The following is a 57,671-nucleotide window of genomic DNA, read 5'->3' as shown; positions in this document are numbered from 1 at the left end:
GGAGATGACTCTTTTTATTCCTAAGCTAGGACCTTTCTAGACTGTATTTCTTTTCGGCACCCCTGAATGAACCTCCTTCCGTGAGGTAGACGCAACGAACCCCTCATTTTCATAACCTGACCGATATTGTGCAGGTCATGAAAATGAGGGGTTCGCCGTTTTTAGATGAAACCCTAGACAGGGAAGTTCTCGGGTGGGAAGACTACTCGTCCTCGGTCAGCCGGTTCACGACGCGGGTGCTACGGTTGCCCTTCACCTCTTCGGGGAGCAGAATCGGCATGGAGCCGGTCGGCGTGTAGGTTGCCGCGCGTGCCGCCGCGGTAGCGTGGGTATCCTCAAACTCGGGGATAACCTCGGAGCTGGGTGCACGGTACAGGTGGCTATTAGCCCACCACGCGAAGAGCAGAACCGCAATCGCCAGGGCGCTGGAGACGAACAGCCACGGGCTGACCTGACCCTCGTAGTAGAGCTTGAAGAATGCGCCACCCATGAAACCGCCGGCAATCGGGCCGCAGATCGGAACCCACGCGTAGAACCAGCGCGAGGAGCCCTTATCGTGGATGGGCAGCAGGGCGTGCATGAGGCGCGGACCGAAGTCACGGGCGGGGTTCAGGGCGTAGCCGGTCTGACCGCCCAGGCCGATGACGAGTACGGTGACCATGAAGCCGAAGGCGAGGGGCTTGAGCACGTCGTTGAGGTTGAGAGAGAGTTCCACACCGCCGCTGATGGACGGCTTGAAGTTTACGCCGGTGTACAGTGCCGAGAAGACCAGCATGAACGTGCCGATCATTTCGGAGAGGGCGTTGGTGAAGTAGTTGTGAATAGCGGGGACGGTGCCGAAAACGCCGAGCTTAATCTTCTTGTCGGCGGTTGCTTTCCAGTGCGGCAGGTAGTTGAGGTAGACCAGTCCGGCGCCGACCATTGCGCCGAGTACCTGGGCGATGATGTAGCCGGGGACCTTCTCCCAGGAGAACTCGCCGAACGCTGCCAGGCCGATAGACACAGCGGGGTTGAGGTGGCCGCCGGAATAGGCGTGGGAGGCGTAGACGCCGAAGGTGACGGCGAAGCCCCAACCGAAGGCGATGGTGAAGAAGTTGTCGCCGTGGCCTTTGGATCGGCGAAGTTCGACATTGGCGATGACGCCGCAGCCGATGGTGCACATGATGAGCGTGCCGAGGAATTCGGCGAGGTAGGGGCTGATGGTGTACACGGGGTGTCCTTCAGGTAGTGAACTGCGGGTGGTAAACCGGGATTCGGTCGGGTGCGCAGTGCCGAGCGTGAGGGAGGTGTGGTTTTGTGTGGGGTTATGCCGCCCGAGTGGCGTGTTTAAACCTTTGGCATCTATGGAACCCTGAATGCCCTAGAAGGGCAATACTTTTGTGTTATTTCACCCTTAGACATAAGCGGTTTTTCGGGTTTTTCGTTTAAAAATAAATGTGGCGAATGAGGGGAAAATCGGTCATAGTCCACAACTTGGACTCATTCCATAAACTCGCGGTTGAACCCATGGAGAAACTCACGAATAAACCCGCGATCAAACCAACACTCACCCCCGCCATCAGCACCCGCCCACACCACTTGCCATCAGCATAAAAATGCCCGGGCACCTCACGGGGTACCCGGGCAGTTTCTGTAATTTTTATGCGGCTCTAACTGCGGCTCTTGCGAACCGCGGTGGACTGGCTGTTACGCCGCTACACGGTTGCTATGTGGCCGCTACTTGGCGCTCGCCCAGTCGAGAATCGCCTCGAAGAAGCGCTCGCATTCACTCAGCTGCTCCAGCTCAATCCACTCGTTCGGGGAGTGCGCCTGGGCAATATCGCCAGGACCGCAAATGATGCTCTGCACGCCGGCGCGCTGGAACTGGCCCGCCTCGGTGCCGTAGGTGACCTTCTGCGGTGCGTCATTGGTGCCCAGCCACTCGTGGGCGAGGTGCACGATGGGTGCGTCGTCCTCGGTACCCAGGCCCGGCACGGCTGCGAGCAGTTCGTGCTTCACACCCACGCGGGAGGTGAGGCTACCGGGCTCTGCACCGGTCAGCTTTTCGGCGCGTGCGGCGCGCGCCTGCAGGTCGGGCAGTATGACCTCCGAAAGTTCGCGGTCAATGCGCTCCACGAAGGATTCGGTGGTCACCTGCGGCAGAGTGCGCACATCGTACTCCACCACAGCCTGCTCGGCGACGATGTTGTACTGCAGGCCGCCGGTTGCCAGGTTCACGCTACCGGTGGAGTGGGGAATGATGAACGACTCGTCGAACGGGCCTTCTTCTTCCCACTGGTCCGCCATGTCGGTGAAGAAGGTGATGAACTCGCCTGCTGCGGCAACCGCGTTCACGCCATGGGTGGCGAGGGAGCCGTGCTTGGGCACGCCGGTGAAGGTGACGCGGCCGCGGTGTGCGCCCTTGTGCGCGTCGATAATGCGCATGCTGGAGGGCTCACCAACAATCGCGTAGTCGGGGGCGAGGTCGCGCGCCACGAACTCCTCGATAAGGGAGGGTGCACCAATGCAACCGATTTCCTCATCGTAGGAGAACGCGAAGTGCAGGGGAGTGCGCAGCTTCGCCTCCGCAACGCGCGGCAACAGCCAGAGCGCCACGGCGAGGAAGCCCTTCATGTCGCACACGCCGCGACCGTAGGCGCGGGTACCCTCCACACGCAGGGTGAAGGGGTCGGCGTCCCACGCCTGACCGGCGACGGGTACGACGTCCGTGTGGCCGGAGAGAATGAGGCCGCCGCGGGTGGTGCCGTCAGCGGCAGGGACGGTGACCAGCAGGTTGGCGCGGGTGCCGTCCTCGTTGTAGGTGCGCACGCCGCTGTAGCCGTAGCGGGAAAATTCGGCTTCGATGAGCTCAATAAGTTCCAGGTTGGAGGTTCCGGAGATAGTGGGGAACGCGATGAGCTTTTCGAGCCAGGGGAGGGATGCGGGCTGGGTGGTCTGAGCCGTCATGACTGTTCCTTCTGTGCTGTGTTGGGTGCGCTGTGTTGCTGTGCGCTGTCATGTGCTGCGTGCGCTTTTATGTTCAGGGTACGCCGCGGGGCGGTATTCGTCGCCTCATTGTCGTCGAATACCGCCCCGTGACCCCTGCGCGGGGTTAGATGCTGTAGTTGTTCACGTTCGAGTGGTCGCCCAGCGCGTGGAAGTTACGCGAGTGGTAGACCAGCGGGGTGCCTTCGCAGTCGTTGCGGATGAACTCTTCAACCTGCGCGGTGAAGACGAGTGCGGGGCCTGCCTCAACGCGGCTGAGCGGGGTTGCGCGCAGTACGCGGCGTACGCCGTGGACGAGGGGCTCGCCGGTGTGGACGAATTCCCAGGTGCTGGGGTCGTCGAAGCGGGGGTAGTCGTGGGTTGCGAAGTTCTTCGCGAGGGTCACATTCTCAGCGTCGAGCATGTGCACGAGGAAGGAGGACGCAGCCGCGATCTTTGCTGCGGAGCCGCTGTTTGCCTTGAGGGAGAAGGCGATAATCGGCGGTTCTGCGGCGACGGAGGTCAGCGAGGAGGCGGTGAAGCCTGCGGGTTCGCCGTTTTCGTCGGTGGCGGTGATGATGGCGACGCCGGCGGGCTGGTGGCCGAAGGCGAGCTTGAACTGCTCGGAGGTGTCGGCGATGGGTGCCTGTGCTGCAATGGTTTCGGTCATGATCGACCCTTTCTTCTGCGGCTGCGTTTAGGGTTCGTCCAGATGTGTATGCGTTGGGCGACCCTTTGTTAAGGGGAGATATGTTTCAGGGTAAAGCTAAAGGGTGGTGAACACCTTATTTATTGCCCTATGTTTCTTAGGTGAACCTTTCGTGACATTGAGCGTGAAATATTACGTCATATTCTTCGCCGTTTGGGGGATGTGCCGGTGGTGTCCCATGGGGTTCCCGGTGAAAAGTTCCGAACGGCGGGTTGCGGGTGCTGTCCCTCTCTCTTCTGCGGGGTTTCGCCGGGTTAAAGAAGCCTCTGGGGTATCCTTGCTAGGTACTCGAAAGCGCGCCGCGCCCCGTATTTGAGGGGTTTTTCGGTGTGTGAACTGTGGGGAGAAGAGGGCTAATGAGCTGGTTGGCAACTATTCCGCTGCTACTTTTTGCGGTCGTGTTGGCTTTCGGTCCCGGCTATGCGATGGGCTGGGCGTTGCGTGTTCCTGCACGTTTGCGCGTTTTTTATGCGCCGCTGTTGACTTTTGCCCTGGTGGCTGTCTCTGCGATTGTGCTGGGTAAGACCGGCATTGCGTGGAGCCTGATTTCTTTTGTGTCGGTCGCTGTCGTGTTGGTGGCTGCGGCTGCTGGTCTCATGTGGCTGGTGGGTCGCCGTTGGCCTGCCCTGGCGTCTGCCTCGTGGCCGGGTAATGATGTTCCTGTGGCGTGGCCGGTGGTGGGTGCTGTTTTAGGCGGATTCCTGGTGCTGCACATGACTGAGGACATGGTCTACGGGCCTGAGGCGTTCTCGCAGAGCCTGGATAACTCATTCCATATGAATGCAATCCGATGGATTCAGGAGCACGGTGACGCGTCGAGCCTGACCCTGGGCGCGGTATCTGCGGCAGACCAGCAACCGGCATTTTACCCGGCGGGTTGGCATGATTTTGTGTCCCTGATTTATAGCACTATGGGTACGAGCATTGCGACTGCCACCATCGTGACCGTGTTACTGGCTGCCGGCATTTTGTGGCCCTGCTCGCTGGTGGCGCTAAGCCTGAGCATCCCGAAGCTGCGTCGCCTGCAGGCGTTGGCAATCCCTGCGCTGACTTGCGGTTTTGCTGCCTTCCCCGGTCTCCTCCTGCGTTGGGGTGTACTCTTCCCGAATCTGCTGGGTTACGCTCTGGTGCCATCATTTGTGGCACTCATGGTATGCCTGGTGCAGGTGATGGTGCGCGGCGAGTACGCAGCTCTGCTTTCCCTGTGTCTTGCCGCCCTGGTGGGTGTCGCGGGTCTAGCGCTTGTGCATCCGAACGCGGTGGTGTCTGCTGTGGTCTTTGCTCTGCCGCTGGTGCTGGCCGGGGTGGCGTGGGTAGTGCGCTCGCGCGAGCTGGCCTCTCGCCAGAAGTGGGTGAGATCCGCTCTACTCGGGCTGGTAATTCTTGGGTGTGTGGGTGCCTGGTGGTTCCTGCGTCCTGGCGCATCTGCCAGCAACACGTGGGAGCCTATGCTCACCGAAGGTGAGGCGCTCTACCAGTTCCTCTTCTTGGGCCTGGAGAACGCCAATCAGTTGAGAGATACGTTCAATCCCTCGTATCTGGCCGGTTTCCTGGCTCTGTGGGGCGCGGGGTACCTGCTGTACAAGCACCGCAACCTGTGGCTGATTGCCAGCTGGGTGCTGATTGGTTACCTATGGATTGTGTCCGCCTCGGTGCCGCGCGGCGAGTTCCGCTTGTTGATGGTTGCTCCCTGGTACACGGATCATTTCCGCTTGGCGGCGCTGGTGGTGTTCCCCTCCGTGCTACTTGCCGGTATCGGTCTGGGTGGCGCCGTGGAGGGTATCTTCGTGCGCATCATGCACGCTATTCCGCGTGAGAAGCACGCGAAGGTTGCCCCGGCAATGATGGGTGCCGCCATGGTGCTGGTGCTCGCGGTTGCGGGCCTATCCTCGCGTGTACCCTCGGTACAGGAGACAACTCTGGCGGTATCGCAGGAATACCGAGTGACCCCGACCTCTGTGGTGCTGAATCAGGACGAGATGAACGTCATTAACGAGATCCCGAAGATCGTGCCGAAGGGCGATGTGATTGTGAACAACCCCTGGGACGGTAGCGCCTATATTTACGCGCTGGCAGATCGTCACCTGACGGGATACCACTTCGAGTTTGAGACCTCACCCAAATACTCGGCGATTATGCACAACCTCAAGGACGCTCGTACAAATCCGGAGGTGTGCCGCGAAGTGAACAAGTACAAGGCCCACTGGTACGTTCACCTGGAGAACCAGTTGAACTTCGGCCCAGACGCACAGAAAAACTACGACGGCCTCGTGGCTGCCATTGGCACGGACGTGCTGACCCCGGTGTACTCCTCGGGTCCGATGACTCTGTATCGCATTAGCGCTTGCGATAATAACTAGTATCTGGCACTTTTGGGCTGCCTGAAGTATTGCGGGGGTGGCATGGAGACTAGGCCACCCCCGCAGTGCTACTTCGAGCGTCATTAAGAGAGTGCTGATAAGATGTAAAACCGGTATGCCTTTGTGCGCATACTAACTTCCGTATGCCATACACACAAGAGATAGCACCGCATGGAATCAGAGACTTTTACGCAGACCCCTCGGCCCCTCATCATTATGCCCGCGTGGAATGAAGAGGAAGTTATTGGGGGCACAATTGAAGAACTTTTCCGCATGATGCCTGAGGTCGACCTGGTAGTCGTCAATGATGGGTCCACCGACCGCACCTCTGAGATTGCGCGCGCTACCGGCGCTTTCGTGATTGATCTTCCCTACAACATGGGTATCGGTGGTGCTTTGCGCACCGGTTACAAGTATGCTCGCCAAGCCGGATATGAATGCGCGATTCAGGTTGATGCTGATGGCCAGCATGACCCGAAGGGTATCCGCACTGTGCTTGCTGGCCTGGAGGATGTCAATATCTCGATCGGTTCCCGCTTTGCTGAGGCGACGAACTATAAGGTTTCTGGTCCGCGTAAGTGGGCGATGGTGGTTCTGGCCCGTATGTTTACGATGATTTCAGGCGAGAAGTTCACCGACGCCACCTCCGGCTTCCGTGCGGCAGACCGCAAGGCGATTGAGCAGTATTGCGAGCATCTGCCTGCTGAGTATCTGGGTGACTGTATCGATGCCTGCGTGATGGCGATTCGTTCTGGCTTGACTGTAAAGCAGGTGCCGGTTGAGATGCGTGAGCGTCAGGGCGGTACTCCTTCTTCAAGCCCGTGGAAGTCTGCGGTGTACCTGGTTCGTTCTTTCTTCTCGTTTGGCATGTCGATGACTCGCCAGAAAACGAATGTGGGGTCTAAGTAAATGAGTGCAAATATTTTCTTCCTTCTCATCGTGGTGGTGATGGAGGTTCTCGTTCTGGCGCAGGTACGCAACCAGAAGATGAAGGAAAAGTACGCCGCACTGTGGCTTATCGTTGGCGTCATCATGATTGTGCTAGCGCTTTTCCCGAAGCTTTTGGATGCCCTCTCGCGTCTGGTGGGTATTGAGACCCCGGTCAACCTGCTGTTCCTACTGGCGATTATTATGCTGATGGGTATTAGCTTGCACTTGACCCTGGCTATCTCGAAGATTACGGATGATATGCGTACCCTCGCTGAAGAAGTTGCGATTATGAAGGCTCTTCAGCGTCAGCCGCAGGGCGCTTCCCGCGCTACGGAGCGAGAGCAGAAGAAGCCCTAAAGCCCCTGATTTTTATACGTTTCTACACGTTTGAGCTTGGAGTAATACCTCATGACCGTTGATATTCTGTTCCCCTACTACGGCGACGTCGCCATGATGAAGCAGGCTGTACTGTCTGTGGTCGGTCAGACCAACCCGGACTGGCGCCTGATTGTTGTCGATGACGGCTACCCGGACGACTCGATTCCTGGCTGGTTCGAGTCGCTGAAGGACGAGCGCATCACCTACATGCGTAATGAAACCAACCTGGGTGCGAACGCGAACTACCGCAAGTGCCTGACCTTCGTGGAGAACGAACTGGTCACCGTCATGGGTGCTGACGACGTCATGCTCCCCAACTACGTGCAGTGGCTCGTGGATGCAGCGGCTAAGCACCCCGAGGCGTCCATTTTCCAGCCCGGCGTGGTCGTGATTGATGAGAACAACGGCCTGTCGAACACTCTGGTGGAGCAGACTAAGGCGTTCTACCGTCCCAAGGGTGAGGCTGTTCTGCAGGGTGAGGAGCTGGCTACCTCCCTGCTGCGCGGCGCGTGGTTCTACTTCCCGTCCCTGGGTTGGCGTAAGGACGCTATCGTGGGCACCGGCTTCCGTGAGGGCCTGAACGTTATCCAGGACATGGCGCTGATTCTCGACATTACGATGCGCGGCGGCTCCCTGTACTACGACCCGCAGATTGCGTTCATGTACCGCCGTCACGGTGGTTCTGACTCGTCTTGGCGCGCCCTTGAGGGTACCCGCTTTGAGGAGGAGCGCCGCTACTACAACACCATGGTTGAAGAGATGACTGCCCTGGGTTGGACGAAGGCTGCCCGCGTGGCTCGTATTCGCTTCTCTTCGCGTGCTCACGCGCTGACTCTGCTACCGAAGGCGGCTCTGGCGAAGAAGTGGCAGGGTGTTAAGAACCTTGCCGAGCACGTCGTAAAGTAAAGACTTCAATTCTATAGGTGCGACCAGTAGAGAACGGAGATAGCGTGGAATCATCGGCAGAGTCCCAGCCGAAGAAAATGACTCGTGGTCATTCGATGGCAATTTTGGGATCGTCCGGTTTAGCTGCACTATCTTCTCTAGGAATTACCGTTGTGGTGAAACGGTTTCTGGAGGGCGAAAGCCTGACGGAGTTCCTTCTCTTCTGGTCGCTTCTTTTTGCCCTCTACGGTGTGGTGGTAGGTATCCAGCAGGAAGCTACCCGCGCTGTGGGTACTGCACGCCGCGACGGTAAAACTGGTGCACGTATTGCACCCGTGGGTGCTCTAGTGGGTCTTGTTGTGGGCGGGTTGACCTTAGCGACGAGCCCTCTGTGGGCTCCTGCCCAGATTCCTTTGAGTGGGTTTAGCGGTGTGCTGCTCCTGAGTGCCGGTGTGGCCCTCTACGCCATGCACATGACTCTCTATGGTGCGTCTGCTGGCCAGGAAAGCTGGTACCTCTTCGCGAGTGTGTCGGGGTTCGACGCTATTTGGCGTATCGTAGCTATCTGTGCGGTCGGTCTGGTCTCTGCACATCTCATCGGTCTTGAAGCCGCAGCGGTTTCTCCGGTACTTCTGTGGCTGCTGATGGTGCTTCTGCTTCCAGAAGCTCGGCGAGTTTTTAGCTCTCGTGCGGATGTTTCCTCGGGCCGTCTGCTGTATAACTACACGCTGTCGATGGGGTCGTCGACTGCTAACGCGGTTCTTATGATGGGCTTGCCGCTTCTGCTGAACGTTAGCATCGATTCAAACGACCCGCTACAGCAGGTTATTTTGGCGGTTCTGATTCTGGCGATTTCGATTACGCGCTCGCCGATTATGATTCCTTTGCAGGCTTTTCAGGGCGTGGCGGTGTCTGCTTTCTTGAAGCAACAGAACCATCCGTTGCGTGCTTTTGCGAAGCCTGCTGGTGCGCTGTTGGGCGTGGGTTTTGTGGGCGCTGCGGCGGCTTATGTGCTGGGCCCGTGGCTGTTTGGTCTACTTTACCCGCCGAAGCCTTCAGAGGTTGGAGCATACGCTCAGGTGGTGACTTCTCCGGTGCTTGCGCTTTTGGTGTTTGCTTCTGCTTTCCTGGCGCTTCTGGTGTTGTCGGGGTCGCTGGTGATTGCGTTGAATATGCACCGGTCGTATGTGGCTGGTTGGGCGCTGGCGGCTGTAGTTGCTTGTGTGGTGGCGGTGTCGCCGTTGCCTCTTCTGACTCGCACTCTTCTTGCCCTGTATGTGGGTCCGATTCTTGGCCTGCTAGTACATTTGGGTGCGATGGTGTGGCAGGCGCGTTCTGTGTCGAATAGCGGCAATGCTGAGCTGGAGAATATTTAATAAATGATGAGGGGTTGAGCAAACGAGTAGTTATGCTCAACCCCTCATTTCTAGTAGAGTGAAGAACCTCTAGGTCTCCGGGTTATACAAAGTAACCTTATGCTGTGGTGAATCGGCTGGATGCTTCATCCGTCGCGTAGGAGGGCATCTACTGTGGTCAGTATTCACCCATGCCATCCACAACCCCCAAAGGGCTATCGCGAGACCAGCCCACACACTAGCCTGCTCCTGCGATAGAATGCCGTAGGTTTGTAGAACAGCAGTGGCTGCTGGAATCACTGCATAGAGTTGCTTACGCCACCCCGGACGATGCCTAAGCACGACGCTTCGACTTCACAAGGTTCTCCAAATCTGCAATTTGCTTGTGAAGACGTAGCATATTCTCATCGAACCATTCCACGATAGCTCGAGTGCTGACTTTTGCCTGGCCGAAGCGCTGTACGGCAGGGTCGCCTTCACGCACAAAAGGCGCATCATACACATCAGTCAGAGCTCGATGAGCTGCCTGGTATGCAGTATTTTCAGAAATAGGTGCCATGATAATCTCCTTGGCGGTTGGGCAGCTATGATAGCTGCGGTTTAACAGAAAACCCCGCCAGGATAAACCTGACGGGGTGAACTACAGCAGATAAAGAACAGCTTCCTGCGGTAGCTTTATCTGCCTGGGAAAATGATGTAATCCTACTGGAACGGTTACCTATTTTCACAGGCAGAAGTTTAATACGGACGGTATCAGTCCTGGCTATGAAGTAATAGGGCTAAGGCCTTCATACCTTCTAACCCTTCCCACATAGCAGAGCAAGAACGACAAGATGCCCTTTCAGCGGTGTAATACAGTGCAGATCGGCGTATTGATGTTGAGCCGTCGCAGCTTGTTTTCATGACTTCCTGCTCCCCGCAGTTAGGACAAAATCCCTGCAAATCATGACTGGGATGGCGCAACGCGACGATGGCCCGAATCCAACTGGTCGTCGTTGCTAACGCCTCATCATGAAGCTCCTGATGTAGGTGATTGCGAATCCACGCAGAAACCTGATTTTTTAGCGGTGCACCTGGGAATGAGGACATTACAACGGAACGAATAGACTCTTGAATTTCTAATGCATTAGCAGAAATAGGTATACGACATCCAAAACGGCTGGTGCTGGATGCTCCTCCGGTACGTGAACCACCGGCTACATAATCTGCCAGCTCATCCAGTAATGCCTGATGGCGTGGAATACGGAACTTTGTGCGATGTAGACACTGACGGTCTGCGTCCTTCACTGGCGTGCCCACAGTTAGAGCGATTAGATGCTGCTGCAGTTGCTCGCCAGACGAAATGGTAGCCATATGATGTAGCCTCTCTGCTAAATGAGTGAATTATTGATATCCGCTACAGTGCGGAAGGTGTGTGAACCATAGTGTTGGCTCTACAAAGGGTTGCTCTGCTTCTGCTTCTTGGCAGGGAAGTTGAAGCATGTGACAGGCGTTTTCTCCGTGCGCGTAGGAATGATGCTAAACCAGCATCATGAACGGCCCATTCATCCTGTCCGCTCTTCTTGCCGATTGGAGCTTCAGTATCCTGGTGCGCATTCTGTTGCTTCATTTGCCGGTAGTGCTTGCGGCATAAGGGATGCCCGGCATGTCGAGAATCCGCATCTATTGGTTTCTCGCAACGCGTGCAATGAGAAAGCGCAAGAAAAAGAACCGGATTTGCTCGCGAAGGGTAAATTCGCTGCTTTGAAGTTCGTCGAGCTCGAGGGTTGACAGGAAGATAGACCCGCGGTGAATCAAGAGGTACGGTACCCTCTGGTGCGTGGATACATGCACGGCAGATGGAATATATGGGATTCCACTGATTCTCTATTGCGATGCGTTGTCCGTAATTTTCAGGTTGGATACTACTGGCTGGAAGAGAGATGCCAGCGGTTCTCCAACATCTAGGACAAATAGGTTGTCCCGATGATATGCGGGGATTCTTGTGGAGGCGTATCGCCCTATGCCGTGCTTGGCATGTGCGGCAACCAGCACGATATGTGTCTGTCGGCTCGTGGCATCCTTTGCATAGCCGGGATGGGTACTTCATGAGTCCTCCTTGGAATCAAGACCTAGCAGAAGATTAATCCGATGTTTATAAAAGACGTAAATTGGCTTTTAATATTCATCGAGGGGGGGGGAACATTTAATAAATATTTTTTGTATTTAATTGAAATTCAACTCTTAGAAGTTTATTTTTACTAAAATGATTCACAAAGTGAAAGTATGCTGGTGGTTGAGTGTGTTATATATGAGAATTTAACTTGTTTTGGGTAGGGTCCATGGACCCTACCCAAAACAAGTTTTGATAGTTATATATCTATGAGGCTCTATGCATTAGAGAGCTCGGATTGCATTCTCCAGCTCCTTCAGGCTGGTCTCCAGGCGGATCATAGAAGTATCAAACCAATAAACTACGGCACGTAGGCCAATGGTTGAATTACCGTATCGCGCTTTAGCGAGGTCGCCCTGGCGAACAAAAGGCTCATCAAAAATTGCATTCATTGCATTCTTAACTGCTCGATAGATAACCTCTTCTTCGTTTACTTCTGCCGGGGGACGATAAATCGTGATTGCGGGACCACCGTTGTACGACCAAATCGTGTCGTGTGGATTGATGGAAATACCATTATGGCCAGCGTTGCAGTGGATAATCGTGTCGTGGTCATCATAGAAAATGCCAGTATGACCGGCAGCGCCATAACTCTGTCCGCGCTTACCCCAAATAAACACGTCGCCACGTCGTGCCGGGTAATTACCCGATGCATCCGGTCGAACCTGAGTCCAACCGTACTTCTCCAAATCATTAAACAGAGACTCTGTACTACCAAGTCCCGTACTCTTCGGAAGAAGTCCCGCCTCATGTAGGGCCGAATAGACAGCCGAAGAACAATCGTAAGAATGCGGGCCAGTTCGATAATTCATCGAATAGGTCACCTTGCCCTTACGCTGCTCCATCCATGCAATCGCCTGATCAATCTTGGACATAATAAAATCCTTTCGGAAAGGCAGTAGCCCCGAACTATGAACCTCCCGGGAAGTCTATAGTTCGGGGCTACCGCAAATGAATTGGACACTAAAAACGCCGACCAGCTTTATCTTGGTCGGCATGACTGCTCGGTAGGCACACTCCTGCCGAGGTGATATTCACTTTACGTGAGTTGGGATGCGAAAGTCCTGTCGCGTATTTTTGAAATTACAAATTTCTTTATTGTTCACTCGGTCTCCATGTTTCTACCTACTTCAAACCTTGGGAACTTAGGTAACCCTATGGAAAACAGGTGGTGTGCTCCCTACACTGGAAGGGCACATTGACAGACCGCACGGGCCGCCCACACCAAGGCCCCGCCCCTCCCAACGGGTATAGCACCGAAGGAGCCACCCATGAGCCGACGCACCGACGCGCCCGCCCGATCACCACGACGAGCCGCCCTCGCCAGCTGGATAGGCTCCGCCCTCGAATACTACGACTTCGCCGTCTACGGCACCGCCGCGGCAATCGTGCTCAACCGCATTTTCTTCCCCGAAGACACCCCCGCCATTGGCATCCTCAAGTCCATGGTGGTTGTGGGTGTCGCCTACGTTGTGCGCCCCTTTGGCGCCATGATCGTTGGCCCCCTCGGAGACCGCTACGGCCGCCGGTTCGTCCTCATGCTCACGCTCTTCCTGATGGGCTTTGCCACCTTCGCAATCGGTTGCCTGCCGACCTACAGCGAGGCGGGTATCCTCGCCCCCACCCTGCTGGTCATCTGCCGCATGATTCAGGGCCTCTCCGCCGCCGGTGAGCAGGCAAGCTCCATCTCTATCTCTCTGGAGCACGCCAACGAGCATCAGCGCGCCTTCACGACCAGCTGGACCCTGCAAGGCACCCAGTTCGGCTCGCTACTGGCAACCGCCGTGTTCATTCCCTTCGCCGCCCTGCCGGATGAGCACCTGCTCAGCTGGGGCTGGCGCGTACCCTTCTGGCTCTCCGCCTTCGTGGTGGTGACCGCCTGGCTGATTCGCCGCACCCTCTCCGAGCCGCCCGCCTACCTGCAGCGTGAAAAGCTCACCGAATCCCCGCTCATGCTGGTCTTCAAGCACCACAAGCGCGCCGTGCTCACCATCGCCGTGTGCGCCATGGTCAACACCGTGAACATGGTCTTCACGACCTTCGCGCTTTCCTTCGCCACCAAGGGTTACGGCCTTGACCGCAGCACCATGCTGTTGGTGCCGGTCGCCTCCAACACCCTCGGCCTGATTGCGATTCCGCTCGCCGCCATGCTTGCCGACCGGATCGGTCGTAAGCCCGTGTTCATTACCGGTGCGGTTGCATCGTCCCTGGTGATGTTCCCGTACCTCGGCGCGATTACCGAGGGCAACTGGGTGGGTATCTTCACCTACGGCGTGCTCATGCACGGTGCGCTGTACTCCATGGCGAACGGCGTGTGGCCCGCCTTCTATGCGGAGATGTTCCCGACCCGCGTGCGCGTGACCGGCCTGGCGCTGGGTACCCAGATTGGCTTCGCAATTTCTGGAGGCGTGGCGCCCGCCGTGGCGACGAGCCTCGCCGGTGCCGACCTGCATAACGCGGTGCTGCCCGCCATGTTCACGGTTGCCATGTGTGTGCTCGTGGCGTTGGGTGCGCTGACGGCTCGTGAAGGGTACAAGAAGTCCCTGGCTGAGCTGGATGCATAGCCTACAGAATATATTCCGAATATAGAATAAATACAGGTGGGGTTGGATATTTAACTATCCAGCCCCACCTGCGTGTTTAACCTTCTAAGCCCCCTGCTGAGCTGCAATCAGCGCCTCAAAATGCGCCGCCATACGCTCAGCGTTCGGTTCCAATCCGGTGAAGAGACGGAACGCATCCACCGCCTGACCCACCGCCATGTAGCCGCCCGTCAGCACCTCGCATCCGGCGGCACGCGCCGCGCGCACCAGCTGCGTCTGTTGCGGCAGGTAGATGACATCCGCAACCCACAGGCCCTCGCGCAACACCCCGGCACTCAGTGCCGACTCGCTCAACGGCATACCCGGATGCACGTGCATGCCCACCGGGGTTGCGTTCACCAAACCCTGAGCCTCCAGTAGAGCTTCAATCAAGCGCTCATTGTCGCTCAGCACCTCGATTCGGGTCTGCGGGAAGAGCCCACCCAGCTGCTCCGCAAGCCCCTGCGCCTTCGCCGCGTCACGCTCAAAGAGACTCAGGCGGCGCACCCCCAGGCGGCACAGGGCGTACGCCGTGGCGCTACCGGCACCGCCAGCACCCAGCTGCACCACGTGCTCCAGGCGCGCCGGATTCTCCGCAACCTGCGGCAGGCCGCGCTTGAGGCCCGCAATGAACCCGGAGTAGTCCGTGTTATCGCCGTAGAAGCTGCCGTCCTCGCCAATCACCACGCAATTGACCGCGCCCAGGGCGCGTGCCGCATCCGAAAGCTCGTGCAGGTGCTCCATGACCGACTGCTTGCACGGGTGCGTGATGTTGAAAGCGTTAAAGCCGAGCAGTGCCGCCGCATCCAGAAGCGCCGGTGCGGAGGCGCCATCCAGGTTCAGGGCGTCCAGGTCGACGGGGCGGTACAGGTAGCGCACCCCGTGCGCGTCCGCCTCTGCCTCGTGCATGGGAGGGGTCAGGGAGGAGGTGATGCCGTCACCAATGAGGCCCACTAGGAAAGATTCAGTACGCAAACTCATAGTTTCACTGTACGTGTCCGCCTCGTAAGATGCACCTACTTTCTTGAACCCGTACCAAATGCGCGCTGGAGTTGGGAAGAAGATAAAAATAATTTCTACGCCCACAAGAGCGATATGTCTGACAGAAACACCTCGAAGGTATAAGCTTGGTATAAGTGCTCGCGCGCCACGGCGCGCACATGAGACCACACAGACACCGTCACAGTGAAGTGATACCGATATTCGGAGGATAGATTGTCAATGACTGACAAGGCTATGGCACACTTCGCTGGCGCCGATGCATGGGTCGAGCAGTATTTCCTGAACAGCCCCGAAGATGAGCGTGAAGAGTTCACCCCGGCAGAGTTAGAGGATTTGGCTCGCACCCACCGTGCGCTGGCTCAAATCCGCCTGCCTAAGACCGCTGTCGTTGCCGCACGCAACGACGAGTACAACACCACCCTGTACGTCGCGACCGACGACATGCCGCACATCGTCAGCTCCCTGACCGCATGCCTTGCCACGCACTTTGGTGGTTTCGTCACCATTCTTCACCCCACCTTCCTCGCTGAACGCGGCCCGGACGGTACCCTTTTGAGCCTGCGCGGCACCGGCATGCGTGGCAACCTTGCCAGTGGCGATACCGCCACTCTTGGCGTGCCCTCTCTGAAGCTCAGCGAGAACGCCCCGGCGGGTACCACTGTCGCTATTGAATCCTGGATTGCGGTTCGCCTGACCCGCTACCTCACTGAGGAAGAGCAGCGCCGCTGCGAGAAGGAAGTTGAACGCGTCCTCGCTGACGTTCGCGCCTGCCACGCCGACCTGGATGCCATGGTCACCCGCGTTTTCGACCTGGCGCAGTCCATGTACGACCTGCGCGGCGCAACCCTGGGTCACGGCGAGGAATCCTACGCCGCCAACCCGCGCGGTGTGGAGCCTGCCTCCCGTGTGGAGGTGGCACAGGACTTCCTGCGCTGGCTGACCCGCGGCAACTTCGTGTTCATGGGCGTTAAGGAGCGCGTGCTGGACGGCACCTCCGGCGCTATTTCTCTGGTGGACCGCCCCGGTTCGGCGCTCGGTATTCTGCGCACTACGGAGGGTAAGAGCCGCATCCCCCTTTCGGGCGAGACCCTGGAGCGTGCCCTGTTCCCGCGCCCCCTGTACATCACGAAGGCGAATTCCCGCTCCACCGTCGCACGGAACGACTACCTGGACTACATTGGTGTGCGCCGCTTCGACCTGAATGGCCGCGTGATTGGTGAGTACGTCATTCTGGGTCTGTTCACCCGTCAGTCGTACGCACTGCCCGCTATTGAGACTCCGCTGGTGCGTGAGCGTATCGCGATGGTGCGCCGCCGCCTCGGCTACCACCCCGGTTCTTACTCTGACAAGGCGCTTCTGGGTGCCTTGGAAGATTACCCGCGCCTGGAGCTGTTGCACGCTTCCGCTAATGACCTGACCGATACGTTCGGCGGCATCATGGGCCTGGAGGAGCGCCGCAAGACCCGCCTGTTCCTGCGCGCCGACCAGTTCAACCGGTTTATTTCCGCCGTGGTGTACCTGCCTCGGGATCGTTACAACACGAACGTGTGCTCCCGTATTCAGCGGGTGTTCCAACAGGAATTTGATTTTAGTGCCATCGACCATGAGGTGTACCTGTCCTCCTCATCGCTGGCGCGTCTATTTTTCCGCATTCGGCTCACCAACCCCAATGATGTGCCGAAGACGGATCATCAAGCTCTCGAAAAGCGACTGCAAGAAGCCGCCCGCTCCTGGGTGGAAGCAACCGCAGCTGCTATTGAGGCATGGAAACCCGGAGCGGCAGGCCGCCGACTCGCATCAGCCTGGGCAGATGCGACTAGTGCAGCCTACCGAGCCGATTACACAGTAGAACAAGCAATCGAGGATATCGTGATTCTTGAATCTCTCTCGGGCCAGAAGCCCGCCGCAATCAAGGTTGAAGCCGGCGAAGCCAACACCACCCGACTGAAGACCTACCTGTCCGCACCTCACACCCTCACCGAGCTGCTGCCGGTTATGCAGAATATGGGTCTGGTCGTTGTTGATCAGAAGCCTTACGAGTTCAAGCCTGAGGATGGCGAAGACTACGGCTACCTCTACGACTTTGGGGTTCAGTTCCCCGAGGGCGTGGATGCAAACGCTGTGGCTTCCCTTTACGAGGATGCCCTGAACGCCTACCTGCTCGGTGAGCGCGAGTCCGATACCCTGGACCGCCTGATCCTGGCTGAGGGCCTGACCTGGCAGGAAGTACGTCTGTTCCGTGCCCTGAACCACTACCTGATTCAGCTGGGCCTGGGCTACACCCCGTCCTTCATGTCGAACACCCTGCTCGCAAACCCGGCCATCACCAAGCACCTGGTCGAGTTCTTCGAGGTCAGCTTCGACCCGAACAACGGTCTCAACGATGAGCAGCGCAACGCACGCCGTGACGAAATCGAAGCAGCCCTGGTTGAGGAACTGAACCAGATTCCCACCCTGGACGCTGACCGCTACCTGCGTTCCCTCGGCAAGGTCATCCGCGCTATCCTGCGCACCAACGCATACCTTGCTGACCGCCCCGCACTCGCGTTCAAGGTGGCACCGCAGGAGATCGACTTCGCACCCCTGCCCCGCCCCAAGTTCGAGATTTTCGTCTACTCCCCGCGCGTTGAGGGTGTTCACCTGCGCTTCGGTAGCGTCGCACGTGGTGGCCTGCGCTGGTCGGACCGCCGTGACGACTTCCGCACCGAGGTTCTGGGCCTGGTCAAGGCACAGATGGTGAAGAACGCCGTCATTATCCCCACCGGCGCGAAGGGTGGCTTCTACCCCAAGCAGCTGCCCGACCCCGCAGTGGATCGTGACGCATGGATCACCGAGGGCCGCGAGTCCTACAAGGTCTTCATCGGCTCCCTGCTGGACGTTACCGACAACCTCGCAGTTGGCACCGACGGCTCCGAGACCGTTGTCCGCCCCGAAGGTGTTGTAGCACGCGACGCTGACGACTACTACCTGGTGGTTGCAGCGGATAAGGGCACCGCAGCATTCTCCGACACCGCAAACGCAATCAGCCTGGAGCGCGGCTTCTGGCTGGGCGACGCCTTCGCATCCGGCGGCTCCGTCGGTTACGACCACAAGGCTATGGGCATCACCGCACGTGGTGCATGGGAGTCCGTCAAGCGTCACTTCGCTGAGCTCGGCCACGACGCTCAGACCGAAGAGTTCACCGCAGTCGGCATTGGCGACATGTCCGGTGACGTGTTCGGTAACGGTCTGCTCCGCTCCAAGGCAACCCGCCTGGTCGCAGCATTCGACCACCGCGACATCTTCCTGGACCCGAACCCGAACGCGGCAGTGTCCTTCGACGAGCGTCAGCGCCTGTACAACCTGCCCCGTTCCTCCTGGCAGGACTACAACCGCGACCTGATTTCCGCCGGTGGTGGCGTGTACTCTCGCGGTCTGAAGTCCATCGAGATCACCCCCGAGGTGCGCGAGGTTCTGGGCCTGGATGAGTCCGTCACCGAGCTGGCACCGACCGAGCTGATTTCCGCAATCCTCAAGGCACCGGTCGACCTGATCTACAACGGCGGTATCGGTACCTACGTGAAGGCATCCACCGAGACCAACGCACAGGTGGGCGACAAGGCTAACGACGCACTGCGCGTCAACGGCAAGGATCTGCGCGCCAAGATTGTTGGCGAGGGTGGTAACCTCGGCTTCACCCAGCTGGGTCGTATCGAGGCTGCGCTCAACGGCGTCATCCTCAACACCGACGCAATCGACAACTCCGCAGGTGTGGAAACCAGTGACCGCGAGGTCAACATCAAGATTCTGGTGGACCGCCTCGTGGCACACGGCGAGCTGCCCGTTGAAGAGCGTGCTTCCTTCATCGAGTCCCTGCAGGATGAGGTCGGCGGCAAGGTCCTCGAGACCAACGTTGAGCAGAATGTGCTGCTGCAGGGTGAGTTCCACGGTTCCTTCCTGGGCATCAACCTGTACAAGCGCCTCATGCGCGACCTGGAAGAGCGCGCCGGCCTGAACCGCGCCGTTGAGTTCCTGCCCACCGACGAGGAGCTGGATGCACGCCTGGAGAACACTGGTGACCGCCTGACCCGCCCCGAGCTGTCCGTTCTGGCTGCGTACGTGAAGATTTACCTCACCCACGCACTGGAGCAGACCGACTTCGCGGAGGACCCCTACCTGGAAGGCGTTCTGCGCAGCTACTTCCCGGCAGCACTGGTTGAGCGTTTCGGTCAGCACCTGGACTCGCACCCGCTGCGTAAGGAAATCATCTGCACCCGCGTCGCTAACGAGCTGGTCAACATCGGCGGTATCACCTTCGCATACCGCGTGATGGAGGAGTTCAACGTCGGTATCGATTCCGTCGCACGCGCCTTCATCGTCGCTCGCGAGCTCTTCGAGCTGGGCACCGCAGCTAAGCTGCACCGCGAACTGCCCCCGAAGACCCCGCTGGATGCATGGTTCACCGTTCTGCGCGACAACCAGCGCGTTCTGGACCGTGCAGTCCGCTGGTTCATCACCGAGCGTGGCGTGGTTGCTGGCACCAGCATCTCTGAGCTGCTGGAGATCTTCGGTTCCGTCGTCGAGATGCGTCGTAACCTGCCCGAGTACCTCTCCGGCAGCTCCCGCGACCGTGTTCGTGCAAAGCGCGACGCAGGCGAGGCATGGGGCCTGCCCGAGGACCTCATCGTCATCTGGATTCGCGGCTTCGAGGGCTACGCCCTGCTGGACGTTATCCGTGCGGCACGCGACCACGACTTCGAGGCAACCTCGCTGGCACCGGTCTACTTCGCAACCTACAACCGCTTCACCGTGGACGAGCTGCTCGGCCTCATCTCCGACCTGCCTCGCAACGACCGCTGGGAGATCCTGGCACGTCAGGCACTGCGCGGCAGCCTCTACGAGACTGCAGCAGAGCTGGCACTGTCCGTGGCAGAGGGCGCCAAGGGCGACTTCTCCACTGTGGAAGGTGCACAGCAGGCTCTGGACACCTGGGTTGAGGAGCACCCGACCCGCGTCGGCAACATCGACCGCGTCCTGCAGGAGATTCGCGAAGCTGCTCCCGACGCATCCGGTCACCCGCGCTTGGCTGTAGTGTCTGTGGCACTGCGTACTCTCTCGAGCGCATCCTAATCAGCTAAGACCCTTACGGGTCGCCGCATAGAGCATCCCGGTTCCCTCCAATCGGAGGGGCCGGGATGCTTTTGCACAGGGGGAGTTTGTACAGGGGGAGGGATACCGCAAAATCTATGCAGAAAACCCCCTCTGACAAGGAACGATACGTTTTTACACTAAATGTAGTGTGGAAATGTGTCTTAAATCCCTTCAAATATCAAGTAGAGGGTTAAGGAAACCAAAGGTTTTAGTTGATATATGCCGTATATTGATTCACGGCGGCATCAGCGCAAGCCATGGGGACCCGGCACTTCTCGGTACGACGACTCTTTCCCCTGGCGCGTCACACGGTGCTGTTCAAACACACTGCCCCTAATCTTTACGATTATCGACTGAAAGTCTGCAAGATTGTCTACCAACCACGGTACTGAGGAAAAAAGCAACAGCGCATGGCGCCTCCTCATTAACTTTCTGCTTTACGTCTCTCCGGTCGCCCTGCTGACCACCGTCTTCCCCATGGTCACCCCGACCATTAACCGGTACAACCTTGATGGTGTACCCCTGATCCAGGTGATTCTGGCGGCGTCCATTACCGTTCCTTGGCTCAGCCAGGCAGCCTGCCTGCCCCTTTACCGTGCTATCCAGATGGAGCACAAGAAGATTGCGGACGCCCGCGAAGGCCTGCGTATTCACGCTGAAACCCTTGAGCACCAGCTCAAGCGTGCCGAAGCACGAGCCGTACGCGCACGCATGTCCGAGCCGCAGTTCCAGGACATTACCGACCTGACCGCGTTCACCCGCAACTGGCTCTATCTCTTCTTCATGACCATGCCGCTGGTGCTGCTCTTCGCAATTCCGGTCGCCCTCGTTCTTCACTGGAGCCCGACTGCATTCGGTGCGTTCTTCGTCCTGGGCGTTCTCAACATTGCGTTCGCGCAGCTGCTGGTCATCCCGAACCTCGCGAAGAACCGCATCATCTGGTTCATCGCGTGGCTTGGCTACACTCTTGCCTTGTACTGCTACCCCGTCATCTGGTTCCTGCCGCCGCTGGTTGGTTCGCTCATCCTGCTTGTGAGCCTCGGTAAGGACCTGGTGCACCTGCTGCACTTCGCGCGCATCCCGCTCAAGGACATTGCGTTCGACGCCCTGCGCGGCTTCTTCACCGGCTCCATCATCTGGGCTGATAAGTACATGCTCTTCCTGGTTACCGGCGGCGAGATCAACGTCGTGGCAATCTACCTGAGCCTGATTCCCTGCGTTATCGCCTACAACTACTTCTTCGTGGTGGAGGCAGACCGCGTCAACGCAAGCATTCAGCACCTGTGGACCATCTTCGACCGCCTACCCTACAAGGGCGTTCAGGAGGAGTCCTCCAAGGCTCTGCGCACCTCCAACCGCGCTATCCGCAACTCCCTGCTGATTTACATCGCCAGTGCTATTGTCACCGGCATCCTGATGTTCATCTTCCTGCCGCAGTCCTACCCGCTGGCGCTCTCCGGCCTGGTCGTGGCGTTCCTCTTCGTTGCAGTGGCACTGCTGATCTACCAGATCGAGTACATGACCATGTACGTCACCGTGCAGCTGCTCTCCGCGGCGCACCTGGTGCTGCTCTTCATCTCCTTCATGATCCTGCCCAACGAGACCGGCTACCTGCCCATCATCGCGGGCGAGGCAGTGCTCGCCTTCGCCTGCTACCGCGTCTACCGTCAGGCGTGGGCAGCCCCCGAGTACTCCCTCTTCTGGCGTCGAGCCCTCGCCTGGTAAGAACCGCACGGTCCGCGAAAGATACATACGACAATGACTGAACAGATGTACCGAAACCACTACGCGCCGCTGCAGCTTCCGGCTCCCGGCCCCCACTACAGCAACCCCGAATACCCGGACGTTGACGTCGCCATCATCATGGAATCCACCTACCCCTACCTCAAGGGTGGTGTGTCCGCGGTGGTGCACGATATCGTCTGCGAAAACCCGGATCTGACCTACGGCATTATTCACATCGCCTGGGATAAGAACTCCCCCCACGAAGACCTCTACGGCATGCCCGAGAACGTCAAGTGGGTCAAGGTGCTGTACCTGAGCCTGGAAGTCAACCGCGAGGCCTTCGCGGAAGCCTGCGACCCCTCCGCACTGCGCATGAACTTTGCGGAGCGTCAGGCGCTCACCAACCGCCTCATGGACGGCTTCAGCGCCCTCATCGCCGGCGACGTGAACCCCCTCTGGAAGCTCTACGACGAGGGCATCAACCCCGCAACCCGCAGCTACAACCTCTTCGGCCTCTTCGGAACCCGCGAGTTCATGCAGGCGATTGCGGGTCTGGGCTTCTTCTCCGAGGTGCCCTTCGGTGAGCTCTTCTGGAAGGTGCGCGACTTCGTCTCCATCCTCTTCGCAATCCTGCACGAGCGGATGCCGCACGCCCGCGTCTACCACGCCCACACCACCGGCTACGCGGCACTCATCGCCGCCGCAGCCGCACGTGACCACGGCACCAGCTTCCTGCTGACCGAGCACAACCTGTACATTCGCGACACCGTGAACACCAAGCTCGAACGCAACATGGCGAAGCCCGTCACCACCGACTACGCCTTCCTCAACGAAGAGCGTGAGCACCCCGGCCTGGGCCCGGTCACCCTCGACGAGCGTGCCTGGTCCGTCTGGTTCGTCGAAATGGGACGCTTCTGCTACCCCAGCGCCGACATGGCAACCTACCTGTACCCCAAGGCTCTGGAAGAGGCGCGCGGTATTGGTGCGCCCATCGACCAGATGAACGAGGGGGAGAAGGACCGCGCGATCATTCTGCCCAACGGCATGCTCATCGAGTCCGTGGCGGAAGCCTACTACGCCCGCCAGGCGGCGCGTGCCCGCATCCTCGCTGAGGGTCGCGGCCACGTGTGGCGCTTCGTGTTCATCGCCCGCGTGGTGCCCATTAAGGGCCTGACCGACCTGATTCGCTCCCTCGCGGTGCTGCGCGATCAGGGCCTGGTGAACTTCCACCTGGACGTGCTCGGCCCCAAGGACCACCTGCCCGAGTACTACGAACTGTGCCTGCGCACCATCGAAGAGCTCAACATGGGCGAGTACATCACCTTCCACGGCACCGTGAACGTGCGTGCGATGCTCGACCGCTTCGATCTGCTGCTCATGCCCAGCTACAATGAGGGTCAGCCGATTGTGGCGCTCGAGGCGATGGCTGCGTCCATCCCGCTGGTCAGCACCGACGTGGGCGGTATGTCCCAGCTCATCGACGATGTGCTGGTCGCCCCCGACGGCCACGAAATCGGTAACTGCGGTATCTTGACCATCCCCGGCGATATTCACGGCTTCGCGGCGGCGCTGCGCACCCTCATGGAGGAGCCCAGCATCTACGAACGCTACTGTGTGAACGCCTACGACCGTATCGTCAGCTTCTTCCAGCTGCGACTGGTCATGGACCGCTACAACACGATCTACCGCGAGCTGGGCAAGCTGCCCCCTCGCGCCCCCGAATTCGACCCGGAGTACGATGGCGAATAAACTCACCCGCTTGGGCGGACCCGGCAAATTTGGTGCCTGGGTCCGCTACGGCGGTAAGCCCATTACCCAGCAGCAGCTCGATTTTGCGGTCAAGAACTACTCTGTCGCAATCCTGCAGCCCTGGGAACTGGACGCGGCACGCTACCTGAAGAAGCGTGCACCTCAAATGGTGGTGCTGGCGTACAAGTGCCTGTCTTCCACCCGCTCTTATGAGCCCGGCCCGATCTATTCTTCGGGTGTGTCTTACCCGCTGGCGCAGTCGATGGCGAACTCCGGTAAGGATTTCTTCGCCCACCGCCTCAACGGTGACCGTATCGAGTGGAAGGGCTACCCCAAGCACTTCCAGATGCAGGTGTGGAACGCCGACTATCGTTGGCACTGGGTGGACGCTGTGGTGCGCGAAATGCGCGACTCACCCTTCGACGGGGTCATGGCTGATAACGACGTGGAGAACGACTACTACGGTCTGGACCTGCCCATCCAGGGCGTGGAGTCCATGACGAAGATTCGTGAGCACCTGGATTTTCTGGTCGCCTACGCCGGTATTGAGCTGAATAAGATCGGCAAGATTCTGGTGCCCAATATTGCTGAGTCGCGTCTGCGTTACGGCAAGTGGGAGCGTCACAGCGCCTACGGTGGCGGCTTTGAGGAGGTGTGGCTCGGCTGGGGTCCGAACGACTACCTGTCTTCGCCTTACGCCGTGATGCAGGGCCGCGAGATTGCGAACGGCTCGGCGGGCGACGTGAACCTGGGTACTACTTTTGCGGGTTTGGGTGGCCGTAGCGCCGCCTCGCAGAAGAAGGTGACGATTCTGCGCACCCCGCTTAGTGACCGCAAGGCTCCGATTACCGGCACGGATGAGAACTTCCTCTACGGTTTGGCGGGCTTCTGGGTGTTCGGCGGAGGCGCCTTCACCGGCATCAGTGCAACCCACCACGACGCCTACGACGAGATCCCGCACGCCCCGGAGCTCTCCTACGACCTGGGGGACCCGGTCGGCGGCATTATCGCGCAGAAGACCGCGCAGACCCGCGCGTTTACGAACGGCTGGGCGGCACTGAACACCGGCTCGAAGGATGTGACCGTGAAGGTTCCCTCCGGCCTGGTGGATGCGGCAAACCGCCCGGTGCCTTCGAGCTTCACGCTGCGGGCGCATCAGGGTGTGGTGTACCGCCGTAAGGCTTAATTACCGCTCGCATAGCTCTTCTGAGCTTCTGCGCGGCACCGCTTATCTGCGTAGATAACCTCATAAACAAACCCACCGGCAATATAGCCAAATGGCTATATGTACCGGTGGGTTTGCTATATGTGTGCTAGATGAGCTGGGGTAGCTTACTTAGCGGGGTAGGAGGGCACGTCGTAGCCGCCCATGCGCTCCAGAACGCGAATCACCTGGCAGGAGTAACCGAACTCGTTGTCGTACCAGACGTAGACAATTGCGGAGTCATCGGTCACCACGGTAGCCAGCGAGTCCACAACACCTGCGGTGCGGGAACCCACGAAGTCGGTGGAAACAGCCTCGGGGGAATCCGAGTAGCCCACCTGGCGGCGCAACTCGCCGTCGATGGACTCGCGGCGGAACAGCTCGTTCAGTTCCTCAGCGGAACCTGCGGGCTTGGTCAGCTTCACGTTCAGGATCGCCATGGAGACGTCCGGGGTGGGAACGCGGATAGCATTACCGGTCAGCTTGCCTTCCAGCTGCGGCAGAGCCTTAGAAACAGCCTTTGCAGCACCGGTCTCGGTGATGACCATGTTCAGCACAGCGGAGCGACCGCGGCGGTCACCCTTGTGGAAGTTGTCGATCAGGTTCTGATCGTTGGTGAATGCGTGAACGGTCTCAACGTGGCCGCGCTCAACACCGTATGCGTCATCCAGAACCTTCAGTGCCGGAGTAATCGCGTTGGTGGTGCAGGATGCTGCGGAGAGGATCTTGTCCTCATCGGTGATGACGTTGTCGTTCACGCCGAACACGATGTTCTTCATGTCGCCCTTACCGGGAGCGGTCAGCAGAACACGAGAAATACCGGGGCAGTTCAGGTGCTGCTCAAGGCCCGGAACGTCGCGCCAGCGGCCGGTGTTGTCCACCAGCAGAGCGTCCTTGATGCCGTACTCGGTGTAGTCGACAGTGGTCGGGTCAGAGGAGTAAATGAAGCGAACCGGAACACCGTTAGCGATGATGGTGCTGTTCTCCTCGTCCACCTCAATAACGCCCTTGAAGGGGCCGTGAACAGAGTCGCGCTCCAGCAGGGATGCACGCTTGACCAGGTCCTGATCGCCGTTCTTACGGACCACAACAGCGCGCAGGTTCAGACCAGAACCCAGCGGCGAGGAGGAGCGCTCCAGCAGAATACGAGCCAGCAGGCGACCAATACGACCGAAGCCGTACAGCACAACGTCCTGCTCCTTGGGCTGGTCACCCTGGTGGTTCACGGAGGAACCCAGCTGCTCGGGCAGCCACATGGACAGCTCGGGGGAGCCCGCCTCGTGGTGTGCCTTGTGCAGAGCAGCAATGTTAATCGAGCACGCGCCCAGGTTCAGCTCAACCAGGGCGCGAACCAGCTCGAGGGAGTGCGCGGGGTTCAGGGGCGCACCGTCGATGTGGGATACGAAATCGTGCAGCTTCAGCAGCTCAATGACAGACTTGTTGACCAGGCTGCGGCCGTGAATGCTCAGCACCACGCCGTTCTCGCGGTGCAGCTTACCGATGAGGGGGATCAGCTCCTCTGCGGTAGCTTCACGGTTAACCCAGGTAGCGGTTGCAGTCGTCACGTATGACCTTCTTCCTAACTTCGTCGTTGGAGGGTAGGCGCGACGATGCTGTCGCGTCAATACCGTGCCGGGCGTTAAGACCCGGCGTCGGTTTAAGTCTAACCCGTACGGACCCCTTCAGAGCTTCAAAATTAGCGATATTGAGGCTAAAAGTCAGAAGAGACAGAAGACAGTTTGCGAACCCACACGGCAAGCCAACATAAGCCCTCAAAAGGGAAAACAAAACCACTTTAAATACCCACAAAAACACACGTCACGACCCGGAAAACATAGGTAGAATTGAAACCATGTTGACTGTAATCGGTGAAGCACTCGTAGACGTCGTCCACCAGCACGATGGAGAAACCCGCGCCTACCCTGGCGGATCGCCCATGAACGTAGCCGTCGGCGCACGCCGCCTCGGCCATCCCACCAACTTCGTCGGCCACTACGGCCCTGACGCCTACGGCAAGAGCATTGACGCACACCTGGAAGCATCCCAGGTGACCCTGCCCTTCGAACACAGTGCTGAGCGCACCTCCGTCGCCCAGGCAACCATCGGTGCCGACGGCGCGGCAGAGTACGAATTCGACATCACCTGGTCCCTCGACTCCGTCGCTGAGAAGCTCACCGAACTGGCACGCACCTCCGACGCAGTGCACACCGGCTCCATCGCAGCCATGCTCGAACCCGGCGCGCACGTGGTCGCAGCAGCCTTCGAAGCAGCCCGCGACAGCGCCCTGCTCAGCTACGACCCGAACTGCCGCCCCACCCTCATCCACAACGTTGACGAGGGCCGCGCCTGGGCTGAAAAGTTCGTGTCCCTCTCCACCGTCGTGAAGGCATCTGACGAGGACCTGCAGTGGCTCTACCCCGACCGCTCCCTCGACGACACCGCACGCGCATGGCTAGACCTCGGTGCAGAGCTGATGGTCATCACTCGCGGCGAAGACGGCCCCATCGCCTTCACCAAGAAGTACCCCGAGGGCATCAGCCAGCCCGCACACCGCGTTGAGGTTGCGGACACCGTCGGTGCCGGCGACTCCCTCATGGCGGCACTCATCGCGGGCCTGCTCGACCGCGGTATCGCCGGTGCTGAGGCGCGCGCCAAGGTCGCCGCACTGACCGCCGAAGACATCGCCGACCTGCTGCGTTTCTCCGCAACCGCAGCCGGCATCACCGTCTCCCGCGCGGGCGCTAACCCGCCCACCCGAGAAGAACTTGACGCCGTACTCAACGGCTAAATAATCTACGCCTCGCCGGCGGATAGCTCACTCTGTCCGCCGGCGTCGCCATATCCACCCGCACCCCAACGCTGAGGAGCACCATGACCAACATCGGCACCGCACCCCTGCCCCGCGAACCCTACGCGGGCCTGCCCGAACTGCCCGAATTCACCCTGACCTCCACCGACATTCAGGACGGCGGCACCGCCCCCGAATGGATGCGCTCCGCCCTCTTCGGCGTGGTGGGCGGTCAGGACCGTTCCCCGCAGCTGTCCTGGAGCGGCTTCCCCGAGGGCACCAAGTCCTTCGTGCTGACCTGCTTCGACCCGGATGCGCCGGTCCCCAGCGGCTTCTGGCACTGGACTGTCTCCAACATTCCCGCCAACGTGACCAGCATTGACACTGGCGCGGATGCACCCGCCGGCGCCCTGACGCACCGCAACGACGCCGGTGTGGCGGGCTTCCTGGGTGCTGCCCCTCCGGCTGGTCACGGCCTGCACCGCTACATCTTCTGCGTTACCGCCGTGGATGTGGAGAAGCTCGACATTGACGAGAACGCCAGCCCCGCCGTCGTGAACTTTAACCTGCTCGGCCACGGTCTGGGTCGTGCGTTCCTGACCGTCACCTACGCGGAACCGGCGGCATAGCGGCACACCGGCACGGTCTCACCAGACCCGCGCCCTGCCAGCCCTACACCCTGACCAGCACCGATACACCCCACCACTGAAGGCATATCTGCATGATTAAACTCATCGCCAGCGACCTGGACGGCACCCTCATCGGGCACGACTTCCGATTCCGTCCGCGGACCTTGCGCGCCCTTGAGGCCGCCCGCGCCGCCGGGATCGACATCGTCTTCGTCACCGGCCGCCCGAGCCGCTGGCTCACGCCCCTGCGCGAGCAGACCGACTTCGACTCCTACGCCATCTGCTCCAACGGGGCGGTGGTGTACCACCTGGGCGCGAACGAGGTGGAAGAAGTCAACGGTGCAGACCCCGCTGTGATTGCCCGCACTCACGAGCTGCTGGAGCCCATGTTCCCCGATGCCACCTACACCCTCGAAACCGTGGACACCGTCTACATTCAGGGCCCGCACGACGGCGGTGAGGTGCTTGAGGGCGCCCGCGTGGTGGAGGCGAAAATCGCCGAGGCGCTCGAACGTATTGGTTCAACCCCGGTCATTAAGTACCTGATTCGTGTGCCCGGCATGGACCCGGATATTCTGCAGGCACGCGTGCATCAGGCGGTGGGTTCGCTGGTGTCGGTGACCCGAGGCGTGGTCGGTGAGCCGCTCATCGAGATGGGCTCTAAGACCGTGAATAAGGGGCGGATTCTGGAGAAGTTCGCGGCACGCCATGGCATTGAGGCGCACGAGGTGATGGCGTTTGGTGACATGCCGAATGACGCTGAGATGCTTTGCTGGGCGGGGGAGGGCTTCGCCATGGCGTCGGGTCAGCCGGCGCTCATTGCGAAGGTGGGGCGTACCTGCCCACCCTTCGATGAGGACGGTGTAGCGCAGACGATTGAGGCGATGCTCGCCGAACGGTCCTAGCCGCCTAGCACTAGCTATCCAGCACGAGCCATCCAGCGCTAGCGGCTAGGTGAGCCTCTGCAGACATAACGTAGACATAACTTAGACATAAACTTTTATGTCTACACATAAAAAATTTGAGTCTAGACATAAAAATTTATGTCTAGACTCAAATTTTTGTGTCTGATTTGTGTCTAGACTAAAATTTTTTGTATGAACAACGTGGAATGGACCCCCGAATGGCTTGCTGAAACCATCAAACTACTGCGCACCCACGGTAGCGATACGCAGTTTATTGAGGTTAAAAAAGCCCACGGAGGCTACCCGGGAAGCCTAGACGCAACCCTGAGTAGCTTCTCCAATAGTTCCACGGGCGGAATCATTATCTGCGGCCTCGACGAGAATAATGACTTTGCACCTGTAGGCGTATACGACCCTGCAGACCTAGAAAAAACCCTCGGCAACAAGCTCCGCAGGGGCCTCAAGCCGCCGAACACCATGGAATCCGGCACCATCCTCTACGAAGACGCCAAAATCTTTGTTGCCGCAGTCCCTCCGCTGCCTCCCTACGAACGCCCCGCCTACATTGGCGGTAAAGCGTACGTGCGTTCTGGCGACGGTGACCACGAAATGAGCCGCCACGAAACCGACCTGATGGTGGCTCAGCGGACACGCACCGGATTCGATGAGGAGCCGGTAGAATACACCTCCCTGGCTGACCTAGACGAAGGCCTCAAAACTGCTTATCTGCGAGACGTCCGCGCTAAATCACGCCGCCTCGCCGGAAGTTCCGATGAAGAAGTCCTCCGCCGCAAGGGAATTATTGCCCTCGGAACCGATAATCTTTCCCTTGCGGGCTTGTACGCCTTGGGTTCTTACCCCCAAGAGTTCAGGCCCTCGCTCAAAGTTACCGGAGTCGTCATCGACCCAAGCGGTAAAGCCCGCAACCTCGACAAATTCGAGGCGGACGGCCCCATCCCCGCCATGCTCGAAGAGACTCTGGCATGGGTCAAACGGAACCTGGCACACCCGGTTGTCGAGCTGTCTAACGGGCACCTCATCAACGGGCAGGAAGTACCCGATATTGCCCTTCGCGAGATTCTGTCGAATGCCCTCGTACACCGCAGCCTCAACCCCAAAGCAGATACCGAAGAGGTGCGCGTCAGAATTTTCCCTGACCGAATCTCTGTAGAGAACCCCGGCGGTCTATACGGAATCACTCTCCAGCGTCTGCAAGAGTACGGCGAACGCTCCCGCGTGAATGACCGCCTGTATGACGTCTGCACGCATGTAACAACCCCCGACGACGGATACCGAGTCATCGAGGGTGAGGGCAGTGGTATCTACACTGCACAGGAGGCGGTGCGTCAGGCAGGGCTGAAACCCATCCAATTCGTTGATGGGGTCATTCGTTTTACCGCGATTATCAGCAGGGAGCCTCTGGCTGGTGCTCGTATCGCCGATGTTGGTTCACCGCAGCAGAAGTCGGAAGTAGACCCGCGCCAATCGTCACCTACGGTTCCTAGTAACCGTCAGGAGGCGGTGCTCCTCGCCCTGCGCTCGCTACGCCACCCCGCCGGTATCGAGGACATCATGGGTGCTCTTCCTGAGCCTTTTGCTGAGCTGCAGAAACCGCAGGTCCGGTACGTCCTCACGAAGCTCCTTCAAGAGGGCGTGATCGTGCGTGAAGGTGGTAGAGGTAACCGCAATACGACATACCGCCTGACCTAACCGAATATCGGGCTAACATGCAAAAGCGGCCCGGATGGAAACCAATCCATCCGGGCCGCTTTTCTACAGCTTACGCCTCAGGAGCACTATTCCCAACGGGCGTAAGCGTGAGGAGCTAAAACCTAGTGTCCCTCAGTGCTCTTTTCAGGGTCGAAGGGCTCCAGAGGGTCGCCAGCAGCCTTCGTGTACTTCGCAATGAAGGTCATCAGGTGGAAGATAATCAGGGTCGCAGCGGTACCCAGAGCAATACCGGCGAAGGTCATCCCATCGAAGGTCCAGGTGTAGTCCGCGATACCCACAATCAGCGCCACAGCGGCGGTGGTCAGGTTGATCTGGTTCGAGAAGTTCACGCGGTTCTCGCTCCAAATACGAACGCCGAGCATACCAATCATGCCGTACAGAACGGTTGCGGCACCGCCCAGAACACCCGCAGGAACAGACGCAATAGCCGCGCCGAAGCCCGGGAAGAGCGACAGGACAATCGCGAAGATAGCAGCCACCCAGTATGCCGCGGTGGAGTACACCTTGGTCGCAGCCATCACGCCGATGTTCTCAGCGTAGGTGGTGGTACCCGAACCGCCACCCATGCCTGCGATGGTGGTTGCCAGGCCGTCCGCCATGAGGGCGCGGCCGGAGTAGTCGTCCAGGTTTTCGCCGCTCATCTGAGCCACCGACTTCACGTGACCGATGTTCTCAGCCACGAGCACCAGAATCACGGGGATAAACAGGCCGGCGAGCTCCCAGTGGAACTCGGGGGTCTGGAACTGCGGCAGGCCAATGAAGCCCTGAGCCTGTACGGTCTCTTGAATCTTCTCGAATTTCACCTCGCCGCGAATCACAGCGGTGATGTAGCCGATACCCACACCCAGCAGAATGGACAGACGACCAATGATGCCCTTGAAAAGCACCGAAATCAGGATGATGGAGCACAGGGTCACCAGCGCGGTCACCGGTGCCACCATGAAGTTGTCCTTAGCGCTCTTCGCCAGGTTGAAGCCAATCAGCGCCACAATCGAACCGGTTACGACCGGGGGCATGAGCTTGGTGAGCCAGCCGGTGCCAGCGAACTGAACAATCAGACCGACCAGGAACAGCGCCACACCCGCCATGACGATACCGCCGAGGGCACCAGCGGGGCCGTGTGAGTTCATGGCAGCCGCCAGGGGCGCAATGAACGCGAAGGAGGAGCCCAGGTAGGAGGGGACGCGTCCGCGGGTAATCAGCAGGAACAGAACCGTGCCGAGACCCGAGAAGAACAGGGTGGTTGCCGGGGGGAAGCCGGTAATAATCGGCACGAGGAAGGTCGCGCCGAACATTGCGACCACGTGCTGCGCGCCGATTCCGATAGTAATCGGCCATGCGAGGCGCTCGTTCGGGGCCACGAAGGAACCGGGCTTGATGCTGCGGCCGTCGCCGTGGATCGACCAGTCAAAGCCGAGAAGCTTAGAGATGCTCAAAGGGAGCTCCTGAGGTGAATGTGGTGGTGTATAAAATTCCACATAATTCTACGCGTACATGGCTGTAGGTCACAGCTAAACGGCTGTAAATATGAGCAGGGATACGTTGAGTGGGGCATATATTCTCTTATCGTGGGCTCTATGTCGCGTATATAGCCCAGAAAGCATCAATACCCTGTATATGCAATAAATCGCATATACAGGGTATTGATGCAAAGAGCGAATAAAAACACTCGCTACAGCTAGCTCAGTGGCTTAGAGAGCGTCACGCAGGTTCTCCAAGTGATCGTAACGCGCCAGTTCGTAACGCAGGTGACCCTCGGTCGGGGACTGAACCGGCAGGAACGACGCTTCACGCAGGCGACGAGCAGTCGGGGAATCAGCCACGTAACCGGCGCCTCCAACGACCTGCAGCTCAAAGTGAGTAGCAATGGTTGCAAAGTGCGAAACACCCAGGCGCAGGCTCAGTAAGTCACGACGCTCAGCACGCTCCGGCTCAGAAGCCAGGCGAACCAGTTCCTCACGCAGGCTCTGGTACTCCGCCAGAATCAGCGGGAACTCAGGGCGGAACACGCCCTGCGAGACGTCCAGGTGCTTAGCAGCCTCCTGTAGAGCACCAGCAGCAAGACCCAGGCAGAACGACGACTGAACCAGTAGGAACGGCGCGGTCACATCGTGCAGGAACGCCTCAATGTTGTCGCTGAGAACGTCCTCGCTCGGAACGAAAACGTCCTCGAACTTCAGGGTGCCGGACTCGGTACCGTTCAGCGCCAGCAGGTTGCGGTGGTAGTCAACGCTCAGGCCCTCAACGTCCTGGCGGACCGTCACGATGTAGCGGTTCGGGTGGCTCTCCGGGGCGTTCTGCACAGCCACGGGAAGCACAATCACGCCGCCCGGGTACAGGTTCGACGCCCACGACACGGAACCGTTCAGCTTCAGACCGCCCTCAACGAGGGTGCCCTCCACCTTGATCGGTGCCAGGCCCGAAGCCTCCTTGTACGCCGCTGCCATGGCGGTGGTGCCGCTGACGGTCGCATCCGCCAGACCGGCGGGTAGCTCGCGGCCCACAGCGTCAAAGAACGCAATGGTGGAGCGGTGAGCCCACAGGGAGAACGCCGTGGAGGCGTCCTCGGTGGCAAGGTCGAAAGCCACCGAAACCTGGGGGACCAGGGAACCGCCGTCGCGGCCCAGGGTAATCAGGCCGTCCTTAGCGATTTCGCGTAGGTTTTCGAAGGGGGAACGCTCGCCGCGGTCAACAGCATCTGCGTGGGTTCGGGCGAGTGCGAGCACCTGCTCGCGCTGGGGGTAATCGTAGAGGGGTTCGAGAGTGAACTCGGACATGGGGTTTCTCCTAAGCGGGGAGCATCGCGTCTATGCGTGCAGCTTGAACAGTCGGTCGATGGGGGTGCTGACGGCCTTGCGGGCGCGAACAACAGCTTCTTCGTCGGGTGCGTCGTAGAAGCAGAGGCACTTTGCGGTGTCTTCGCGAACGTAGGTGCGCAGGAAGGAAACCTCGGGTACTTCAGCGTACTTGGGGGCGTTTGCCTTCTTGCGGGTCAGGTACTGTTCCATAGTAATCTCTGCGGGGATGTCCCACTCAACCAGGTAGTCTGCGTCCTTCTTGAGCTTCTTGATGTCTTCGAGCTCTGCTCCGACCAGGCGGACTGCGTCGGGGCCTGCGACGGTTGCGCGCTCACCGATTGCTGCGGCGAGGTCGGGGCCGAATGCGGTGTTCTCGGATTCGACGATGACGAAGACGATCTTGTGGTCTGCGGAGACCTGGGTTTCGATGAGCTCGGCGCCGTTGGTCAGGGACGAGTTGACGGTCTCGATGAGTGCGGTTGCTTCGTCCTTGGACGGCTGTGCGGGGGTCAGTTCTACCAGGTAAAGTGCCATGATTTTCTCCTCGGCTAAGGGTTGAAGGGTCGTGCCGGAAGGTTTTCCGGCTCGTTCTGGATTCACCTTAGACCTGTGGTTGAGGGCTGTCTAGTAGATTTCTGTTCGTGGCTTAATGCGTCCCTTTTTGACCCTGTGTTTCGTCACGCGCGTTCATGCGGAGACATAAATCGTCACAGTTCCGCACATCAGAACCTGCCTGCGCCTGCAGAATTTTCGCGCGGGTTATCGAACCCGATGGCGCGTCTATCCGCGTCGTCCTGCTCGTGCCGCGAAGTTGTCGAGGGCGCGGTTGAGAGCGGGGACAGTCCACACTTTTTGCCCCTGAATTTTGACGCGTTCTTCACGCAGAATCTGCAGCTCCACCATGCGGTTGAGGAGGCGATACACACTAGCTCGGGACCCCTGTGTGTGCTCCTCCACCATGTGTGCAGTGAAGGCGGGCTCAGTGCAGCACAGGTCAGTGAGGGAACGCAGGAGAGGGGTTTTACGTTGGGCAATGGACAGCACCTCATCGCGCAGGGTTTCAATGTCTTGCGCCAGGATTTCTGCGTTGGTGATTGCCTTCTGCGCGGCGTCGATGAAGAGCTCGATGATGGGCTCAGCATCGCCTGCACGGTAGTCGGTGAGCGCCTGAATGTACCCGTCGGTATCGTGCAGCAGCCCGGAGGAGACGGGCAGAATCACGTGGCGAGTGACGCCGCGGGCGAGCAGGAGCGCGGAGATGAGGGCTCGTCCGGTTCTGCCGTTGCCGTCAGTGAAAGGGTGGATCGTTTCAAATTGGGCGTGCGCGATAGCCGCCTGTGCGAGGGGGTCAATATCGCGGCGGTTCATGAAGGCTACAAGGTCTTCGAGGGCGGCAGGAACCCGCTCGTGATGCGGTGCCACATAGTCGGCGGTTACCGGCGAATCACCCTTAATCCACACCCATTGGGTGCGGAGTACACCGGAGTCCTGCTGCAGGCCGCGGGTCAGTTCGCGGTGCATCGCGAGGATATTATCGACGCTAATGTTCTCTGCGGTGTTCAAGGCTGCACGCATGGCGTGAACATTGCGCGCCACCAGCTCGGCGTTAACGCCGACCTTCGACCCGCTTGCACCCAGGACAGCCAGTGAGAGCCTGCGTGCGCTAACGGTGAGGTTTTCAATCTGTGAGCTGGAGGCGGATTCGCCGCGCAGAAGAACCGCGGAGAAGGGGATGCCGCCGATGTGGTGGAGCCGCTCATCGAAGCGGGTCATTGCGGTGGCGTTCTCTTGGAGGCGCACTCGCAGTGCGGGGCTGAGTTCGACGTTGAGTGCGGCAATGGAGGCGGGTACGGCGCTGGAGAAGGCGCCGGAGTTGCGGCGCGTTGCGCGTCGGGAGGCGAGGGCGTCACGGTGAACCCAGGGGGTTTGCGGCTCCCATGTGAGAGCGGGCCAGGTGATGGCTGAGGGCATGGTTCCTCCTCCCTCCTCCTCTTCATCGGTGTCGTCTTGCTGGTCTTATGGGGGGTCTTAATAAGACAATACACTTCGATTTTCTTATTAAGGCGCTTAATAAGAAAATTCGCGCGGATTGTCTCATTAAAGAAAATGTCCCGAATGCCCCTAAACCCGCCCCTCCTGAACCTCCCTTCAACATTCCGGCGCTCCGACTGCTGGCACATACACCAGGGCATGCACCAAGTGCATACAGCAAGGGCCCCGAACCCTTGGTAATTCAAGGATTCGGGGCCCCTAGCCTAATATACGCTCGCCTATACACGCTCACGCCGCCTGAAAACAGCGAGTCAGCAGCCTAGACAAGCAGCTTTGTGGCTACTTCACGCCGCGCATCATCTTCTGAACCGGCTTGTGCACCAGGAACAGCAGAATACCGGTCGCGATGGTGATAATACCCATCCAGGTGAAGTAGGGAACCTCAGTCTCCATGCTGTAGAACGGAGCCAGCCAACCGGAAAGCACGGTACCCATTGCCACGGAGGTGAAGTACAGCGCCATCATGTTCACTCGGTGCGCCTTCGGGGCGAGTTTGGTCGCCAGCGAAATACCCACCGGTGAAATAATCAGCTCGGCGATGGTGCAGACGAACAGGATCAGCACGATCCAGCCGACGTTCACGCTCTGAACGCCCGCCTGAGCGAGGAAGATCCAGAACGCCAGGCCGATGATAATCAGCGCTGCGGAGAACTTCAGGGTGGTGACCGGCTGGCGGTCGCCCCACTTGGTCCACAGGGCGGAGAACATCATGCCGAAGATGATGATGAAGACGGGGTTGATGGAGTTGACCAGGTTCGGGGTCAGCTCCATGCCCAGGATGTTCCAGTTGAGGCGCTCGTCCGAGTACACCGCCATGACGGTGAACTGCTGCTGGTACAGTGCCCAGAATACGGAGTTTGCAATCCACAGGGGGATGAATGCGGTGACGCGGGAACGCTCATCAGCGGTGACATCCTTAGCGGTCAGCATCTGTGCGAACAGGGCGATAGCGCCGATGAAGATGAAGCCCATGACCCAGTTCTTGAGGTTGTCTGCGGTCATCAGGCCGGTTGCCAGCAGGATGCCGAGAACGACCACGATGCCGACCAGCGCCAGGGCGAAGTTGCGCTTCTGGGCACCGGTGAAGGGGGTGTCCACGTGGTGTACGGAGGCGGGCAGGTTCTTGCGGGTCAGCGAGTACTGAATCAGGCCGGCAGCCATGCCGATTGCGGCAAGACCGAAGCCCATGTGGAAGCCCCAGGTGCTCCAACCCCAACCGGTCAGGAGCGGGCCAAGCAGCGCACCGGTGTTCACGCCGATGTAGAAGATGGTGAAGCCTGCGTCGCGGCGTGAGTCGTTGTCGCTGTAGAGCGAACCGACCAGCACGGATGCGTTACTCTTCAGACCGCCGGAGCCGATAGCGACCAGCAGCAGACCAATCACCACGCCGGGCACGCCGGGGATGAGGGAGAGGGAGATGTGACCCGCCATAATGCCGATGGCGGAGTAGAAGAGGGTACGCTCGGGGCCGAGGATGCGGTCACCGAGGATACCGCCGAGGATTGCCATGAGGTACACGACTGCACCGTACGCGCCGATAACGCCGGTGGCGAGGTCCTTGTCGAGGCCCAGGCCGCCCTTGTCGGCGGTGTAGTACAGGTAGTAGATCATGATGCCCTGCATGCCGTAGAAGGAGAAGCGCTCCCACATTTCTACGGTGAACAGGTTCGCGAGCATGCTCGGGTGGCCGAAGAAGGTCTTGGTTTCCTTGGGTTCGGCACCTGTGATGGTGTGAGACATGGTGGTAATTCTTTTCTGTGCAAGCCCGGGGTTCTGTGTGACCCGGGCAATATGTGTTTAAGTCTATACCCTTGTGGGTGCATATGTATACATATTGTGTTCATGTATTTCAAAGATTGAACTATCAATCAGTGCATGAAAAATCATTTCGATTTTTTCGTATGCATCATTTCCGAGTCTCACAAACCCCCAAATACCGGGCTAGATGCGCCGCACACCCCCAAAGCGATAGAGTGGAACCACAACTATGCCCACCCGGCACCCCGTCGTGCCGACCGGCCCGTCCTAGTTCATTTCAAAGGCTAGTTCAATTCAAAGGAGAACCCCATGACTGCTGTACCCCAGGTTGACCCCCGCGACGTTCCCGCAGGCGCAACCATCATCGACGTGCGTGAAGACTACGAGTGGGAGGGCGGCCACGCCACCGGCGCCAAGCACATCACCCTCGGCACCATCGCTGAGCGTCTGGAAGAACTGCCCGCACCCGGCGAAGACTTCTACGTCATCTGCCACGGCGGCGGCCGTTCGAACCGCGCGGCAACCTTCCTGCGCGAGCACGGCTACGCCGCACACAACATTGCAGGCGGCACCAGCGCATGGTTCGCTGCCGGCCTGCCGATGACCAGCGAAAACGGCGAAGCACCCGCAGTTGTTCACTAAACCGCCAGTTCGCCTGCACGCCATACAATGGAGTCCGTGACTGAAACTTCCGCGGACCGTATTTTTTCTACCTCGAACGCTCCCGCTTCTGCGTCCCCTCATGCCCTGCCGAGTATTCTGCAGAGCATCCCGTGGGATGCGCAGACGCGGGAGCTTGTCGTGCGCCCGCTTCCTTTCGCGGTGAACTGCGAGGAGGCGTACCCGCTGCTGAGCGGTGGCGCTGAGTATTCCTTCTGGCTGGATTCGGCGCGTGAGGAGTCGCCTATGTCGGTTGCCTCGTATGTGGGTGTGGTTCCGGCGCAGCTGTCGCCCTTGCGCGTAGATTCGGCGCGTGCGGCGGCTGAGTCTGGCAGGGAAGACCCCTTCGCCCAGTTGGAGGCGGCGCTCGCCTCCGCACCGCGCGTGCACCCGGATGCCGCGGCGGCGACCGGTCTGCCCGCGGGTTTGCGTGGCGGTTACGTGGGTTATTTCGGCTATGAGGCGCGTGCCGCCATGGGCCTGGAGCACGGCCACCCGGTGCCAGGCTATCTGCCGACGCATGAGGCGCCGACCCCGGATTCTCTGTGGCTGCCGGCGGTCCGCTACCTGGTGCACGAGCATGCCCGCCCGGGCCGCCCCGCACGTAGCTGGCTGGTGGGCGATGAGCCGTGGTGTGAGGCGGCGGAGCGGCTGCTGAGCACTGCGGGGGAGACTGCCTCCGACAGCACCCCCGTAAATACCCCCGAACTCGCTGAGCCCCTGCTCTTCCCGGCCCCCGCTGCGGAAGCCTACATGGACGCCGTTCGCGCTAGTCAGCACGAAATCTACGAGGGTAACAGCTACGAGGTGTGCCTGACCGCGCAGACGAGCTCGCGCATCCAGAATCCGAGCCCGGAGCTTTTCTTTGAGCTGTACCGCCGCCAGCGCGCCCACAATTCGGCGCCGTATGCGGCGTATCTGCGGTGCGGTGATTTTTCGGTGCTTTCTTCTTCGCCGGAGCGTTTTTTGAGCGTGGATGAGCAGCGTAACGCCCAGACGAAGCCGATTAAGGGCACGGTGCCGCGCGGCGCCACCCCGGAAGAAGACGAGGCTACCGCGGCATGGTTGCGTACCGATGAGAAGACCCGCGCCGAGAACCTCATGATCGTGGACTTGCTGCGTAATGACCTCTCCACGGTGTCTGATCCGGCATCCGTGCGCGTGCCCGTGCTCATGGGCGTGGAGAGCTATTCGACCGTGCACCAGCTGGTGTCCACGGTCAGCTCTCGTCTGCGCGAGGGCGTGAGTGCGGTGACCGCCGCGCGGGCGTGCTTCCCGGGCGGCTCCATGACAGGTGCGCCTAAGCCCTCGACCATGCAGATTATTGAGGGCCTGGAGAATCGCGCTCGCGGCGTGTATTCGGGTGCCCTGGGCTTTGTGTCGGCGGATGGTTCGGCGAACCTGTCGATTGTGATTCGCACGCTCGTGGCGCACGATGAGGGCACGGTGACTCTTGCCGCCGGTGGTGCGGTGGTTGCCGATTCCGATCCTGCCGCCGAGTATGAGGAGATGCTGACGAAGCTGCGCGCTGCCCTACCGCCGTCGGTGGGTCGCGTGGTGGAATAGCCTAGTGCCGGGATAACGCGGTAGTGGGATAGCGCAGGATAGCCTGCGCCGCCTGCACGTGAGCCGCTACACTGGAACTATGACTAAGCTTTCTGAAAACCTCCCCATTGAAGAAGCCCGTGAACGCCTGCGCCAGCTGATTATGGAGCTGGCTGTGGTGCGCGGGCACGTGGTCCTCGCCTCCGGCAAGGAAGCCGACTACTACGTTGACCTGCGCCGCATCACCCTGCACCACGAGGCTTCTCGCCTGGTTGGTCAGGTCATGCTGGACCTGCTGGATAAGAACGGCATCGAGTTTGAGGCTGCTGGCGGCCTGACTATGGGTGCTGACCCGGTGGGTACCGCGATTATGCGTGCCGCTGGTGATCAGGACCGTGCGATTGACGCGTTTGTGGTGCGTAAGGCTCAGAAGTCTTACGGCATGGGCCGTCAGGTGGAGGGCCCCAGCGTTGAGGGTCGCCGCGTGGTTGCTGTTGAGGACACCTCCACGACCGGTGGTTCTGCGCTGACTGCTGTTGAGGCACTGCGTAAGGCTGGCGCTGAGGTTGTGGCGGTTGCTGTGATTGTTGACCGTGCGACCGGCGCTAAGGAGCATGTGGAAGAGGTTGCGGGCGTCCCGTGCCTGTACGCGTACTCGAAGGATGAGCTGGGCCTGGACTAGTCTCTACTGGCTTGGACTAGGACCTCGTGAATTTTTAAGACATTCCCGTTGCGGCGGGTAAACCCGTGCCGCTGGCTACTGTGTGTGGCTGGTGGCGCGGGTCTTTGTCTGTAAGATGGCTCTGTGGGCGCCGGAGTGGCGCTGGTTGTTGGCGTGAAGGTGGTTGTGATGGTTGAGAATCGTGAGGCGGCTGTAGCTGAGGCTGTTGAGGGTACTGAGCAGGGTACTGCCCGTTTTGAGGTGGGTGTGGGCCCGTGGGAGGGCCCGTGGCCCGAGGGTGACCATTGGGATGAGGAGCTGCTGCGTGAGGGCGACCGCCGTAACGTGGTGGATAAGTACCGTTACTGGTCGATGGACGCGATTATTGCTGACCTGGATACGCGCCGCCATGATTTTCATGTGGCGATTGAGAATTGGCAGCATGATTTGAATATTGGCACGGTGGTGCGTACTGCGAATGCGATGTTGGCGAAGGAGGTCCATATTATTGGGCGTCGCCGCTGGAATCGTCGTGGTGCGATGGTGACGGATCGTTATCAGCATGTGCGTCATCATCCGACGATTGAGGATTTTGTGGCGTGGGCGCAGGCTGAGGGTCTGGAGATTATTGGTATTGATATTTTTCCGGATTCTGTGCCCCTGGAGACGTATGATCTGCCGAAGAAGTGTGTGCTGGTTTTTGGTCAGGAGGGCCCGGGTTTGTCGGAGGAGTTGCATGCGGCGGCTAGGGATACTCTGTCGATTGAGCAGTTTGGGTCGACGCGTTCGATGAATGCGGCGACGGCTGCGGGTATTGCGATGCATGCGTGGGTTCGCCGCCATGTGTTTGGTCAGATTCCGTCGTAGTTTGGCGGCTGTTTATGAGGTGTTTAAAGGTTCCGATGCGTTGTGTGCGCGTCGGAACCTTTCTGTTGGGGGTTGGGGTGGCTTAAACCACGCATGGAATTACCTAGGCGTGTTAGTGTTAACGCAAATCACAGGAGATGTGAGAATCGCACTCTCAATTTCAGTTTGGGACATGCGATGGATTTCCTGGCTTCGGCTCGCTAATGGTTGCGGGCTGTGGATATGAATGACCGCGACGTCATTCCCCTGAAAGGAGTCGGTAACAATGAAGAAATCTGCTGCCCTACTCGCCTGCTTTGCTTTAGCTTTAAGTTCCTGCGCCGCTGCGCCTAAAGATACTAGCTTCAAAGCCCAGCTAGATTTTGAAAATAACTACATTACTCTTCCGCTCGATGAATACGACATGAGTGACCAGGCCCTAGATATAACATATAGGGCGTATTTGTTGATTCTTAAAGAGTGCTATGCGAAAAAGGGATACGATTTTGAAATTCTAGAAAACGGCTTGGTTTCTGGCAACGCCTCCCAGTACGGCTCCTGGAACGTGAAGCATGCGGCGAATCATTTTACGTCCAGCAAAGTCAGAGAAGAGCAGGAAAGGATTTATGAGAGCATCCCTGAAGACGTCAGGGTCAGCTGCCGCGAAGAGCATCGGGAAGAACTGGATATGCTCTATTTTGATGAGGCTGATGAGAAAAAGTACCGCCCCGTCGGTCGTATCAGTGGCGAAGCGTACCAGCGTGCGCAGGCTGACCCTGAATGGAAGAAAGCCCGCTCAGATTGGTGGGACTGCCAGCGTCAGGAAGGGTTGACGCCTCGCACCGGGGACGGTGAATGGACGAGCAAAGAAACGGCCAATCTGAATGCTGATGATCCCAAAGTGTTGGAGGAGGTTATCCGCCTGGCAACCATTGAAGCTCAATGTAGTGAGAAGGTGAGGTTGGCTCAGCGTCTGGGTGATCTTGAGGCGTCCTATCAGGGGCCTTTGATTGAGAAGAATCAGGCGTTGCTGAATGATTTGAAGGCCTATCGTGACGCGAAGATAGCCAAGGCGCGCGAAATTATCGCCACCCACCAGTAGATATCAGCGACAAGCAGATAGGAGCCCTTGGGATAATTGGGGTAACTCCGTTTGAACGTTACAACAAGGTATGGAGGAGGAAAAGCCTATGCGTAAGGCTCTCTCTGCGGTAGCAGTATTCTGCCTGCTGGGGGCGTGCGTGTCCTGCTCCAACAGCGCCGAGCGGGACACCTCACGAAAAGCTGTTCTCGATTATTCAAAGAACTACGTACACCTTCCACTGGATGAGTATGCCTTTGACGAACTCACACTCCGTACGGTGAGCACGGCGTGGCACACGCTCATGTCCGAATGCTATGCGCACCACGGGCAGTCCTACGCCGTGCCCTCAGTAGACACCCCTCAACCGGGAGGCCTATACGGTAGCTGGAACGTTGAGTACGCCAAAAAGTACGGGTACTCCCAGAAGGAATCCCGAGGCCCAGAAGATTCAGCATCAGACGACATCAACACCCGGTGCCAAGAAGAGGTGAAAGCCGCATTCTCTGACGTCGAACTGGACGAAAAAGAATACCGGTTTGTAGGAGAGCTCAACTCACAGGCATACACCTACGCCTCCCAAACCGATGAGTGGAAAAATATTCGCTCAGAATGGTGGACCTGCCTGCGTGAACGCGGGCTAACCCCCAGGGAAGGGGAGAGCGACTGGACGTCCGAAGAAAGCGTACATCTCATGACCTCCTCCCAAGGCAACGAAGAGGCTAAGCCGGAGGAAATTCGCCTCGCGACCATCGAAGCCGAATGTAACCAGAAGGTTGGTATGGCTCAGCGTCTGGGTGATATTGAAGCGTCCTATCAGGGTCCGCTGATTGAGAAGAATCAGGCGAAGCTTAACCAGTTGAAAGAAGAGAAAGAAAAGCATGTGGCGAGGGCGCGTGAAATTATTGCCACCCACCAGTAGCCGCACCCGCTGAAGGGCAGAACGGGCGAACCAGCCGCAGAATGCCCACAAGCAAATTTCATAAGAAGGAGCCGGGGAGTGTCACCACTCCCCGGCCCTCACTTTATTCACTCTCAACCTCGCAGCCCATGCCAGCGCACCTACAGGCTCGCCAGCTCAAGGCCACTCAGCGTCAGGTTACTTGAGCCCTTTAGCCCACCGGAACGTTAACGTTCACCAGCGAGTACAGATCCTTCGGATCATCCGGGCTAGCAACCAGGTCAATGAACTGCTGCAGGTCGGTGTCCTGCGTAGCCGCACGGGCATAACGCAGACCCGAGAAGTCAGCAATCGCGAAGCCCACCGAATCAAACAGGGTAATCTGCTCATCCGACACGCGGCCCGGCTCCTCACCGGTCAGAACCTTCCAGAACTCCACCACCGGGAAGTCCGGGTCCTTCTGCTGAATCTCGCCCTCAATGCGGGTCTGCGGCGGGAACTCAACGAACACGGTGGAGCGGTCCAGAATTTCGCTTTCCAACTCAGTCTTGCCGGGGCAGTCGCCACCAATAGCGTTCAGGTGCACGCCGGGCTTCACCTGGCGGTCCAGCAGAACCTTCGCCTGCTGCTTATCGGCGGTGCAGGTGGTAATAATGTCGGCACCCTCAACAGCCTCGTCCACGTCCTTAGCCAGGTGGATGCGGAAGCCCAGCGGCTCCAGGTTACGGCGGAACTTCTCCATCGCGTGCGGGTCAACGTCGTAGACGGACAGGTCCTCAATGCCGAGCACCGCGCGCATACCCAGCGCCTGGAACTCAGACTGCGAGCCGGTACCAATCATCGCCATCTTCTTCGAATCCTTGCGTGCCAGGTGCTTAGCAACCATGGCGGACACACCGGCGGTACGTAGCGCGGTCAGCAGGGTCATCTCAGCCAGGAACACGGGGTAGCCGTTATCCACGTCAGCGAGCAGACCGAACGCGGTCACGGTCTGGAAGCCGCGTGCCGGGTTCGACGGGTGGCCGTTCACGTACTTGAAGGAGTAGGTGATGTTGTCGGAGGTGGGCATCAGCTCAATCACACCGAAGGGGGTGTGGGAGGCGACGCGCGGAATCTTGTCGAAGCTCTGCCACTTCTTGAAGTCTTCTTCGAGGAAGTCGACCATGCCGGCAATGATGTTGCCTACGCCGTCCTTCTGAATCCACTTCGCCATCGAGGCGACGTCAACAAATTCCACCGCGTGTGCGCTAGGACGTTCAGTCATGATTTTCTCCTTTGAATATCTGCACAAAACTTCTTTGTGCATCTGGTGGTCACTACGGATATCTATTATCTCAAAATATATTGCAGGACACACCGTATTAGAAATGCTGTAGATATGTACTTTGCTTTATGTATTACACGGATGTAATACGGAACGAACACGAAAAACGTGCAGGGAGGGGGTTCTAGAACTCCTGGAACCTACGGGCTAGGGTCTAGAACCCCCTCATCGCCTTCACCGGGATTTCACTGGGATATTACGGGATCGGAGGCAGCCGTCGGGTTAGTTGCCCTTCGGCTTGTCCTCGTCCTCAGCGTCCAGTTCACCCAGGTCAATGTGGGTACGAGGCTCCGGAACGAGCTTCTTCACCACGGGGCGGGCAGCAATCACAGGCACGGAACCGGTGTAGCCTTCACGGACGCGAGCAATCTCGTTGACGCGGTCACGAACCGTGTACCAGCCGATAATCAGCAGCGGGATAACCAGCAGCAGCGATGCCAGGGTGTAGGTGCCGACCGGGTAATCCAGTGCCATCAGCACCAGCACAACAGCGAGGAACACCATCACAGCCCAGTCACTGAAGCGACCGCCGGGTGCGCGGTAGTTGGGGCGCTTGTACTTGCCCTCGCCGACCAGCTTCAGGTACTTCTGGTGCGACATTGCGATAGCCGCCCAGCTAGCCATGGTGCCCACGGATGCGATGTTCAGCACGACCTCGAACGCCTGCTCGGGAACGAAGAAGTTCAGCACAACGCCGAAGAGGCCAATTACACCGGTCAGCAGAATACCTGCCACCGGAACGCCGGAGCGGGACACCTTGGTGGTGAACTTCGGTGCCGAACCTGCAACACCCATCGAGTGGAGAATACGGCCGGTGGAGTATAGGCCAGCGTTCAGCGAGGAAGCAGCCGCGGTAATAACAACCAGCTGCATAATCGGTGCGGTACCGTCAATGCCGATAGCGTCGAAGAAGGTCACGAACGGCGACTCTGCGTCCTTGTATGCGGTGTAGGGCATGAGCAGGCAGAGCAGAACCACGGAACCAACGTAGAAAATCGCGATACGCCAGATCACGGTGTTGATAGCGCGGGGGATAACCTTCTCAACGTTCTTGGTTTCACCACTGGTGGTGCCGACCAGCTCAATACCGGCGTAGGCGAACACAACGCCCTGAACCACGATAAGAGCGGGAAGAATACCGTTGGGGAAGAAGCCGTCATTGGCTGCAATAAGGCTCAGGCCGGGGGTGACGCCGTTGATGGGTTCACCGAAGACCAGGTACCAGATACCTACCGCCATGAAGGACAGCAGGGCAAGAATCTTAATGAGTGCGAACCAGAATTCCAGCTCACCGAAGAGCTTCACGGAGATGAGGTTCAGAGCCACAGTGACGATAACGACGATGAATGCGCTAAGCCACTGGGGAATATCTGCGAAGAACTGGTTGTATCGACCGAACCAGCTGATGTAGATAGCGATAGCGGTGGCGTCTGCAACGGCGGTCATTGCCCAGTTCAGCCAGTACAGCCATCCGGATACGAATGCGGCCTTTTCGCCGTAGAATTCGCGGGTGTAGGAGACGAAGGAGCCCGAGGAAGGGCGGTGAAGAATCAGCTCGCCGAGGGCTCGAAGGATCAGGTAGCCGAAGAAGCCGATGACGGCGTAGATGACGGCGAGCATGGGGCCTGCGTCCTGCAGGCGGCTACCGGTGCCCAGGAACAGGCCGGTACCAATAGCGGAACCGATGGCGATCATCTGGAGCTGACGTGCGCCAAGCCCCTTGTGGAAGCCTTCCTGTTCGTGTGCGAACGGGTCGTCTGTGGGGGGCTTAGTGTACTGATCCGCTGCAGAAGTCTGCGGGTTCTTGTTCGGTGAGGTGCTCACGCTATACCTCCTTGGATAGTTACGTCTGAAGCACGTGCTACACGAAATGTGGTTGGGAACACGTCTGCGGGTTGTAATGACTATAGCACGGTAATTTAGGTAAATATAACCCGCATCACGTAACAATTTATATAAATATAACGCATATCTTATAAATATATTTGGTTCATGTTGTATTGTGTGGTTTTCATTGTTTTGTGAAATAGATTAATTGAACCCTGAGTCCAAAAAATCAATTACCCCACCACCGCACAGCACAAGAGCACCCACAACGGGGTGCTCTCACAACCTATTCACAACGGGGACTTAGTCCTCCATCAGCCGGTCAATCTTCGCCCGCAACGCGCGCTCACGACGATTCAACCACCACCAGCTCGGCCAACGCATCAACGACTTACGACCAACCTGCACGACCGAGGGGAGCTTCGCCTCCGCAAGCGCCACATCAATCTCGTGGTCACTCGCGCCCTCATCACGCATTTTCTCCATCAACTCAAGGGATTTCGCCATATCGCCATGCCCCAAAACATGCCGACTCTTACGCTCCAGAACCTCATCCAACTGGGCGCGCACCGGGGCAATAGCCGCCGCATTCGGATGCTCACGCTCAGCACGACGCTGCGCCTGGCGGGCACGCTTCTCACGTTTCGCGTCGAGCTGTTTCGGATTATTTTTAGCGCTCGCCTTGCTCATGGGAGGTTCCTTTCGTCGCGTCTGGGTGATGTGTACGCTGGCCTGCACACACAGAAGACATCAAGTCATTAACACCTCTACTTTACCGCGGTAATTCGCGGAAATTTCGCTGCAGTAAACCCAAAAAAACCCACAAAAAATTAACGATAAATAAGTCGTATCTTGGTAAAATAGTGCGAGTAGGAGGCGTCTCGCGCGCCAACAAAATATGGTGAACCGGCCCAGCATCGGTAACCGGTCGCATCTATCCAAGGAGTCAGCATATGGCTATTGCAACCCCCGAAGTTTACGCAGAAATGCTGCAGACCGCGAAGGAAAAGGGCTTCGCGTACCCCGCAGTGAACGTGACCTCCTCCCAGACCCTGAACGCTGCAATCCGCGGCTTCGCAGAGGCTGGCTCGGACGGCATCATCCAGGCATCCACCGGTGGCGCAGCATACTGGTCCGGCGCTTCCAAGAAGGACATGGTCGTTGGCTCCCTGGCCTTCGCAGCATACGCACGCGAAGTTGCTAAGCAGTACGACGTGAACATTGCACTGCACACCGACCACTGCCCCAAGGACAAGCTGGAAGGCTTCGTCCTGCCCCTGCTGGCAGAGTCCGAGAAGGCTGTTGCTCGCGGTGAAGACCCCATCTTCAACTCCCACATGTGGGACGGCTCCGCAATCGACCTGGACGAGAACCTGAAGATCGCTGCTGAGCTGATCGAGCGTACCTCCAAGGCAAAGCTCGTTCTCGAGGTTGAGATTGGTGCCGTTGGTGGCGAGGAAGACGGCGTTGAAGGCGCTATCGACGACTCCCTGTACACCACCGTTGCAGACGCAATCAAGACCGTTGAGGCAATCGGCCTGGGCGAGAAGGGCACCTACATGGCTGCTCTGACCTTCGGTAACGTTCACGGCGTGTACAAGCCCGGTAATGTTCACCTGCGCCCCGAGCTGCTCAAGGAAATCCAGACCGAGGTCGGCGCTAAGTACGGCAAGGGCGACAAGCCCTTCTACCTGGTCTTCCACGGTGGCTCCGGCTCCACCGAGCAGGAGATTGCAGACGCAGTGTCCTACGGTGTTATCAAGATGAACATCGACACCGACACCCAGTACGCATTCACCCGCCCCGTTGCTGGCCACATGTTCAGCAACTACGACGGTGTGCTGAAGGTTGACGGCGAGGTCGGCAACAAGAAGACCTATGACCCCCGCGTTTGGGGTGCAGCTGCAGAGGCAGGCATGGCCGCACGCGTGGTCGAGGCTTGCCAGCAGCTCGGTTCCGTCGGTACCTCCATCAAGTAAGGTGCTGTTCGCCCGCCGTAGCTCCCGTAGGTGCTGCCGGGTGTGAACCTAAGCTTCGTTAAGCGAAAGCGGTGCCCGCTTCCTCATCACGAGGAGACGGGCACCGCTCTTTGCTATGTAGTTTAGAACCGGGTGAGCCAGGCGCTCGTTGCCGGCAGGGGTGGGTTTACTTGCCGCCGCAGCCGCAACCACCGCATCCGCAGCCGCCGGACTTCACAGCCACCGAACCGGAGGTGGGGATACCGTCGCCGGTGTCGCCACCCATGAGGTTCACGCGGTTACCGATCTCGGGGCCGCCGACCGGCTGGGGTGCCTTACCCGCCAGGGTTGCCGCGAAACCGGCGGGTTCGCCGCTCAGGTTCGGGATCATCGACGCCGCCGGGGAACCGGACGGGCCGCACGCAGCCGCTGCCGCATTAGCCTTCGGCTGGGCAACCAGGTGGGCGCGCGCAAAACGCTTAATCTGCTCGGCAGTCGGGTACGCGAAGGACACCTTCACCTCACCGTTGACGAGCATGAGCGGCAGAACCTCGCGGCCGTTCATCTCAATCTGCTCGGCGACCGGTGCGCACTCTTCAAATGCGGACGGGTAGGAGTCGGTGGAGTACACCTCAATGTACACGCCCGAATCCAGCGCCTCCTGTGCGGCGCCCAGGAACTCGGAGCGCTCCATATCCTGCGGATCCTCCGGGTTCTCACCGGGGCCCGGAATAAATACTTCAAGAACGGTCTCAGCCGCTTCAGTCATCAGTTTTTAGCCTTTTCTTTCTTATCAGCGCCAGCTCGGGGGAGGGGCGCCAGTCCTTCACTAAGTGTACTCGTGCCCTCAAGAGTGCAGAAGTGTGAGTTGAAGTTCCAGATTTGCGGAATATTTGCAGAATTCGAGTCGAATGACCCTCAGCTCGTGAGCTGCGGGTTCAGGTGTTGTATTCTGAGTGCATATGCACCGGAGTGTGCGAACCCTGCAATTCAGGCAGACGTCGCCCGGTGTGAAACCAAGAAGGCAACGACGCCCGCATCCGACGCGGACGCATCAGCGTTACAAATACACGCTATTCATAGCGCCACACGACCAGAAGGAGCATACATGTTCGGTTTCGGCAAGAAGAAGAAGGAAGCTGCCGCACAGGAAGCATCGTCCGCAGACGTCTACGTCGCACCTGCTACCGGCGAGTACCTGCCGCTGAGCGAAGTCTCCGACCCCGTTTTCTCTCAGGGCGTTATGGGCGACGGCTACGCAGTGAACCCCACCGCAGGCACCATCGTCGCACCCGTTGCAGGCACCATTGCACTGATTCAGGACACCCTGCACGCATTCATGCTCCGCACCGAAAACGGCGGTGAGGTACTGGTCCACATCGGTATCGACACCGTTGAGCTCGGCGGCGACGGCTTCACCAAGCTCGCTAACGTAGGTGACAAGGTTGAGGCAGGCGCACCCATTATCGAGGTCGACTGGGCAGCTATCGAGGGTCGCATCCCCTCCAAGGAAACCATGGTGATGATTACCAACACCGCAAAGTTCAACATCTCCAAGGACTCTGAGTCCCGCCGCCCCGTTGCAGCCGGTGACCGCGTCGCTCAGGCATCCAAGAAGTAAGCTGAACCAGCGAAAATAGCTCAGCTTCAACAGCGGTGAAAACCCGCGAAAATACTTAACGCAAAAGGTCGCGTCCTGCAGGCTCAATCGGGCTACAGGCGCGGCTTTTTTCGTTACACGAGAAATTTTTTAACGCCGCATGAAATGCCGCTATTAAAAGCGGCGGAAAAGGAGGAACACATTCACCCGCATTGCACAGCGGGTAAGAATGAGGCGCACATAATACCCTATTTGCTTGTGAACGCAGTGAATCACCGATAAAAAATCGTTATCCTACATAGAAGTTGCAGTTTGAGTTGAGAGAATCCGGACCCTCAGCTATAAACCAAAACTTCAATGACCAACCACACACATTACGCTCAACTCATAAACGAAAAAAGGACCACTACGGTGACTGCATTCCCGAAGATCTCCAAGAATCTGAGCCGCCGCGGCTTCATTGGCGCCTCCACTCTGGCGCCCGCCGCCCTCATGCTCCAGGCAGGCGAAGCCCACGCCGCAGCCAACACCCGCGCACAGCTCGCGGCAGTACACAGCGGCTCCCCCGCACATCAGCTGCTCTACAAGACCGATGAATTCTTCATCGCCCACCGCGGTGCCGGCAACATCAGCCCCGAGCACACCGCCTACGCCTACGCAGAGTCCGTACGCCGCGGCGCCCTCGCCGTCGAAATTTCCGTACGCACCACCAGCGACGGCCAGTTCGTCTGCATGCACGACACCAACATCAAGCGCACCACCGGCGCATCCATGGACGTGCGCGGCCACACCCTCGCCGAACTGCGCCAGCACAAGGTCAACATGCGCAAGAACCTGGGCGAAAAGACCGACCTGTACAACATCCCCACCCTCGAAGAAGCCATCGCAGCCGTTGACGCCGTACCCGCAGGCGGCGAATATGCCTCCGTCGGCGGCAAGAAGGTCGTACTGTTCCTCGAAGCGAAGGACGGCCCCGCACAGGCAGGCCTCGTCAAGTTCATCACCGAACGCGGCCTGCAGCGCCGCACCGTCATCAAGATGTACCGTGACGGCAGCGGCGGCTTCAAGCCCACCTCCCGCTACCTGAAGCTTGCCAACTCCGCAGGCTGTGCCACCTGGTGCTACTTCGACGGCGGCGACCCCATCGATAAGATTTCCGCAATGGCACGCCACGAAAACGTGGACGCCATCGGCGTACCCTACTACGAGAAGCCGACCGGCGCTTCCCAGGGCTCCATGAGCGAAGAGAACGTACGCGCCCTCACCGGCCTCGGCAAGGCAGTCATCGTCTGGGAAATCCACCGCCGCTCCGCCTACGAAAAGTACAAGGCACTGGGCGTGAAGGGCTTCATGTGCCCCGACCCCTACTGGGTAATCGGTGACCCCTTCGACTCCAGCGTCAAGATCAAGACCGGCAAGCGTCCCCACGGCATGCTGCCCGCCGACCCCTCCGTCGCAGCGGACATGCCCGACCTGACCGGCGTAGCCATCGTGCACAACCAGCGCTACGACGAATCCGTACTGCTCGGCCCGCTGGCGAACTACACCACCCGCGAAAAGTACACCCTCGACTTCTCCATGAAGTGGACCGGTGCACTGCCGCAGCAGGACGGCCACTACGGCTACGTCGCTTTCGGTCGCGAACACGACGGCCCCTTCGGCATCGGCAAGAAGTTCGCCGCAAACCAGGAAGACGGCACCTACGTGCTCGCCATCCGCCCCAACTACCGCGGCAACTCCGTAGCGCAGATTCTCTGCTTCGAACCCAAGCAGACCAGCCCGCGCGTGCTGCACACCATGAAGCTGCGCCAGAAGGTCACCACCGGCCAGGCACTGAACTGCAAGATTGTGGTGAACAAGAACAGCTTCTACTACACGGTCAACGGCCAATACTCCAGCCCCATCAACCACAGCGCCTACCGCGGCCCGTACGTACACTTCGGCCGCTTCCACGGCACCAACGATGGCGGTCCTCTGGAGCTGACTCGAATCGAGGCACGTCAGTCCTGGATTTGAGAGGACCGGTGGGCCTAGTCCACCTAGGGGCCCGCCTCACCGCCGCTCAGCGGTGAAGGTGCGGGTACCGGGCAGAGCGGATGTAGCACCGAGCATCCCTTCCGGGCAACGCCTTCCATAATCCCCAGCTAGGATGCTCGCGCGCTGAGCAACGCACCGAGCGAGAATCCGGTCCGAAGGGGGTCGCATCTGTAATGGATGCGGCCCCCTTCGGCGTGCCTGCGGTCTTTCCAAGGCGGGGAGAGAGCGAGCGAGGACGTGTAGGCGTGCGGGGCAGGGGAGAGGACGGGGACTAGAATTAAAAGCGTCAGAGTCGACCGCACCGGCCGCCCCAACCCGAAAGGCACGCCATGACCACCTCACCCGAAAGCTCCGCCGAGAGTCCCGCCGCAAAGCCCGCCGCGAAATCCGCCCAGCTACGAGGCCGCACCGAACCGCACATGCAAAGCATCAACATGCCGCAGCGCGAACCCATCGACCCCTACGAGCGGCCCTCCTACCCCTTCTTCTACGTGCCCACCGACCTGCTTATCGGCGGCAGCTGGGTCACCGGCGACAACGGCTCCTTCCCCGTGCACAACCCCTCCTGCGGCCAAATCCTCGCGCACGTCGCCGACGCCAGCGTCGAACAGGGCATCGAAGCACTCGACGCCGCCTGCGACGCCCGCACCTCATGGGCGGCAACCAGCGTCCGCGAACGCGCCGACATCCTCAACCGCGCCTACACGCTCATGACGCAGCGCACCGAAGTCATCGCCCGGCTCATGACCCTCGAAATGGGCAAGCCCCTCGACCAGTCCCGCGGCGAAGTCGCCTACGCCGCGAACTACCTGCGCTGGTACGCCGAAGAAGCCGCCCGCAACTTCGGCCGCACCGCCGTTGCCCCCGAATCCGGGCTACAGATCACCACCGTGCGCCGCCCCGTCGGCCCCTGCCTGCTGATTACCCCCTGGAACTTCCCGCTCGCCATGGCGGCACGCAAGGTCGCCCCAGCGCTCGCGGCGGGCTGCACCGCGGTGCTCAAGCCCGCCTCCCTGACCCCGCTCAGCTCCCTGTACTTCGCCTCCCTGATGCGTGAGGCGGGCCTGCCGGACGGCGTGCTGAACGTGGTGACCACCTCCCGTACCGGTGAGGTTGTCTCCGCGCTGATGGCTGATGAGCGCCTGCGGAAGGTCTCGTTCACCGGCTCCACCGCCGTGGGCCGCACCCTGCTTGAGCAGGCCTCGCAGAACGTTCTGCGCACCTCCATGGAGCTGGGCGGTAACGCCCCGTTCATTGTCTTTGAGGATGCGGACATTCCCGCCGCCGTGGAGGGCGCCTACGCGGCGAAGATGAGGAACATGGGCGAGGCGTGCACCGCCGCCAACCGATTCATCGTGCACGAGGACGTTGCCGAAGAGTTTACCCGCGCCTTCGTGGAGCGCATGGAGGCGACCGTCGTGGGTGACGGAACCGTCGACGGAACCGACTGCGGACCGCTAATTCAACCTTCAGCGGTTGAATCTATGCTTTTTATGGTCGAAGACGCCCTGGGTAAGGGCGCGCTCCTCGCCTGCGGCGGGTACATTCCCGAGCTTGCAGAAAACGTTCCGAGCGATACCGGCGGCATGCCCAAGAACCTGAACAAGGGCAACTTCGTGACCCCCACCGTGCTGACCGGCGTGACCGATTCGATGCGCGTGTGGCGTGAAGAAATCTTCGGCCCCGTCGCCCCGATTGCCACGTTCGGCGGCTACGGTGAGGAGGGCGAACGCACCGCCCTGAAGCTCGCCAACGACACCGAGTACGGCCTGGCAGCGTACGTGTACACGAGCAACCACCCGCGCTTTACGCGCATGGCTGCGGGTCTGGAGTTCGGCCTGATCGGCTACAACTCCGGCGTTATCTCGAACGCGGCAGCCCCCTTTGGCGGTGTGAAGCAGTCCGGTATGGGTCGTGAGGGCGGCCCCGAGGGTCTGGAGGAGTACACCGAGCTACAGTACATCGGTGCGCCGAACCCGTTCGCCGGATAAGCCTGTCCGCTGGATAAGGTTGAAATATCGGTTACGGTGAACCCTGGATACGCCGAACCCTGGATACAGTGAAGCCCCGGCGGGCACCCGAGAAGGTGCCCGCCGGGGCTTCGCGCTGTCTACATCATGCGCGGGTGCTAGAACTGGCTCTGCCTAGAGCTACCGCAAGCCGCTAGAGCTGATACAGTCCGCGTAGCTCGCGACTGAAAGCATCCGCGGGACCCTTGCCGCACGAGTTGGGGCGCGGCTCAAGGGCGACCCGCTCGAAAAAGGTGACCCAGGTGCGTCCGTCGGTGTGGGAGGTGAGTGCCGCCTCCAGGGTGGGGTGTTCGGCGGTGTCTACCGCGGGGTCGATGCCCGCCTCGCGGAGCGCAATGAACGCCTCCCGCCCCGATGTTTCACGTGAAACCAAACCTCCAGAGGTTACTTCTTCACCCTTTTTCTCCAGTTCGAGGCGTACGGCAACCTCCGCCGCCTGCTCCACCGGAGTATCCGTGCTGCGGCCTCGCAGACCGTGCAACGACGGAATATTGCGCCCCGCCAGCGACAGATACGCAGCCAGCGCCGAAGGCTCCGAGAGGCGACCGTAGGTGTAGCCGGTGGGCAGCATAATGCCGACCGGGGCAAAGCGGTGGCCGCCCGTATGCGAGCACTCCCAGACCGCATTACCCGGCAGGATATCCGCCAGGTGCGCCGCAATGGGGCGACCGCGCAGGGCACAGCAGCGGTCACGCTTGGAGTGGGTGCATACGAGAATGGCGGGGGAATCCATGAGCTCCGCGCCGGTCGCCTGAATCAACTCCTGGGGGTTGCCCAGGGGTAGTTCGAGGAGCTGTTCGGGGGTGCTCACGCTGAACGAGTAGAGCTTCTCCTCACCCGGGGTGCAGAGCGCGTAGAGTACCCGGTGGGTCGGGTCGCCGGATGCATCCGGCGCGCCGTGCAGTACACGCCCTGCCCTGCCCACCTGGCGGATCAGCAGGAACTTCAAACCCGCCTGCGAGACTGCCTCGCCCAACGCCTCCGAAAGTTCCTCACCGAGGGCGGAGCCGTCCAGCACGTCGCGACCCCACTGGCCCACGTGCTCGAGCGCCAGCCAGGCGGTGGCGCGTCCGGCGGTGCCGCCGAGCGCCTCGTCGTCGTAGAGGGAGCAGGAGTCTGCCGGGATGCTCGTGGCGCGGGTGCGTGAAGAGAGCTCATCGGCGTGTGCGGCACGCAGGTTGTTCAGCTCGGCGGGGTTGGTGGCGCGCGGCTCGGGGGTTGCGGGGGTGCAGGATTCAGTCATGGTTTCTCGATTCTACGCCTGCAGGATGTGAATGACCTATGTTGCCCCTGCACGGTCTAAATGCTGAAAAACAACCGATCAAGGGTGATTTTTAGGGGCTATCGGGCGGTCAACTACTCAGGAAGGAGCGCCAAAGCGACGCGGTAGAGGCGGTCCTTTTCCTCGGGGGCGCCGAAGAAGGAGCGGAGCATGTACCCCTGGAAGACCATCATGAAGGCGTCTGCGGTGTCGCGGGTGTAGTCGGTAATGAGCGCCTCCTGTTCGGGGGTGCGCTGCGCCGGATCGGGGTTGATTTCGTGTAGAACGCTGAGCTGTTCGGCTGCCCAGGGGGTGAGGGTCTTTACGATGATGCCCTGCAATAGAGGCATGGTGTCTGCGGTTGCCCTGGCGATTTCGGGTGCGTGGAGCGATTTGGCGCGGATGCGCAGCATGGCGGAGAAATTGTCGTTTACCAGCTGGTTCGTGTGGATGGTTTCGAGAATATCCTGGGGGCCTGCGCCTTCGGGGAGTGTTTCGTAGAGCTCCTTGACGTTGTTGAGGCGCTCGTTGATGGCGGTGATGAGGATGTCTTCTTTGCCGGAGAAGTGCGAGTAGATGGACCCGGAGGACAGTCCGGAGGCTTTGATGATGTCGCTCATGGAGGTGTTGGTGTAGCCCTTTTCGAGGAAGCAGCTAATGGCGGCTTCGATGATTTGGGCTCGGCGTGCGGCTTTGGTGGCGTCTGTTAGTCGGGGCATGGTTCCAGTCTAGGGGGTGGGGCTAAAGAACGCGTAAACACAACACTGATTCTTTTTGTGACTTTACAAACAAAATAGCTATTTTGTTTGCACTCGGTAAAAATCGAGAGTAGAGTTCTGACTCGTAAACGAAATAAGCATTTTGTTTGGAGATTGTCATGAACAACGAAACCGCCACCGCAGTCACCGCAGAAGCAGTGACCGCCGCAGCCACCCAAGCTGCCGCATCCCAGAAGATCGCGGCAAAGAGCATTGCAGAAACAAGCACGCAAGAAACCACCGACCGTTCCTCCTGGCTCAAGGTCATCACCACCTCCGTACTATCATCCTTGGTGGTAGCACTCATCGTCCTAGCTTTCACCTGGCCCACCAAGACCATGGAAGCAAAGAACCTGCCCGTCTCTATCGCAGGCCCCGAGGTGACCGTCAGTCAGTTTGAACAGTCCCTCAAAGACCAAGGTATTGAAACCTTCGACTTGAAGCAGGCATCCTCCCGCAAAGAGGCTGAACAGCAAATCAAGCAGCGCGAAACCTACGGCGCAATCATCTTCACCGAAGGCGCCGCCCCCGAAGTGCTGACCGCACCAGCCGCAAACGCCGCAGCAACCCAGATGCTCAACGGTGTTGCCACCCAGCTGAACGCGCAGATTCAGCAGAAGGCACTCGCCGCTAAGACGGAAGCCCTCACCCAGGCGGTGCAGACGGGCGGTGAACAGGGTGCGCAGGCCGCCGCCCAGCTGGAGCAGATGAAGGTGCAGGCCGAGCAGGCATCCGCAATGGCGGTGAAGACCACCGTCGTGGTACCCCTGAGTGAGAATGACTCCTCCGGTTCCGGTATCGCTATCTCCGCATTTCCGCTGGTCATTGGCGGTATTCTCGGCGGTTCCTTCTCCGTACTGCGCGTGAACGGCACCTGGCGCCGCTTCGCCACCGCAACCCTGTACTCCGTCATCGGTGGTGCACTGACCGCCCTGATTCTGAGCACCTGGTTCGGTTTCATTCCCGGTGACTTCGCAACCCTGTGGGCTGCGTTCAGCGCAACCTACCTGGCTACCGCGTCCTTCATGATCGGTATGGGCGCCCTGCTGGTTCCCTCCGCTGGCCTGGGTCTGAGCGCCGTGGTGACCATGTTCATTGGTAACCCGATTTCGGGGGCGACTATGCCGAGCGTGTTCCTGCCCGGTGCGTGGGGGCAGATCGGTCAGATGTTGGTGCCGGGTGCATCCTCGACCCTGCTGCGTTCGATTGCGTACTTCCCGGAGGTTGCAACGAGCGACCAGTGGCTGGTGCTCGGTTCCTGGATTGCGTTCGGTCTGCTCGCCGGTGTCATCGGCTGGGCTCTCAAGGAGCGCCGCACCGCAACGGTGGAGGCATAACCGCCGCGGGCTAGACCGCCGGTACAACGTAAGAAGGGTGTGTGCCGTGTTCACTGAAC

Annotated in this window: 45 protein-coding genes (1 of these 45 only partly in view); 26 read left to right on the top strand and 19 right to left on the bottom strand. The window is 59.4% G+C overall.

Annotated elements, in window-relative coordinates; genetic code table 11:
• A protein-coding gene (locus HMPREF2928_RS00990; RefSeq protein ID WP_070507532.1) for a HEPN domain-containing protein crosses the window boundary here: on the top strand, nt 1–40 show its end. Its footprint begins 455 nt before the window's first position; the window shows 40 of its 495 coding nt (coding positions 456–495); its start codon lies beyond the left edge, outside the window; its stop codon occupies nt 38–40.
• Between the two features lie 162 nt (nt 41–202).
• Here HMPREF2928_RS00990 and HMPREF2928_RS00985 read toward each other — a convergent pair whose 3' ends face one another.
• From HMPREF2928_RS00985 to HMPREF2928_RS00975, 3 genes are all read right to left on the bottom strand, one after another.
• On the bottom strand, nt 203–1,210 hold the full coding sequence (locus tag HMPREF2928_RS00985; protein ID WP_070507461.1) for an MIP/aquaporin family protein: 1,008 nt from the start codon (nt 1,208–1,210) through the stop codon (nt 203–205).
• Between the two features lie 506 nt (nt 1,211–1,716).
• Nucleotides 1,717–2,946, bottom strand: a complete 1,230-nt coding sequence (argE, locus tag HMPREF2928_RS00980) for an acetylornithine deacetylase (RefSeq protein ID WP_070615762.1) — start codon at nt 2,944–2,946, stop codon at nt 1,717–1,719.
• A gap of 145 nt (nt 2,947–3,091) precedes the next feature.
• Nucleotides 3,092–3,634, bottom strand: coding sequence for a flavin reductase family protein (locus tag HMPREF2928_RS00975; RefSeq protein ID WP_049338626.1), 543 nt, complete (start codon nt 3,632–3,634; stop codon nt 3,092–3,094).
• Between the two features lie 395 nt (nt 3,635–4,029).
• On the opposite strand from HMPREF2928_RS00975, the gene HMPREF2928_RS00970 reads away from it, so the two are divergent.
• The 5 genes from HMPREF2928_RS00970 to HMPREF2928_RS00950 all read left to right on the top strand — a co-directional run bounded on the left by HMPREF2928_RS00970 (nt 4,030) and on the right by HMPREF2928_RS00950 (nt 9,602).
• On the top strand, nt 4,030–6,033 hold the full coding sequence (locus tag HMPREF2928_RS00970) for a DUF6541 family protein (RefSeq protein ID WP_070615764.1): 2,004 nt from the start codon (nt 4,030–4,032) through the stop codon (nt 6,031–6,033).
• Between the two features lie 171 nt (nt 6,034–6,204).
• Nucleotides 6,205–6,942, top strand: a complete 738-nt coding sequence (locus HMPREF2928_RS00965; protein ID WP_070615766.1) for a glycosyltransferase family 2 protein — start codon at nt 6,205–6,207, stop codon at nt 6,940–6,942.
• Complete coding sequence (locus HMPREF2928_RS00960) at nt 6,943–7,320, top strand: DUF2304 domain-containing protein (RefSeq protein ID WP_005507976.1); 378 nt, start codon at nt 6,943–6,945, stop codon at nt 7,318–7,320.
• Nucleotides 7,321–7,371: 51 nt separating this feature from the next.
• On the top strand, nt 7,372–8,247 hold the full coding sequence (locus HMPREF2928_RS00955) for a glycosyltransferase family 2 protein (protein ID WP_049352287.1): 876 nt from the start codon (nt 7,372–7,374) through the stop codon (nt 8,245–8,247).
• A gap of 152 nt (nt 8,248–8,399) precedes the next feature.
• Nucleotides 8,400–9,602: a hypothetical protein gene (locus HMPREF2928_RS00950; protein WP_246823534.1), complete on the top strand. Its 1,203-nt coding sequence runs from the start codon at nt 8,400–8,402 to the stop codon at nt 9,600–9,602.
• 313 nt (nt 9,603–9,915) lie between these two features.
• Here HMPREF2928_RS00950 and HMPREF2928_RS00945 read toward each other — a convergent pair whose 3' ends face one another.
• The 3 genes from HMPREF2928_RS00945 to HMPREF2928_RS00940 form a co-directional block, all read right to left on the bottom strand.
• Nucleotides 9,916–10,140: a hypothetical protein gene (locus HMPREF2928_RS00945; protein ID WP_005504194.1), complete on the bottom strand. Its 225-nt coding sequence runs from the start codon at nt 10,138–10,140 to the stop codon at nt 9,916–9,918.
• Between the two features lie 194 nt (nt 10,141–10,334).
• On the bottom strand, nt 10,335–10,934 hold the full coding sequence (locus tag HMPREF2928_RS09045) for a DUF7340 domain-containing protein (protein WP_141754931.1): 600 nt from the start codon (nt 10,932–10,934) through the stop codon (nt 10,335–10,337).
• A gap of 1,023 nt (nt 10,935–11,957) precedes the next feature.
• Nucleotides 11,958–12,608: a peptidoglycan amidohydrolase family protein gene (locus tag HMPREF2928_RS00940; protein WP_070687028.1), complete on the bottom strand. Its 651-nt coding sequence runs from the start codon at nt 12,606–12,608 to the stop codon at nt 11,958–11,960.
• 396 nt (nt 12,609–13,004) lie between these two features.
• Between HMPREF2928_RS00940 and HMPREF2928_RS00935 the strand changes: the two genes are divergently transcribed.
• Nucleotides 13,005–14,297 (top strand): MFS transporter, encoded by a 1,293-nt coding sequence (locus HMPREF2928_RS00935; RefSeq protein WP_070687026.1) that lies wholly within the window; start codon nt 13,005–13,007, stop codon nt 14,295–14,297.
• 84 nt (nt 14,298–14,381) lie between these two features.
• On the opposite strand, the gene HMPREF2928_RS00930 is transcribed toward HMPREF2928_RS00935, so the two are convergent.
• Nucleotides 14,382–15,296, bottom strand: coding sequence for a shikimate dehydrogenase (locus HMPREF2928_RS00930; RefSeq protein ID WP_070605240.1), 915 nt, complete (start codon nt 15,294–15,296; stop codon nt 14,382–14,384).
• A gap of 240 nt (nt 15,297–15,536) precedes the next feature.
• On the opposite strand from HMPREF2928_RS00930, the gene HMPREF2928_RS00925 reads away from it, so the two are divergent.
• The 4 genes from HMPREF2928_RS00925 to HMPREF2928_RS00910 all read left to right on the top strand — a co-directional run bounded on the left by HMPREF2928_RS00925 (nt 15,537) and on the right by HMPREF2928_RS00910 (nt 25,107).
• Nucleotides 15,537–20,426, top strand: coding sequence for an NAD-glutamate dehydrogenase (locus HMPREF2928_RS00925; RefSeq protein WP_070687024.1), 4,890 nt, complete (start codon nt 15,537–15,539; stop codon nt 20,424–20,426).
• A gap of 390 nt (nt 20,427–20,816) precedes the next feature.
• On the top strand, nt 20,817–22,172 hold the full coding sequence (locus HMPREF2928_RS00920; RefSeq protein ID WP_070687022.1) for a hypothetical protein: 1,356 nt from the start codon (nt 20,817–20,819) through the stop codon (nt 22,170–22,172).
• 33 nt (nt 22,173–22,205) lie between these two features.
• Nucleotides 22,206–23,921, top strand: coding sequence for a GT4 family glycosyltransferase PelF (gene pelF, locus HMPREF2928_RS00915; RefSeq protein WP_070687020.1), 1,716 nt, complete (start codon nt 22,206–22,208; stop codon nt 23,919–23,921).
• Nucleotides 23,911–25,107, top strand: a complete 1,197-nt coding sequence (locus tag HMPREF2928_RS00910) for a putative glycoside hydrolase family 15 protein (RefSeq protein WP_070687017.1) — start codon at nt 23,911–23,913, stop codon at nt 25,105–25,107. The genes pelF and HMPREF2928_RS00910 overlap by 11 nt, the downstream gene beginning before the upstream one ends.
• A 146-nt stretch (nt 25,108–25,253) precedes the next feature.
• Here HMPREF2928_RS00910 and HMPREF2928_RS00905 read toward each other — a convergent pair whose 3' ends face one another.
• Nucleotides 25,254–26,690 (bottom strand): glyceraldehyde-3-phosphate dehydrogenase, encoded by a 1,437-nt coding sequence (locus HMPREF2928_RS00905; RefSeq protein ID WP_005507956.1) that lies wholly within the window; start codon nt 26,688–26,690, stop codon nt 25,254–25,256.
• A gap of 287 nt (nt 26,691–26,977) precedes the next feature.
• On the opposite strand from HMPREF2928_RS00905, the gene HMPREF2928_RS00900 reads away from it, so the two are divergent.
• The 4 genes from HMPREF2928_RS00900 to HMPREF2928_RS00885 all read left to right on the top strand — a co-directional run bounded on the left by HMPREF2928_RS00900 (nt 26,978) and on the right by HMPREF2928_RS00885 (nt 31,157).
• Nucleotides 26,978–27,913, top strand: a complete 936-nt coding sequence (locus HMPREF2928_RS00900; RefSeq protein ID WP_049338615.1) for a carbohydrate kinase family protein — start codon at nt 26,978–26,980, stop codon at nt 27,911–27,913.
• Between the two features lie 83 nt (nt 27,914–27,996).
• Entirely contained in the window at nt 27,997–28,542 is a 546-nt protein-coding gene (locus tag HMPREF2928_RS00895) for a YbhB/YbcL family Raf kinase inhibitor-like protein (protein WP_070687015.1), read from the top strand.
• A gap of 92 nt (nt 28,543–28,634) precedes the next feature.
• The gene (locus tag HMPREF2928_RS00890; protein WP_070687013.1) at nt 28,635–29,447 is read left to right on the top strand and encodes an HAD-IIB family hydrolase; all 813 of its coding nucleotides are present in this window, start codon (nt 28,635–28,637) and stop codon (nt 29,445–29,447) included.
• Nucleotides 29,448–29,639: 192 nt separating this feature from the next.
• The gene (locus tag HMPREF2928_RS00885; protein WP_049345931.1) at nt 29,640–31,157 is read left to right on the top strand and encodes an ATP-binding protein; all 1,518 of its coding nucleotides are present in this window, start codon (nt 29,640–29,642) and stop codon (nt 31,155–31,157) included.
• 122 nt (nt 31,158–31,279) lie between these two features.
• Here HMPREF2928_RS00885 and HMPREF2928_RS00880 read toward each other — a convergent pair whose 3' ends face one another.
• The 5 genes from HMPREF2928_RS00880 to HMPREF2928_RS00860 all read right to left on the bottom strand — a co-directional run bounded on the left by HMPREF2928_RS00880 (nt 31,280) and on the right by HMPREF2928_RS00860 (nt 37,768).
• A complete protein-coding gene (locus tag HMPREF2928_RS00880) occupies nt 31,280–32,614 on the bottom strand; it encodes a uracil-xanthine permease family protein (RefSeq protein ID WP_049338612.1) in 1,335 nt (444 codons plus the stop codon).
• Nucleotides 32,615–32,869: 255 nt separating this feature from the next.
• Nucleotides 32,870–33,955 (bottom strand): acyl-CoA dehydrogenase family protein, encoded by a 1,086-nt coding sequence (locus tag HMPREF2928_RS00875; protein WP_049354092.1) that lies wholly within the window; start codon nt 33,953–33,955, stop codon nt 32,870–32,872.
• Nucleotides 33,956–33,985: 30 nt separating this feature from the next.
• Complete coding sequence (locus HMPREF2928_RS00870) at nt 33,986–34,510, bottom strand: DUF4242 domain-containing protein (RefSeq protein WP_005504223.1); 525 nt, start codon at nt 34,508–34,510, stop codon at nt 33,986–33,988.
• 246 nt (nt 34,511–34,756) lie between these two features.
• Entirely contained in the window at nt 34,757–35,947 is a 1,191-nt protein-coding gene (locus tag HMPREF2928_RS00865) for a Fic family protein (protein WP_070630094.1), read from the bottom strand.
• Nucleotides 35,948–36,307: 360 nt separating this feature from the next.
• Nucleotides 36,308–37,768 (bottom strand): peptide MFS transporter, encoded by a 1,461-nt coding sequence (locus HMPREF2928_RS00860; RefSeq protein WP_070687011.1) that lies wholly within the window; start codon nt 37,766–37,768, stop codon nt 36,308–36,310.
• 327 nt (nt 37,769–38,095) lie between these two features.
• Here HMPREF2928_RS00860 and HMPREF2928_RS00855 point away from each other — a divergent pair, with 327 nt between their 5' ends.
• The 6 genes from HMPREF2928_RS00855 (at nt 38,096) to HMPREF2928_RS00830 (ending at nt 43,501) form a co-directional block, all read left to right on the top strand.
• A complete protein-coding gene (locus HMPREF2928_RS00855) occupies nt 38,096–38,428 on the top strand; it encodes a rhodanese-like domain-containing protein (RefSeq protein ID WP_005504230.1) in 333 nt (110 codons plus the stop codon).
• Between the two features lie 27 nt (nt 38,429–38,455).
• The gene (gene pabB, locus HMPREF2928_RS00850) at nt 38,456–40,012 is read left to right on the top strand and encodes an aminodeoxychorismate synthase component I (RefSeq protein WP_070687009.1); all 1,557 of its coding nucleotides are present in this window, start codon (nt 38,456–38,458) and stop codon (nt 40,010–40,012) included.
• Nucleotides 40,013–40,091: 79 nt separating this feature from the next.
• Entirely contained in the window at nt 40,092–40,673 is a 582-nt protein-coding gene (pyrE, locus tag HMPREF2928_RS00845; RefSeq protein WP_005504234.1) for an orotate phosphoribosyltransferase, read from the top strand.
• A 168-nt stretch (nt 40,674–40,841) separates the two neighbouring features.
• Nucleotides 40,842–41,519, top strand: coding sequence for a TrmH family RNA methyltransferase (locus HMPREF2928_RS00840; RefSeq protein ID WP_070687048.1), 678 nt, complete (start codon nt 40,842–40,844; stop codon nt 41,517–41,519).
• Between the two features lie 265 nt (nt 41,520–41,784).
• Nucleotides 41,785–42,600, top strand: coding sequence for a hypothetical protein (locus HMPREF2928_RS00835; protein WP_070687007.1), 816 nt, complete (start codon nt 41,785–41,787; stop codon nt 42,598–42,600).
• An 88-nt stretch (nt 42,601–42,688) separates the two neighbouring features.
• On the top strand, nt 42,689–43,501 hold the full coding sequence (locus tag HMPREF2928_RS00830) for a hypothetical protein (RefSeq protein WP_070687005.1): 813 nt from the start codon (nt 42,689–42,691) through the stop codon (nt 43,499–43,501).
• Nucleotides 43,502–43,691: 190 nt separating this feature from the next.
• Here the strand turns inward: HMPREF2928_RS00830 and HMPREF2928_RS00825 are convergent, their stop codons facing one another.
• The 3 genes from HMPREF2928_RS00825 to HMPREF2928_RS00815 form a co-directional block, all read right to left on the bottom strand.
• Nucleotides 43,692–44,744, bottom strand: coding sequence for an ornithine cyclodeaminase (locus HMPREF2928_RS00825; RefSeq protein WP_005504242.1), 1,053 nt, complete (start codon nt 44,742–44,744; stop codon nt 43,692–43,694).
• A gap of 282 nt (nt 44,745–45,026) precedes the next feature.
• Entirely contained in the window at nt 45,027–46,628 is a 1,602-nt protein-coding gene (locus HMPREF2928_RS00820) for an amino acid permease (RefSeq protein ID WP_049326799.1), read from the bottom strand.
• Between the two features lie 306 nt (nt 46,629–46,934).
• Nucleotides 46,935–47,321 carry a hypothetical protein gene (locus HMPREF2928_RS00815; protein ID WP_005507929.1) on the bottom strand — a complete coding sequence of 129 codons (387 nt, stop codon included), beginning with the start codon at nt 47,319–47,321 and terminating at the stop codon, nt 46,935–46,937.
• 263 nt (nt 47,322–47,584) lie between these two features.
• Here HMPREF2928_RS00815 and fbaA point away from each other — a divergent pair, with 263 nt between their 5' ends.
• Nucleotides 47,585–48,610 carry a class II fructose-bisphosphate aldolase gene (gene fbaA / locus HMPREF2928_RS00810; protein WP_012902702.1) on the top strand — a complete coding sequence of 342 codons (1,026 nt, stop codon included), beginning with the start codon at nt 47,585–47,587 and terminating at the stop codon, nt 48,608–48,610.
• Between the two features lie 166 nt (nt 48,611–48,776).
• Here fbaA and HMPREF2928_RS00805 read toward each other — a convergent pair whose 3' ends face one another.
• A complete protein-coding gene (locus tag HMPREF2928_RS00805; protein WP_070634587.1) occupies nt 48,777–49,358 on the bottom strand; it encodes an arsenic metallochaperone ArsD family protein in 582 nt (193 codons plus the stop codon).
• Between the two features lie 339 nt (nt 49,359–49,697).
• On the opposite strand from HMPREF2928_RS00805, the gene HMPREF2928_RS00800 reads away from it, so the two are divergent.
• From HMPREF2928_RS00800 to HMPREF2928_RS00790, 3 genes are all read left to right on the top strand, one after another.
• The gene (locus HMPREF2928_RS00800) at nt 49,698–50,210 is read left to right on the top strand and encodes a PTS sugar transporter subunit IIA (RefSeq protein ID WP_044150002.1); all 513 of its coding nucleotides are present in this window, start codon (nt 49,698–49,700) and stop codon (nt 50,208–50,210) included.
• A 390-nt stretch (nt 50,211–50,600) separates the two neighbouring features.
• Complete coding sequence (locus tag HMPREF2928_RS00795) at nt 50,601–52,205, top strand: glycerophosphodiester phosphodiesterase (protein WP_044150004.1); 1,605 nt, start codon at nt 50,601–50,603, stop codon at nt 52,203–52,205.
• Between the two features lie 350 nt (nt 52,206–52,555).
• On the top strand, nt 52,556–54,217 hold the full coding sequence (locus tag HMPREF2928_RS00790) for an NAD-dependent succinate-semialdehyde dehydrogenase (protein WP_070687003.1): 1,662 nt from the start codon (nt 52,556–52,558) through the stop codon (nt 54,215–54,217).
• 172 nt (nt 54,218–54,389) lie between these two features.
• On the opposite strand, the gene HMPREF2928_RS00785 is transcribed toward HMPREF2928_RS00790, so the two are convergent.
• On the bottom strand, nt 54,390–55,499 hold the full coding sequence (locus HMPREF2928_RS00785; protein WP_070687002.1) for a sucrase ferredoxin: 1,110 nt from the start codon (nt 55,497–55,499) through the stop codon (nt 54,390–54,392).
• Between the two features lie 113 nt (nt 55,500–55,612).
• The gene (locus HMPREF2928_RS00780) at nt 55,613–56,236 is read right to left on the bottom strand and encodes a TetR/AcrR family transcriptional regulator (RefSeq protein ID WP_070630087.1); all 624 of its coding nucleotides are present in this window, start codon (nt 56,234–56,236) and stop codon (nt 55,613–55,615) included.
• Nucleotides 56,237–56,394: 158 nt separating this feature from the next.
• Here HMPREF2928_RS00780 and HMPREF2928_RS00775 point away from each other — a divergent pair, with 158 nt between their 5' ends.
• A complete protein-coding gene (locus HMPREF2928_RS00775; protein ID WP_246823533.1) occupies nt 56,395–57,612 on the top strand; it encodes an ABC transporter permease in 1,218 nt (405 codons plus the stop codon).
• The last annotated feature ends 59 nt before the right edge of the window (nt 57,613–57,671 follow it).

Source organism: Rothia sp. HMSC072B04 (genome assembly GCF_001813725.1).
GTDB classification, from domain to species: domain Bacteria; phylum Actinomycetota; class Actinomycetes; order Actinomycetales; family Micrococcaceae; genus Rothia; species Rothia mucilaginosa.
Note: the sequence above shows the minus strand (reverse complement) of the source record. Positions and strands in the feature narration are given on the sequence as shown.

Coding starts and splice junctions, on each gene's coding strand:
- argE (WP_070615762.1), bottom strand. CDS start 2,946: ATGACGGCTCAGACCACCCAGCCCGCATCCCTCCCCTGGCTCGAAAAG.
- HMPREF2928_RS00975 (WP_049338626.1), bottom strand. CDS start 3,634: ATGACCGAAACCATTGCAGCACAGGCACCCATCGCCGACACCTCCGAG.
- HMPREF2928_RS00970 (WP_070615764.1), top strand. CDS start 4,030: ATGAGCTGGTTGGCAACTATTCCGCTGCTACTTTTTGCGGTCGTGTTG.
- HMPREF2928_RS00965 (WP_070615766.1), top strand. CDS start 6,205: ATGGAATCAGAGACTTTTACGCAGACCCCTCGGCCCCTCATCATTATG.
- HMPREF2928_RS00960 (WP_005507976.1), top strand. CDS start 6,943: ATGAGTGCAAATATTTTCTTCCTTCTCATCGTGGTGGTGATGGAGGTT.
- HMPREF2928_RS00955 (WP_049352287.1), top strand. CDS start 7,372: ATGACCGTTGATATTCTGTTCCCCTACTACGGCGACGTCGCCATGATG.
- HMPREF2928_RS00945 (WP_005504194.1), bottom strand. CDS start 10,140: ATGGCACCTATTTCTGAAAATACTGCATACCAGGCAGCTCATCGAGCT.
- HMPREF2928_RS09045 (WP_141754931.1), bottom strand. CDS start 10,934: ATGGCTACCATTTCGTCTGGCGAGCAACTGCAGCAGCATCTAATCGCT.
- HMPREF2928_RS00940 (WP_070687028.1), bottom strand. CDS start 12,608: ATGTCCAAGATTGATCAGGCGATTGCATGGATGGAGCAGCGTAAGGGC.
- HMPREF2928_RS00935 (WP_070687026.1), top strand. CDS start 13,005: ATGAGCCGACGCACCGACGCGCCCGCCCGATCACCACGACGAGCCGCC.
- HMPREF2928_RS00930 (WP_070605240.1), bottom strand. CDS start 15,296: ATGAGTTTGCGTACTGAATCTTTCCTAGTGGGCCTCATTGGTGACGGC.
- HMPREF2928_RS00925 (WP_070687024.1), top strand. CDS start 15,537: ATGACTGACAAGGCTATGGCACACTTCGCTGGCGCCGATGCATGGGTC.
- pelF (WP_070687020.1), top strand. CDS start 22,206: ATGACTGAACAGATGTACCGAAACCACTACGCGCCGCTGCAGCTTCCG.
- HMPREF2928_RS00910 (WP_070687017.1), top strand. CDS start 23,911: ATGGCGAATAAACTCACCCGCTTGGGCGGACCCGGCAAATTTGGTGCC.
- HMPREF2928_RS00900 (WP_049338615.1), top strand. CDS start 26,978: ATGTTGACTGTAATCGGTGAAGCACTCGTAGACGTCGTCCACCAGCAC.
- HMPREF2928_RS00895 (WP_070687015.1), top strand. CDS start 27,997: ATGACCAACATCGGCACCGCACCCCTGCCCCGCGAACCCTACGCGGGC.
- HMPREF2928_RS00890 (WP_070687013.1), top strand. CDS start 28,635: ATGATTAAACTCATCGCCAGCGACCTGGACGGCACCCTCATCGGGCAC.
- HMPREF2928_RS00885 (WP_049345931.1), top strand. CDS start 29,640: ATGAACAACGTGGAATGGACCCCCGAATGGCTTGCTGAAACCATCAAA.
- HMPREF2928_RS00875 (WP_049354092.1), bottom strand. CDS start 33,955: ATGTCCGAGTTCACTCTCGAACCCCTCTACGATTACCCCCAGCGCGAG.
- HMPREF2928_RS00870 (WP_005504223.1), bottom strand. CDS start 34,510: ATGGCACTTTACCTGGTAGAACTGACCCCCGCACAGCCGTCCAAGGAC.
- HMPREF2928_RS00865 (WP_070630094.1), bottom strand. CDS start 35,947: ATGCCCTCAGCCATCACCTGGCCCGCTCTCACATGGGAGCCGCAAACC.
- HMPREF2928_RS00860 (WP_070687011.1), bottom strand. CDS start 37,768: ATGTCTCACACCATCACAGGTGCCGAACCCAAGGAAACCAAGACCTTC.
- HMPREF2928_RS00855 (WP_005504230.1), top strand. CDS start 38,096: ATGACTGCTGTACCCCAGGTTGACCCCCGCGACGTTCCCGCAGGCGCA.
- pabB (WP_070687009.1), top strand. CDS start 38,456: ATGGAGTCCGTGACTGAAACTTCCGCGGACCGTATTTTTTCTACCTCG.
- pyrE (WP_005504234.1), top strand. CDS start 40,092: ATGACTAAGCTTTCTGAAAACCTCCCCATTGAAGAAGCCCGTGAACGC.
- HMPREF2928_RS00840 (WP_070687048.1), top strand. CDS start 40,842: ATGGTTGAGAATCGTGAGGCGGCTGTAGCTGAGGCTGTTGAGGGTACT.
- HMPREF2928_RS00835 (WP_070687007.1), top strand. CDS start 41,785: ATGAAGAAATCTGCTGCCCTACTCGCCTGCTTTGCTTTAGCTTTAAGT.
- HMPREF2928_RS00830 (WP_070687005.1), top strand. CDS start 42,689: ATGCGTAAGGCTCTCTCTGCGGTAGCAGTATTCTGCCTGCTGGGGGCG.
- HMPREF2928_RS00825 (WP_005504242.1), bottom strand. CDS start 44,744: ATGACTGAACGTCCTAGCGCACACGCGGTGGAATTTGTTGACGTCGCC.
- HMPREF2928_RS00815 (WP_005507929.1), bottom strand. CDS start 47,321: ATGAGCAAGGCGAGCGCTAAAAATAATCCGAAACAGCTCGACGCGAAA.
- fbaA (WP_012902702.1), top strand. CDS start 47,585: ATGGCTATTGCAACCCCCGAAGTTTACGCAGAAATGCTGCAGACCGCG.
- HMPREF2928_RS00805 (WP_070634587.1), bottom strand. CDS start 49,358: ATGACTGAAGCGGCTGAGACCGTTCTTGAAGTATTTATTCCGGGCCCC.
- HMPREF2928_RS00800 (WP_044150002.1), top strand. CDS start 49,698: ATGTTCGGTTTCGGCAAGAAGAAGAAGGAAGCTGCCGCACAGGAAGCA.
- HMPREF2928_RS00790 (WP_070687003.1), top strand. CDS start 52,556: ATGACCACCTCACCCGAAAGCTCCGCCGAGAGTCCCGCCGCAAAGCCC.
- HMPREF2928_RS00785 (WP_070687002.1), bottom strand. CDS start 55,499: ATGACTGAATCCTGCACCCCCGCAACCCCCGAGCCGCGCGCCACCAAC.
- HMPREF2928_RS00780 (WP_070630087.1), bottom strand. CDS start 56,236: ATGCCCCGACTAACAGACGCCACCAAAGCCGCACGCCGAGCCCAAATC.
- HMPREF2928_RS00775 (WP_246823533.1), top strand. CDS start 56,395: ATGAACAACGAAACCGCCACCGCAGTCACCGCAGAAGCAGTGACCGCC.